We start from the raw sequence: 57,671 nt of genomic DNA, 5'->3' as shown, positions 1-57,671 counted from the left end.
GTTCGGTTTATTCAGAGCGTGCGCAATTTCCCTAACGGGCGAGAAGCACGCTGTCGGTTGCCTCTTTGACGATGCACGCACTGCGCTGCAAGGCCTCGCGCTCGATGGGGCCGAGTTCCGGATAAGCCAGTAACTGCGCACCTCTGCCATTGACCACCATCGGCAGCGACAAACACACCTCCGGTACGCCTTCGACTTCAGCATGCACGACAGCGACCGGCAGAATGAGGTCGGTGTTATGTACGATGGCCTGGCAAATTCGCCCAATCGCACTGGCGACTCCATAGTGGGTGGCGCCCTTGCCTTCCTTGATAAGCGTGGCTGCCTCGTGCACGGAGCGCAGGATCAGATCGCGGCTGGCAGGCCCCAACTCTTTACCGCTCCTGGCCAGGAACATATCGAGGGGCATTCCGGAGACCGTCGCGCCGGACCAGTCGATCAGCGCGGATTCGCCGTGTTCGCCGAGAACGTAGGCGTGAATCGCAGGCGCCACGACGCCCAGCCGCTCGGAGAGCAGCGATCGCAGTCGCCCGGTATCGAGGGAGGTGCCGGTGCTGATAACGCGCTCGCGCGCGCAACGCAGGCGGTCAAAAACGACACTGGTCAACACATCGCAGGGGTTGGTCGCGATTACGTAGATCGCATCTGGGGCCAACGGTGCAGTGCGATCCACAACTTGCGCTGCAATGGCCGCATTGGTTCTGGCCAAGTCCAGACGAGTCTGCCCTTGCTTCAGACCGACACCAGCGGTGATTACGATGATGTCCGCGTCGCGTGCGTTCTCGTAATCACCGGCGTAGAAGCGATTGTGCCCCCAGAATGCTGCTGCGTGGGTGAGGTCCAGCGTCTGCCCTTCGGCCCGTACTCGCGCGACATCGATGATGACGATCTCGGCGCTCGGAATAGCCACGGCCGCAAACAGGGCTGCTGATCCGCCAACCAATCCTGCACCGACGATTACGATCTTGGGTTGCCGCATCGCATGCCTCCCGTCGCGCCAGGAGAGTTGGACACCTGAACCAGGCATCCGCCAGTGGACAGTCAACCTTGAAGTGGCGCGAAACCTACATGAGCCGACAGCCTGACTGCTCGGGTCGGCTCTCAATCGATTTCGTTACACACATCTTTTGCGTCATTATTGAACAGCGCACTCGCCCCCAAGGGTCCAAGGGGGTGTCCTTCAAGGCGAGCGAGCCAAAAAAACGGGAAATTTTCAACAGGCTTTGTTAACGGCTAGCCGCACATGGCGAGTTCCTCATTGGGAACTGGCAAGAAAAGAGTAGCTCAACATCGACTGGGTGCATGCCCGTAAATTTGGGAATAATCGCACGCCAGGGTTTTCCGGGTAATCGTAACGATCACGGTAGGGATGGTGATCAGGCTAGCGTGAGGCCCGATCGGAACAGCCGGGCTTGTATATCGAGCAGTTTTTCCGGGTAGTTGTATGCCATGCGTTCCCTCCAGGATTCTCTGAAAAGCACAGTACCGACCGTACAGCCGGCATGGTACGCAAAAGCCTGACAGATAGCGTTCTCTCAAGGCAGTTGGTGACAGCATCTTCGACTCGCTCGTTGCCGTCAGCCTTGGAACAAGGGAAAGCTGGTCGGGCAGAAAGCCCCGCTCCGAGCCAGAGATATCCGGGCCATCCGAGTCAGCCTCCAGTTCGCGGAGAAAGCAGAAAACTCCGCACCCAGTACAATCTGAAATCACTGAGAAGACCCGAACGGTTCTAACGGCTTGGATGTATCAGGCTCACCTCCGTGGGGAGGACTTCTTGTTTCCGACTCGGTTGCATGGCTCAGACCATCTCACCAGGTAATACGTTCGAATGCGCATGCCGACGCATATGTCGCCAGGCAAAGACATCGAGAATCACGCCGGCACCGCTTAGTGACAGGCCCCGTAATAAATTGGCACGACTTTGCCCCAGCATCTCTACGCCATATAACAACGCCGCACTGGCAACGCCAACCAGCAGAAAACCACTGAAATCGAATGTCCGGAAACTGACGTGATCTTGTTTGGGAATCAAGACCAGCGCGGCAATCAAGGCCAGCACACCCAACGGTAGATTGAGGTAGAAAATCCACGGCCAGGAAGCGTCAGTGACGATAAAGCCACCCTGCTACTCCGACACTTCGTTCACCCCCCCTGACCCTGAGTTGCTTTACGCTCGAAAATCGCCCCCTCGATACCCAGCACTTCTCGATTGTCGGCATAGATGCCCACACCTTTTTCCCAGACCTGCTTGATCGATTGATCCGCGCATCGAATCCGGTAGTTGAGCTCGAACGGCTCCTGCCGGGACAAGGCATATTGCACCTCGCGCCAGACGTAGTCGGCATCCTGTGTCAGGATCAGGCTGCTGTAGGTGAAATCATGGTTGTCCACCAGCCGCTCCGCCGGATAGCCGGTGAGTTGCAGACAACCGGCACTGACGAATTCCATGGTCCAGTCGCGGTTGTTGCGGCCGCGATAAATCAGCCCCGGCATGCTGTCCAGCAGGTTCATGCTACTGCGCTGACTCGCTTGCAAGGCAATCTCCCGCCGCTTGTGCGCGGTAATATCCCCCGCCACCAGATAGAAGCCATTGTTCCCGCGCTTCAGACTGACCTCGAACCAGCGCAATTCCCCCGAAGGGTGGACGAACCGCAGCCGCTGGTTAAAAGACGTTTCGGGGCGCCGTCGCAGTTCATGCAAGGCCTGACGCCATAACGAGCGGTCCTCGTGGTGCACATAGTCGATCAGATGGCGCTCTGCATCCGGCAGGTCCATCAGCTCGACCCAGGCCAGATTGAAGTGGGCGATTTGACCGGTATCCCGTAACTCAAGCAATGCTGCAGGAAAGCGGTCCATCAGGTGCAAAGGCTGTGTCTGCATGAATGCCTCTGGAGGTTCCATCATCTAATGAAGCTCCTCGTGTCTCACCGATGGGCCGTTATGCACCCACGCCGCCAGCTCCAGGCGTGAGTGCAGGTTGAGCTTCTGCAGCAGATTCTTCACGTAGATTTTGACCGTACCATCGCTGATCCCCAGCTCCCGCCCGATCTGTTTATTACTCATGCCGGCAGCGATCAAGGCCAGCGTCTGGCCCTCGCGCTCGGTCAGGTTACTGGTATCGGGCTGATCCGATCCGGGCATCGGCTCGCCTTGGTCGGCGAGCAACGAGACCAGAGTCGAGTCCAGAACAATCGCGCCCTTGTTGCAATTTCGCATGTAGGCGAGCAACGCATCTGGTTCGGTTTCCTTGAGCACATAACCACTGGCACCCAGGCGCAGGGCCGTCAACAGCTCAGCGCGATCCATCGACGCGGTCAGTACCACCACCTGACAGTCGAGACGCAACTGCCGCAGTTCATCGAGTACCTGCAAACCGCTCAAGCCGGGCATGTGCAGGTCCAGCAAGACCTGCTGCGGTGCCAGGCTCACGGCCAGGTTGATGCCTTCGCGGCCACTGGCGGCCTGCCCTACCACTTGGTAGTCGTCACTGGCGCCGAACAGCTGCGCCAGACCTTTGCGAAACAACGGGTGATCATCGATCAGTAATAAGGTCGTGCAGTCCATCGTGACTCCCTTGTGGCAGGTCCAGGTTGGGGGAAAGGCCCAGGTGTACGCGCACTCCGTGGGGACGAATCGCTTCAACAGACAAGCGCGCGCCGATGCTGGCGGCGCGCTCGCGGATAATCGCCAGGCCGAAGTGGTTTTCCTCGCAAGACGCCGGGATCAGGCCGATGCCGTCGTCCTCCACCGAGATAGAGGCATCACCGTCCTGGTTTTGCCGCAACTCGATGCGCACGTGTCGCGCATGAGAATGACGCACTGCATTGGTCAAGGCTTCGCGAATGATCTGCAGGACCTGCAGTTCGGTTTCCGGACTCAAGGCATCGTCGGTCAGGCGATTGTCCAGTTCGAAAACGATGATGCAGCGTCGCGAAAACTCTGCCACGGTATCGGCCAAGGCCTGACGCAATGAGCGCCCGTCCATTGTCAGACGGGCACTTGTGATCAGCTCCCGCACCTGCCGTTGCAGCTGGCTCAAGCCACCGCGCAGCTCCTGTAGCGTAGAGCTCGCCTGCTCTGGCTCATTCATCCGTGACTGTAGAAAACGCGCCTGGAACGACAGGTAGCCCAACTGCTGAGCCACCGAATCGTGCAGCTCACGGGCCAAGGCACCATGCTGCGAAGTGGCCTGTTTGCGCTGTTGCTCACGCTTGTGACGCAGCAAACGCACGGTCACCCCGACCGCCTGCGCCGTCTCCTCCAGCAACCGCTGCCAGCTTGCGTCGACCGGCCTCGGTGTATCGAGTAACAACTGGCCTTGGTTCGGCCCGTCATCCTCGGGCAAGGCACACAGCAGACGATGCACGCCGCGCTGCCGACAAGGCGCGCAGACCTGCGGCACGTCACTCAGGGTTGCGTTGCGCCAAGGGCAGCTCGCTACATCCTGACAGCCATCGATCAGCCCCCGGCGCGCCGGCCCCAGGTCTTCGCCGCCGAGGATCAGATTCAGTCTGCACGTAGGCACCAGTGCTTCGAAACGGTCGAGAAACCTCGGCAAGGCACCGTCAGCGTGCACCTGGCACAAGGGCAAACCCACCAACAGCCTGCGCACACTGCGCATCTGTTCGGGTCGGATACGCCCAAACCAGCGTGCCCACCACTGCGGTCGTGTCTGCACTGTCGATGACTCCCCGTCCCGTTGCTCAACCTTGCGTAAACACGAGCAACTTCCATGCCCCGAAAGTCCCGCAATCGCGGACTACCTCCAAAGAGATAACTCTTTTTCCAGATTGAGAAGATTTTCCTCCTGGGAAATTATCTTCCCCAACAGGAAACAAAAAGCCAGTCCAATACCCACTACTTCGCCCTTCAGATCAGTGCGGATCAGCCAGGAACGCCAGCATGACGGATAGACACAGCGCCGCCCTCGACCGACTTCACAGCCTTCCACGGTATCGCCAGCCGCTGCCGCGCGAAGCCATTACCCGGCACATCGTGGTGACGCAATCGGCAACAGCCTGCGCGCCTTTTGTCGGCGAATTGGAACAACCTCTGGTACTGAACGGTGAGAACGCCGACTTCGCTCGTCGACTGGACAATGTGCTGGCCAACGCCACCGTCGGTAGTCACCTCTACATCATGGGCGACGAGGCCTTTATCTGGCGTATCCACGGGCTGGCGCGCAGCGCCGGGCTGGAGGACGACGAGATCGACATCAGCCGCTCGATCGGCGGCGCACGCCTGGTCTATTGCGTGCACTGCGGGCTGACACAGGCGGCGGGGCCGGAGTCGATCCTGACCTGTATCGGCTGCGAGGTCGGACTGGATGTCCGCGAACACTTTTCCCAACGCCTGGGCGCCTACCTCGGCGTTTGCACCAATCCCGATCAGCCATACGCCGGAACCACGTCATGAGCGCTGTCCTCAAAGTCAGGGTCAGCGCAGCGAAAATGCTCACGCCGGTGGTGCGCGAATTCACCCTGGAGCCGTGCGCCGGTCCCATTCCCGGCTTCTCCCCCGGCAGCCATGTGCAGGTTCACCTGCCGCTGGCCGAAGGCAAAGTGCGCAATGCCTACTCACTGACCGGCGACCCTGCGGACAACCGCCATTACCGCATCGCCGTGCGCCTGCAAGAAGCCTCCCGCGGCGGATCACGTTACCTGCACCAGCGTGTCCAGGTCGGCGACACCCTCGAGATCTCGCCACCGGCCAACCTGTTTGCCCCGCACTTGACCGCCGGCCTGCACATCCTGATCGCCGGCGGTATCGGCATCACGCCCTTCATGGCCTACATTGCGGTCCTGGAGCAACAACAGGCAAACGTCGAACTGCATTACCTGTGTCGCCCAGGCGCAAGCGATGCCTACCTCGATGTGTTGCAACAGCGCCTGGGGTCGCGCCTCCACACCTACGACCGCCGTCCGGACCTGAACAGCATCCTGCGTGACCGGCCTTTGGGCAGCCACGTTTACACCTGCGGCCCACACCCCTTGCTCGATGCTGTCCGGCAACAGGCCAAGGCCCTTGGCTGGCCGAAAAGCCGGGTGCATTGGGAAGCCTTCAACGCTGCGCAACCGGGCCAGCCCTTTGACCTGGAGCTGCAGCGCAGTGGCCGACGCCTCAGGGTCGGTGCCGAGCAAAGCCTGCTCGAAGCCCTGGAGTCCGCCAGCCTGCAAGTGCCCAACCTGTGCCGCGGCGGGGTCTGCGGCCAGTGCATGACCCGCCATGTGAGCGGCGAAATCGAACACCGCGACAGTTTTCTCAGCCCCGCCGAACAGGCCGAGTTCCTCATGCCCTGTGTCTCGCGCGGCTGCGGCCCTTGCGTTTCGCTGGATCTTTAGGAGTAGACCATGACCATTCAATCGAACCCTGTGCTGACCTATCGCGACGACTTCAGCTTTCGCAACAGTCCCGCGGCGATCCGTCGTTTTCCCTTTCCCTTCAACGAAGACAGCTATCTGTATTCGGTGAACATTGAACCGGCCAGCTCCCGCGATCCCGGTTCGATCTATCAGCACCGCTTTGACATCGACGAACACTACCGCTCGGAAATGGCCGAGCGCGCACTGGTCCTGGACCAGGATCCGCGCCGCTATCTGGTGCTGCCGCACATGCAGGTCGCCGCCTGGGATGCCCTGCAGATGCTGATGGAAAATCTTGCCGCCGATTACCCCCAATCGTTTCAGCTGGAGCGCAATGGCGATCACTGGCATTGGCGCAATCAGTTGCTGGAGATCGATCAGCGTTTTGTGTTCGGCGATGCCACGAGCCTGCCGTGCGAGCCGCTGGAGTTCATCGGCCGGCAGGTCCAGGGCGATTTTGCCCTGCTCGATCAGCGCCACGACGACTTGTTCATGGATGCCGGCATCGTCACCAGCCCGGCCGACTGGTCCCTGGCCTTCGACGCCGGCATGAGCTTCAAGCAATGGCACTCGCCGGTGCCCATGGCCCACCAGATGGGGATCTTCGAACGCGCCCTGAAGTACCTGCTCAACCTTCAGGTGGAGCAACCGGTGCGGCGTCTGAACTGGACCCTGACGATCAACCCGCGCCTGGACTCATCGCCCGAGACCTTCCACCAGTGGGGCGCCGACCGCGGCCGCATCACTGCCGACAACGTCGGGCAACAGGTGCACCTGCGGGTCGAACTGCAAGTGATGGTACGCCTGCCCCGCAGCAATGCGGTGATGTTCAGCATCCGCACCTACCTGATCAGCATGGACGAACTGGTCACTCAGCCTGGCTGGGGCTGCCGCCTGCACCGCGTGCTGCGCGACCTGCCCGAGCCGATCGCCGACTACAAGGGCATGACCCGGTACCGCCAGACCCTGGTCGAGTGGCTGAGCCGCTTCGACCCGCAAGCCTGACTTTCCAACTTTCCCACGACAAGGATCTTCACATGACTCACTCATGGCGTATTTCTGCACTCGCCGAGCGCCACCGCGCACTCGGCTCGAACCTGGAAGACTGGAATGGCATGGGCACTGCCTGGACCTATGCCAGCGACCTGGCCGATCACCATCAGGCGATCCGCACCCGCGCCGGACTGATGGACGTTTCCGGGCTGAAAAAAGTCCACTACGTGGGTCCCCATGCCGAAAGCCTTCTGCAATGGGCGACCACCCGCGACATCGCCAAGCTCTACCCAGGCAAGTCGGTGTACGCCTCGATGCTCGACGAGGACGGCAAGTTCGTCGATGACTGCGTCGTCTACCGCACCGGCCCCAACGCCTTCATGGTGGTCCATGGTGCTGGCACTGGCCACGAAATGCTGGTGCGTTCGGCCCAGGGCCGACAAGTGGCGGTGCTGTTCGACGACGACTTGCACAACCTGTCGCTGCAAGGACCACTGGCCGTAGACTTTCTTGCCGAGCATGTGCCCGGAATCCGCCAGCTGCCTTACTTCCATCATCTGCAAACCCGGCTGTTCGACCGCCCGGTGATGATCTCGCGCACCGGCTATACCGGCGAGCGCGGCTACGAGATTTTCTGCAAGGCCGCCGATGCCCCGACGCTATGGGACACGATCCTCGAACAGGGCGCCGGTCTGGGCATCATCCCTTGTGCCTTTACCGCCCTGGACTGGTTGCGGGTAGAAAGCTCGCTGATGTTCTTCCCCTATGACAACTCGCAGATGTACCCCTTTGCCGATCAGAAGGCCGGCGACACCCTCTGGGAAATGGGCCTGGATTTTACCGTCTCGCCGGACAAACGCGACTTCCGCGGCGCCGAGGAGCACTTCCGGCTACGTGGCAAGGAGCGCTTCAAAATCACCGGCGTGTTGCTCGAAGGCGTCCGCGCCGCCGAGGCTGGCGACACGTTGTGGCAGGGCGACAAGCAAGTCGGGGTCATCACCTGCGGCATGTATTCGCGCCTGAGTAAACGCTCCATGGCCATTGCCCGCATCAATGTCGCCTGTTCCGCCCCGGGTCATGCCCTGCAGGTACGTGGCAGCCAGGAAAGCGCCGCCGTGACCCACACCCTGCCCTTCGACGACCCGGAAAAAACCAAACGCACGGCCAAGGGCTGAGCCTCCACCACTTTCATAGGGAGCCCTCGATGGACACCTCCAGCGAACACTACATTCTCAAGATCAACTGCCCGGCAGCGTCCGGCATCGTCGCCGCAATCAGCGCGTGCCTGGCCCGGCAGCAGTGCTACATCAGCGAACTGGCGCAGTTTGACGATGAGTTCACCGGGCAGTTTTTCATGCGCGCGGTGTTCCGTTTCAACACTGGCGTGAGCGGAGATATCGGTGCCCTGCGCGAGGGCCTGGGAGACTTGGCCGGTGGCTTCGACATGCAGTGGCAACTGTTCTGTTCCAGCGAGCCGACCCGGGTACTGCTGATGGTCAGCAAGTTCGACCATTGCCTGACCGACCTGCTGTACCGCCACCGCAAGGGCGAGATGGACATGCACATCACCGCCGTGGTCTCCAACCACCTGGACCTGCGAGCGATGGCTGAACGCGAAGGCATCCGCTTCATCTACCTGCCGGTCACCAAGGACAGCAAGGCCAGCCAGGAAGCCGAGCTGATGCGCATCGTCGAAGACACACGGACCGACCTGGTGGTGCTCGCCCGCTATATGCAGATTCTGTCCGACGGGCTGTGCCAACAGTTGTCGGGGCGCGCCATCAACATCCACCACTCATTCCTGCCCGGTTTCAAGGGCGCCAAACCCTATCACCAGGCGTACGACCGGGGCGTGAAGCTGATCGGCGCCACCGCCCACTACGTCACCAGCGACCTCGACGAGGGGCCGATCATCGAGCAGGAAATCCAGCGAGTCGACCATACGCACCTGCCCGATTCGCTGGTTGCCATCGGCCGCGACACCGAAACCGTCGCCCTTTCCAAAGCCCTGAAATACCACCTGGAACATCGAGTGTTCATCAACCAGGACAAGACAGTGATCTTTCGCTGAGCGCCGCTGCTGTTTTTATCCGATGAATTCATTACGAGGCACGATCATGACCTTACGCGTGGCAATCATCGGCGCCGGCCCTTGCGGCATGGCGCAACTTCGAGCCTTCCAGTCGGCCCGCGACCAAGGCGTCGAAATTCCGGAACTGGTCTGCTTCGAAAAGCAGAGCGATTGGGGCGGCATGTGGAACTACACCTGGCGTACCGGCCTGGACGAAAACGGCGAGCCGGTGCACGGCAGCATGTATCGCTACCTGTGGTCAAACGGACCGAAGGAATGCCTGGAGTTCGCCGACTACACGTTCGAAGAACATTTTGGTCGCCCCATCGGCTCCTATCCACCAAGGGAAGTGCTCTGGGACTACATCAAGGGCCGCGTAGAAAAAGCCGGGGTTCGCCACTACATCCGTTTCAACAATGTGGTGCGCCAGGTCACCTTTGACCAAGAGACTCGCCGTTTCACTGTGGTCGCCCACGACCACGGCAGCGATACCCAGACCTCGGAACAGTTCGATTATGTGATCAACGCCTGCGGGCACTTTTCGACGCCGAAGATGCCGTACTTCCAAGGATTCGAGCAGTTCGGCGGGCGCATCCTGCACGCCCATGATTTCCGCGAGGCGCTGGAGTTCAAGGGCAAGGATCTGTTGATCGTCGGCAGCAGCTATTCCGCCGAAGACATCGGTTCGCAGTGCTACAAGTACGGCGCCCGCAGCATCACCAGCTGCTACCGCACCGCGCCCATGGGCTATGACTGGCCCGCCAACTGGGAAGAAAAACCGCTGTTGCAGCGCCTGGAAAAAAACCGCGCGTACTTTATCGACGGCACCCACAAGCACATCGATGCGGTGATCCTCTGCACCGGCTACAAACATCACTTCCCCTTCCTGCCGGACGAGTTGTGCCTCAAGACCGACAACCGACTATGGCCGATGAACCTGTACAAGGGCATTTTCTGGGAGCCCAACCCGCAACTGATCTACCTCGGCATGCAGGACCAGTGGTACTCGTTCAACATGTTCGACGCCCAGGCCTGGTACGCCCGCGACGTGATCCTGCAACGCATCGCCCTACCCGACCAGGCACAAAGGGCCGCCGATAGTCAGGAATGGCATGCCCGTGAACAGCAGCTTGAAACCAACCAGCAGATGTTCGAATACCAGGGTGCCTATATCCAGCAACTGGTGGACGCCACCGACTACCCGAACTTCGATATTGCTGCAGTCAACGACACCTTCCTGCACTGGAAGCACGACAAGGCCCGCAACATCATGGGTTACCGCGACAAGTCCTACCGATCGCTGATGACCGGCACCCAGTCGCCACCCCACCACACCCCCTGGCTGCATGCCCTTGACGACTCCATGGCGGCGTACCTCGCTGAACCGCCGATGTCCGTCAAGTCGATCGGTTGACCCGGGAGCCCACCATGAACGCACCTCGTGTTTCCCGTCCGCGGGAGCCCGGACTCTTTGCCCGGGCCCCGGCCCTGGAGCGCTATCGGGTGGCCGCCGGCGGCCTGACCCTGGTCGCGCTGCAGCCCGGCGACAGCCTGCAAGTGATCGACCTCGAAGGCCGGCAATCTTGCGAATTGCTGGCCGTGGATATGCTCGGTCGCAGCGCCCTGGCGGCCTGGGCACTGAGCGGTTCGACGGCCTGCGGGTTCATCGGCGCACGACTCGCCGAACCGACCTTGCAGTCGCGCCGCATTGGCCAGGCGCTGATCCGACGCGCGATTGATCCACGACAACTGCCCAGCGCCGCCTCACTCTGGGACGAGGACAGCCCTGCCGACTTCAGCCGCCGCTTCGTCGCCAGCGATGAGCTACTGGTGATCGTCGCGGCACCCGACGGACCGACCGCCGTTGACCGGCAATACCGGCCCAGCGAGCTGCGACTGCTGGTGACTCGGGCCAACCCCTCGCCGCTGCTGCTCCCCGCGTTGCCCGAACCCTTGGGCGAGTTACTCGACGAGTTCACCATCGGCGCCGGCACCGCCCACAGTTACACCGTTGGCAAAGGTCAGTATGTGCAGGTGCTGGATGTCGCCGGTCGCCAGTGCTCGGACTTCGTCGCTCTGGATCGACGGGCACTGGATCGCGGCCTGGACCTGGACCTGGACCAGACCGTGACCCGCACCCTGAACGGCAGCGCCTACCCGGCACCGGGACTGTTCTCAAAGTTTTTCGACCGGCAGATGCAGCCGATGCTGGAGGTGGTGCGCGACACCGTCGGCCGCCACGACTCCTTCGCCCTGGCCTGCGCCACGCGCTACTACGAGAGCCATGGCTACTTCGGGCACGACAACTGCAGCGATAACCTCAGCCGAGTGCTCGCGCCCTATGGAATCAAGCCTCGCAACGGCTGGCCGGCGATCAACTTCTTCTTCAACACCGGGATCGACGCGCACCAGCAGATGACCCTGGATGAACCCTGGTCGCGTCCCGGCGACTACGTGCTGCTGCGGGCCATGACCGACATGGTGTGCGGCAGTACTTCGTGCCCGGATGACATCGACCCGGCCAATGGCTGGAACCCGACCGATATCCATATCCGCGTCTACAGCGAAAAGGAGCGTTTTTCCATCGCCATGAGCACTCGAACCACGGCCGATGCCGACCCGATCCTTACCCGTGAGTCCGCGTTCCACTCACGCACCAGCGCCTTGACCGGCAGCTTCGTCGACTACCGCAACTGGTGGCTGCCGCTGCGCTATGACGGCTATGGCGCGATCGAGGAATACCTCGGTTGCCGCGAGCGAGTGGCGGTGATGGACCTGACTGCCCTGCGCAAATTCGAAATCATCGGCCCCGACGCCGAAGCCTTGTTGCAGTACTGCCTGACCCGCGACGTGCGACGCCTGGCGGTAGGCCAAGTGGTGTACTCGGCGATGTGCCACGAACACGGCGGCATGCTCGACGACGGTACCCTGCTGCGCCTGGGTCCGGACAATTTCCGCTGGATCTGCGGCGAAGACTACGCCGGGGTGTGGCTGCGCGAGCAGGCGCAAAAACTCGGCATGAAGGTCTGGATCAAATCCGCCAGCGAGCAGATCCATAACCTGGCGGTGCAAGGCCCGATGAGCCGCGAGCTGCTCAAACAGATGGTCTGGACCGCGCCCAACCAGCCGAGTCTGGAAACCCTGGGCTGGTTCCGTTTTCTTGTAGGCCGCCTGGACGGTTACGACGGCTGCCCGCTGATGATCTCGCGTACCGGTTACACCGGTGAACTGGGTTACGAAGTGTGGTGCCACCCGGACGATGCCGAGAAGGTTTGGGACCGGATCTGGGCGCTCGGCCAGCCTTTTGGCCTGGTGCCGTTGGGCCTGGAGGCCCTGGACATGCTGCGCATCGAAGCGGGACTGATATTTGCCGGCTACGAGTTCAGCGACCAGACCGATCCGTTCGAGGCCGGCATCGGGTTCTCGGTGCCACTGAAAAGTAAAACCGACGACTTCATCGGTCGCGACGCCCTGTTTCGGCGCAGCGCCCACCCCGCCCACAAGTTGGTGGGCTTGCAACTGGACGGTAACGAAGGTGCTCACCACGGTGACCCGGTATACCGCGGCCGGGCACAGGTCGGGGTTATCACCAGTGCCTGCCGCTCACCGCTGCTGGCCAGCAACATCGCGCTGTGCCGGGTCGACGTGGCCTGCGCCGACGTCGGCACAGCGTTGGAGATCGGCAAAGTCGATGGCCTGCAGAAGCGCATCAGCGCCACGGTCACCGCAGCGATTTTCTACGACCCGGACAAGAGCCGGGTGCGTAGTTGATCAACCTTTTGACTGCCCATACACACCTGTAGGAGCGAGCCAGCTCGCATGAACGTCAACGATAACGCGGGTTGCCTGACTGTCCGCGGTGCCTGGATGTCCATCGCGAGCAGGCTCGCTCCTACAGGGTCCTGCTTTTTTCAGACATGGGAATACCAAAATGGAAGCGACTACGTTCGAGGCCGTACCGCAGGCCGCCAGCTCAGTGGGCAGCCTGCACCGCAAGATCGATTGGCGCGGGGCGTTCTGGGTCGCCAGTGGCGTGCCCGCCCTGGTGCTGTTTTCTATCGGCGCGATTGCCGCAACGGTAGGCAAACCGGCCTGGATCGTCTGGATCGTGTCGATCCTGTTCGGCTTCATCCAGGCCTTCACCTATGCCGAAATCGCCGGGCTGTTCCCACACAAATCCGGTGGCGCCTCGGTCTACGGTGCGGTCGCCTGGGTGCGCTACAGCAAGCTGATCGCACCGGTTTCGGTGTGGTGCAACTGGCTGGCCTGGTCCCCGGTTTTGTCCATTGGCTCAGGGCTGGCGGCCGGTTACATCCTCACCGCGCTGTTTCCCGCCGACGCGCTGATCAACACCTGGCAATTGACTTTGGTCGATCTGGGCTGGATCAAGAGCGGCCTGTCGCTACGGATCAACGCGACATTCGCCATCGGCCTGTTGATCCTGCTGACGGTCTTTGCCGTGCAACATGGTGGCATCCTGCGCTCGGCACGCCTGACCCTGGTGCTCGGTGTGACGTCACTGATTCCATTGCTGCTGGTGGGGGTGGTGCCTTTGTTCACCGGAGATGCGGCCCAGGCCAATTTCCTGCCGTTGTACCCGCTCGCGCATGATGCGGCCGGGCAAGTCATCGACGGGCCATGGGACCTGTCCGGCTGGTCGCTGATGGCCGGCGGGCTGTTCATGGCTGCGTGGTCGACCTACGGTTTCGAAACGGCGGTGTGCTACACCCGGGAATTCAAGGACCCCAAGCGCGACACCTTCAAGGCGATCTTCTATGCCGGCTTGCTGTGCATTCTGGTGTTCACCCTGGTACCCCTGGCGTTTCAAGGCAGTCTCGGTCTTGGTCAGTTAGTCACACCGGCCGTGCTCGATGCCAGCGGTGCAGTCATCACCCCTGCGGTCTACAGCGGTCTGTTAGCGCCAGCGATCTACAGTGGCATGGGCGTTGGCCAGGTCATGGCGGACAGCATCGGCGGCGGCAAGGTGGTCGCCAACATCGTGCTGATCATGCTGGTCCTGGCCACATTGTTGGCGATCATGACTTCCATGTCCGGTTCGTCGCGCACCCTGTATCAGGCATCGGTGGATGGCTGGCTGCCAAAATACCTGGGGCGCACCAATGAACACGGCGCCCCCACTGCGGCAATGTGGACAGATCTGTCATTCAATCTGCTGCTGTTGCTGATGTCCGATTATGTATTCGTGCTCGCAGCGTCCAACGTCAGCTACATCATCTTCAACTTCCTCAACCTCAATGCCGGCTGGATCCATCGTCTGGATCGACCTGACTGGGTGCGCCCGTACAAAGCTCCCACCGTACTGTTGGCAGCCGGTGGCGTGTTGAGTTTCGTCAACCTGGCCTGCATGGGCCTGGGCGCCGATATCTGGGGCGCGGGGACGCTGATGACGGGCCTACTGCTGGCGTTACTGATCCTGCCGGTGTTCTGCTTCCGTCACTACGTACAGGACAAGGGGCGCTTCCCGCAAGCGATGCTCGACGACCTGTACGTTCAAGCCGATGCCGGCCTGAAACGCGCGGGCTGGTTGCCCTATGCCACGCTGATCGCGGGCGTGCTAGTGGTATACGGCTGCCATCAACTGGTAGCCTGAGCGTCCTTGCCCGCAGGTCTGTGATGAGTCATCGGGGTGCAACGGCGCCTCGATGATCGCATCGTCCCCATACAATCAAGACAACGGTGACTCTTTTGATCAGCACCATCCCCGCACTTGCCCGCGATATCGACGGCAAAGCCATCGCCGCCCAGGTTCTCGAGGAGGTTCGAGAAGAGATTCAGGTCCTGGCGCGACAACAGATCTACCCTGCCCTGGCCGTGCTGCTTGTCGGTGAAGACCCGGCCAGCGAGGTTTATGTGCGCAATAAATTGCTGCGGGCCAAGGAGGTCGGCATCCGTTCCCTGGAGTACCGTCTGGCGGCAAACGTAAGCCAGAACGATGTGCTGGAACGGATTGCGCAACTGAATGCCGACGTCACGGTCAACGGCATCCTGGTGCAATTGCCATTACCGGCCCATATCGACGAGGCGGCAGTGATTCATGCCATAGATCCGATCAAGGACGTGGACGGCTTTCATCGGGAAAACGTCGGTGGACTGGTCCAGGGGATTGAGGTCCTGACACCCTGCACCCCCAGCGGCTGCATGCGTCTGCTGCACGAAACCTGCGGTGACCTGAGTGGCTTGCACGCGGTCGTCATCGGCCGTTCGAACATTGTCGGCAAACCGATGGCGACGCTGCTGTTGCAGGCCAACTGCTCGGTCAGCGTGGTGCACTCGCGCAGCGTCGATGCACCGGCGTTGTGCAGGCTGGCGGACATTGTCGTCGCTGCGGTGGGTCGCCCCAATCTGATCGATGCCAGTTGGCTCAAACCCGGGGCGGTGGTGATCGACGTCGGCATCAATCGCATTGCCAGCGAATCGGGCAACCGCCTGGTCGGCGATGTCGATTACGAGAGTGCACGCACCGTGGCCAGCGCGATCACGCCGGTGCCCGGTGGTGTCGGGCCGATGACCATTGCCTATCTGCTGAAGAACACCCTGATCGCCAGCCAGCTACAGCGTGCTGCCCAGACGCGCGAGCAGTCGTTGGTCAGTCACCTGGCGTTGAGCTGAGCCCAACTGTAGGAGCGAGCTTGCTCGCGATGGACTCAATAGCGCCGCGTTTAGCCAGTAAACACGCGTTATCGTTAACGACCATCGCGAGCAAGCTCGCTCCTACAATAATGGGCCTGACAATCAACAGTAACGATCAGTGGTTGTAGGCACGCTCGTTGTGCTCGGCCAGATCCAGGCCCATTTCCTCCACCGATTCATCGGCGCGCAAGCCAACCAGGGCATTCACCACTTTCAAAATGATCCAGCTGATGACGAAGCAGTACACCGTCGTCAGCAGCACCCCCTTGATTTGCGCCAGCACCTGACCGCCCATGGTCACACCTTCGACCAACCCACCCAGGGACGGTACGCAAAAGACGCCGGTCAATACCGCGCCGATCATCCCGCCGATACCGTGCAAACCGAACACATCAAGGCTGTCGTCGTAACCGAAACGCCGTTTGAGCACGGTAACGCTCAAGTAGCAGAACACCCCGCACAGCAAACCGATCGCCAGGGCGCCACCTACACCCACATAGGCACACGCCGGGGTAATGCCCACCAGCCCCGCCAGCGCACCACTGGCCAGACCCAGCGCACTCGGCTTGCCTACCTTGAACCACTCGGTGAACATCCAGCCGAGGATCCCGGCGCAGGCACCCAGTTGGGTGTTAAGCATGACGATACCGGAGGTGCCGCTGAGACCGCCGCCGGAACCGATGTTGAAACCGAACCAGCCAACCCAGAGCATGGCAGCGCCGGCCATGGTCAGGCTCAGGTTGTGGGCCGGCATCGGTGTATTTTCGTAGCCCTTGCGCTTGCCGAGGATCAGGCAGGCGGCGAGCGCAGCGACTCCGGCATTGATGTGCACAGCGGTGCCACCGGCAAAATCGAGCACGCCCCAGTTATGCATCAAGGCACCCGCACCACCCCAGACCATATGCGCCACCGGGGCGTACACCAGGGTGAACCACAGCGCCATGAACAGCAGTGCCGCCGAGAACTTCATGCGTTCGGCAAACGCCCCGGCGATCAGCGCCGGGGTGATGATGGCGAACGTCATCTGGAAGGTCACGAACACCCCTTCCGGGATCTCGCCGACCAGGCTTTCCGGAGTCATTCCGGCGAGAAACGCCCGGCTCAGCCCGCCGACAAAACTGTTGAAGGTCACCTCCCCTTCAACCATACCGGTGGTGTCGACCACCATGCTGTAACCGTAGATCACCCACAAAACGCCCACCAGTCCGGCGATACCGAAGCACTGGGTGAACAGCGACAGCATGTTTTTCGCCCGCACCAGACCGCCATAAAACAACGCGAGGCCCGGCAGACACATGAACAACACCAGCACCGCCGCCGTCACCATCCACGCGGTGCTGCCGGTGTTCAGGGTCGGCGCTTCAGCCGCCTGCGCCAGCGGCACGAACGCGCCGACGACCGACGCGCCAAGTAAGGATTTGCCGAGAAGACGATTGACCATATTCAAAGCTCCTGCAAAAGAATGGAAAGTGTCTGGCAGTGAGCAAAAGTGAACGTACGCGGATCTCTCAGGAGACCTCTTGAACAGGAATGACCTGACACGATTGGTCAGGCCTTCCAAACACCTGTGGCGAGCGAGCTTGCTCGCACTGGGTCGCATCGCGACCCCAAAAAACAGCGAGTGCTGCGCACTCGAGCGGGAGCGAGCTCCCTCGCCACAGAGGGTAAATCGGCCCTCAGTAACCCGAACCCGGAATCCAGCTTGTGCCTGCCAGCGGCACCCGTGCCATGGCGGCCGACTCCACAGTCAAGGCCACCAGGTCTTCAGGATCCAGATTGTGCAGGTGCGACTTGCCGCAAGCCCGCGCCATGGTCTGCGCCTCCAGCACCAGTACACGCAGGTAGTTGGCCAGACGGCGACCACCTTCCACCGGGTCCAGGCGCCTGGACAGTTCCGGGTCCTGGGTGGTGATACCGGCCGGGTCGCGGCCGTTCTGCCAGTCGTCATAGAAACCGGCCGCCGAACCAATCTTGTGCAGTTCTTCATCCAGTCGCGGGTGGTTGTCGCCCAGCGCGATAAGCGCCGCCGTGCCGATCGCCACCGCATCGGCGCCCAACGCCATGGCCTTGGCCACGTCGGCACCGTTGCGAATCCCCCCCGAAACGATCAACTGAACCTTGCGATGCATGCCCATCTCTTGCAAAGCCTGTACCGCTTGCGGGATCGCCGGCAAAATCGGAATGCCCACGTGTTCGATAAACACTTCCTGGGTCGCCGCGGTGCCGCCTTGCATGCCGTCGAGCACAATCACATCGGCCCCGGCCTTCACCGCCAGTTTGACGTCATAGTAAGGCCGGCTCGCGCCGATCTTCACATAGATGGGTTTTTCCCAATCGGTGATTTCGCGGATCTCGGCGATCTTGATCGCCAGGTCATCCGGGCCGGTCCAGTCCGGGTGACGGCAGGCACTGCGCTGGTCGACGCCGATTGGCAAGGTGCGCATGCCGGCCACCCGCTCGGTGACTTTCATGCCGAGCAACATGCCGCCGCCGCCAGGTTTGGCGCCCTGCCCCAGGACGATTTCGATGGCGTCAGCCTTGCGCAGGTCGTCCGGGTTCATGCCGTAACGGGACGGCAGATATTGATAGACCAGATGCTGCGACTGACCGCGCTCCTCCGGGGTCATGCCGCCGTCGCCGGTGGTAGTGCTGGTGCCGGCAATGGTGGCGCCGCGGCCCAGTGCTTCCTTGGCATTGGCCGACAATGCACCGAAACTCATACCGGCGATGGTCACCGGAATCTTCAGGTGGATCGGCTTCTTGGCGAAGCGATTGCCGAGGACTACATCGGTGCCGCACTTCTCCCGATAGCCTTCCAGCGGGTAGCGCGAAACGCTGGCGCCGAGCAGCAGCAAGTCGTCGAAGTGCGGCACTTTACGCTTGGTGCCGCCGCCGCGAATGTCGTAGATGCCCGTCTCGGCAGCACGCTGGATTTCCTGGATGGTCAGGCGGTCGAAGGTCGCGGACTCGCGCAGCACTGGAGTGTTCTTCTCGCTCATATCTGTTCTCCTCGCGTGGATCAGTACGCGGACGCGTTATCGACTTTGAAGTTGTACAGCTGACGGGCCGAGCCGTAGCGCTTGAAGTCAGCCGCCTTGTGCTCGAAACCGGCGCGGTTGAGCAGCAGTTGCAGCTCTTCCAGGTGTTCGGCGCGCATTTCTTTCTCGATGCAATCCGAGCCCAGGGAGGCGACGGTGCCGCGCACATAGATGTGGGTTTCGTACAGCGAATCGCCCAGGGCATCGCCCGCATCGCCGCACACCACAAGGCGTCCGGCCTGGCCCATGAAGCAACTCATGTGGCCGATGCTGCCACCGACCACAATGTCGATGCCCTTCATGGAAATGCCGCATCGGGCACCGGCATCGCCTTCGATCACCAACAATCCGCCATGGGCGGTGGCGCCGGCGGCCTGGGACGCGCTGCCCTTGATCCGCACCATGCCCGACATCATGTTTTCCGCGACGCCGACCCCGGCATTGCCATGCACGGTGATGCACGCTTTCTGGTTCATGCCCGCGCAGTAGTAGCCGGCGTGCCCCTGGATATCGATGGACACGGCCTGGTTCACCCCAACCGCGAGGTTGTGCTTGCCGTTGGAATGGGTCACCACCCACTCGCGGTCTTCTACGTTGTTGACCTGGTCATGCAGCGCTTGATTAAGATCGCGCACGCTGGCAGTGGAAAGATCGATGGTTTTCATGTGTGCGCTCCTTAAGCAGACTCGCGTTCCCAGATGTACAGGGTGGCCGGTGCCGGCTCCCAGATCCTGGCGTGTTCGATACCCGGCAGGCTCGACAGCGCCTGATATTCGGAGGCCATCGCAACGTAATCGTCGGTCTCGGCGAGAATCGCCGGTTTGCAGGCAATCGGGTCACGGATCACCGCAAAGCCATTGCGGGTACCAATGGCGAAAGTGAAGAAGCCGTCCAGGTCCTCCAGCGAATGATCCAGCGCCTCTTTCAGCGAATCGCCTTGTTGCAGGCGCCAGGTCAGGTAGCCGGCGGCCACTTCCGTGTCGTTGTCGGTTTCGAAATGGATGCCTTCGCGCTTGAGTTCCTGACGCAGGCGGAAGTGATTGGATAGCGAACCGTTATGCACCAGGCACAGGTCGGCACCGGTGGAAAACGGGTGGCTGCCTTCCATGGTCACCGCGCTTTCAGTGGCCATGCGGGTGTGGCCGATGATATGGCTGCCCTTCATGCTGGCCAGGCCGAAGCGTTGGGAAATTTCCTGGGGCAAGCCCATGCCCTTGAGGATTTCGATGCTCTGCCCGGCGCTCATGATGCGGATGCTCGGGGCCAGTTCGGCGAGGGCCAGACGGACTGGCGTTTCTGCAGCATGGATCTTCAATACGGCGGCGCTGGCGTTCTGAAACCAGTCCAGCGAACAGCCCAGACGGCCTTCCAGTTCGCCCATCAGGGTTTTCCAGTCGAAGGCTTCGGTTGTCGCCTGCAAGGTCAGTTTGACCCAGCCATCGGCCACTTCATCGCCATAGATGGCGAAACCGGCACTGTCCGGGCCACGATCGGTCATGGCCTGTAGCATCGGTTCGAAGAGCTGACCGAGCCGGGATTCCAGCTGCGGGTTTTTCAGGTAAAGACCTACGATTCCACACATAAAAACAGTCCTCACTACGTTCGGCAGCCACACGTTTCAAGCTGCGAGATGGTTCGTTGGGGCGCGCCGGCTGGCGCCTAGAAAAATTCGGTGTAGCGCTGCACTTCCCAGTCGGAGACATGGCGGCTGTATTCCACCCACTCCATGCGCTTGAGCTTGATGAATTCGCCAACGATCTGCGGGCCCATGACCTCGGCGAACAGCGGGTCGGCTTGCAGCGCATCGCAGGCTTCCTTGAGCGATTGCGGCAGGGTCTTGATGCCGCGCGCGGCAATCTGCTCCAGGCTCAGGCTGTAGAGGTTTTCGTTGCAGACGTGGTCGATTTCCAGCTGGCGGTCGATACCGTCGAGGCCCGCCGCGATGATCGCCGCGCTGACCAGATAGGGATTGCAACCGGCGTCCGGCAGGCGGAACTCCAGGCGGCCATAAGGCACCCGCACCATCGCCGAGCGGTTGTTGGCGCCGAAGGCAATAAAGGCTGGCGCCCAGGTCGCGCCGGACAACGAATTGCCCACCACCAGACGCTTGTAGGAGTTGACCGTCGGTGCGGCGAAGGCGCAGAGCGCCGGGCCATGGGCGAGCAGGCCGGCGGCGAAGTGATAGGCCATTTTCGACAGGCCCATGCCGCTCGGGTCACTGGCATCAAAGAACAGGTTCTTGCTCTCGGCGCTGCTGATCGACAGGTGAAAGTGCATGCCGTTGCCGGCGCGCTTCGGATCAGGCTTGGGCATGAACGAGCAAATCATGCCCAGGTCATTGGCGATCTCGCCGGCGGCCATACGAAAGAACGTGAAACGATCCGCCGAAGTCATGGCGTCGCTGTAGGTGTAGTTGATCTCGAACTGGCCGTTGGCGTCTTCGTGGTCAATTTGATAGACCTCGAAATCCACCGCCTGCAACGCTTCGGTCAGGCGCTCGAGGAACACCCGCGATCGCGACAGGCCCTTGTAGTCGTAGCAAGGCTTGTCCAGGTTGTCGCTGGCGTCGACCAGCTGCAGTTTGCCCTGCTCGTCGCGGCGCATCAGGTTGAATTCGGGTTCCAGGCCGGTGTTGAGCGTCCAACCCTTGTCTTCCAGGCGACGGACCTGCTGCTGGAGCACGTAACGGCTGTCATAAGGATGCGGTTTGCCGTCGACATGACCAATGCACACGATCCGGCCATAACCCGGCTGCCAAGGCACCGGCGTCAGCGTGGACAAATCGCCACGGGCCATGAAGTCCGGACCGTGGGGTTCCATGCCCATGCCACTGATGGCGAACCCGGCAAAACCCGCTCCGTCCTCGGCCACGGCCTTGAGTCCACAGATCGGCACCGATTTGGTCTTGGCCGATCCATGGATATCGACAAACTGCGCAAGCACATACTTGATCCCGTGCTTGTCGATGATGCGCTGGGTTTCTGCTGGCAACATTGCTCGTCACTCCTGGCGAAAAAGGGCAAATCATTGTGGATAGGCCGTCACTTTCTTTTAATATTCCTGAAAAGAAAGTTAGTTTCCCGATAGGAATGCAAGGCCCTTGCCAGAATCGCGAATGAAAAGCTGAAGTACCGTAACCAGCGCTTTTGTGCTGTATATATGGGAATATTCTTTTCCCGGTGGGAATACCGCCCAATGGGCTGGAGAGGAACGCCGAGATTTGCACTTTCTCAGTGCGAAACTAATATTACTGAACAGAAAGTGTGCAGGATCTAAAGACTATGCCGACCGAAACCGCCCCGCGCCTCAAGCTCGAGCAATACCTGGGTTTGCAAATCAAACGCCAGCGCCAGGCGCAGGACCTGAAATTGTCCGATGTGGCGAAAATTGCCGACATCAGCCAAGGCATGTTGAGCAAAATTGAAAACGCCCAGGTCTCCACCAGCCTCGATACCCTGAGCCGCTTGTGCGACGTGCTCGGCCTGCCCTTGTCAAAGTTGTTCAGTGAGTACGATCAGCAAGATGGCAGTGCGCAGCTGGTCAAGGCCGATCAAGGCATGGAAGTGGTTCGCCGCGGAACCGAGAAAGGCCATACCTACCATCTGCTCAATCACACACGCGGGCCGAAGAAGAGTTTCGAGGCCTACATGGTGAGCATGGATGACGCCAGCGAGGAGTTTCCGACGTTCTCGCACCCCGGCACCGAGTTCCTGCACCTGCTCGAAGGCGAGCTGATCTATCGCCATGGCAACCAGCTCTATCGCATGGAAGCCGGTGACAGCCTGACTTTCGAAGGGGAAATCCCCCATGGCCCGGAACAACTGGTGCAAGTACCGATCCGCCTGCTATCGATCATGAATTACGGCAACGACAAAGAATAATCCCCGCCCCGATCCCCGTTCGATTCCAACCCTGAGGCCGATGTGTGTCGGCCTCAGGCGTTTTCCTGCCAGTTAAAAAACTTTCACAAAAATTCTGGACGCGGCGCGGGCATTCCCCTATAAAGCCAACTTCAGGAATATTTTATTCCCCATAAGAAAATACTCTCATGGACGAGATTGCTGTTGTCGATGTTTTTTTCGCTATGCGATGAGCTGCCGCCATCTTCCCGAGGACGTGTCATGCAACACGAAAAAAACCATTTCATCATCAAGATCACCTGTCCCGCCGTGTCCGGCATCGTCGCGGCCGTCACCACTTACCTGGCGGACAACGGTTGCTACATCGGGGAGATGGCGCAATTCGACGACGACTTCAGCGGCCGGTTTTTCATGCGCGCGGTGTTCCGCTTCAACGACGACCAACCGGGCGATATCCAGCTGATCAAGGACGGTTTCAGCGACGTCGCCAAGGCGTTCGACATGAGCTGGGAACTGCACGACACCCGCGAGCCGATGCGTGTGTTGCTGATGGTCAGCAAGTTCGACCACTGCCTGACCGATCTTCTCTACCGCTACCACAAGGGCGAGATGGACATGACCATCACCGCCATCGTCTCCAACCACCTGGACCTGCGGCCCATGGCCGAACGCGAAGGTATCCGCTTCATCTATTTGCCTGTGACGAAAGACACCAAGGCCCGGCAGGAAGCCGAGCTGATGAAGATTGTCGACGAGACCGGCACCGAACTGGTGGTGTTGGCGCGCTACATGCAAATCCTCTCCGATGACCTGTGCAAGCAACTCTCGGGCCGCGCGATCAACATCCATCACTCGTTCCTGCCTGGGTTCAAAGGTGCCAAGCCTTATCATCAGGCCTACCAACGCGGGGTGAAACTGATCGGCGCTACGGCGCACTACGTCACCAGCGACCTCGACGAAGGGCCAATCATTGAACAGGAAGTGCAGCGCGTCGATCACGTCTATCTGCCGGACGATCTGGTCGCCACCGGCCGTGACACCGAAACCGTGGCCCTGTCCAAGGCGGTCAAGTACCACCTGGAACATCGGGTTTTCCTCAATCAGGACAGAACGGTGATCTTTCGATGAACACGCCCCGACTGATTGACGGCAAAGCCGCCGCCGCGCGTGTGTTAATCCAGGTTCGCAAGGACGTGGACGATCTTCGCGAGCAAGACATTCAACCGGCCCTGGCGGTGATTCTGGTGGGCAGCGACCCGGCCAGCCAGGTTTATGTGCGCAACAAGATCCTGCGCGCAGAAGAGGTTGGCATTCGCTCCGTGGAGCATCGACTGCCCAGCGACACCAGCACCGAACAACTGCTGAACCTGATCGCCACGCTGAATGCCGACTCTTCGATCAACGGCATTCTGCTGCAATTGCCGTTGCCGGTTCACATTGACGAATTGCGCGCCCTGGAGGCCATCGCCCCGGCCAAGGACGTCGACGGTTTTCACAGTGAAAACGTCGGTGGCCTCAGTCAGGGCCGCACCGTGCTGGCCCCCTGCACGCCCAGCGGTTGCCTGTACCTGTTGGAACAGACCTGCGGCGATCTGCGCGGTAAACACGCGGTGGTGATCGGCCGCTCGAACATCGTTGGCAAACCCATGGCCGCCCTGCTGCTCAAGGCCGATTGTTCGGTGACCGTACTGCATTCGCGCAGCCCGGATCCGCAGGGCTTGTGCCGTCAGGCCGACATCGTCATCGCCGCCGTAGGGCGACCACGTCTGATCGACGCCAGTTGGCTGAAGCCCGGCGCGGTGGTCATCGATGTCGGCATCAACCGCATCGATGACCAGGGCCGCAGCCGTCTGGTGGGCGACGTCGATTTCGACAGCGCCCTGCCCCACGTCGCGGCGATCACCCCGGTGCCCGGCGGTGTCGGCCCGATGACCATTGCCTTCTTGATGAAAAACACCGTGACCGCAGCCCTTGCGCAACATCAGGCTCGACGCAGCCAATCGGAGGCTCTATGCCGTTCAATCTATTGAAATACGGGCTGAGTTCGGAGTACCCGGTGGACGTCGATCTACCGCCGCCGCGGGAACTCAAGCCGAGCTATGACGTGGTGATCATTGGTGCTGGCGGGCACGGCTTGGCGACGGCCTATTACCTGGCCAAGTACCATGGCATTACCAACATTGCGGTACTGGAGAAGTCCTATCTGGGCGGTGGCAATACTGCGCGCAACACCGCGGTGATCCGCTCCAACTACCTGACCAGCGAAGGCGTGCGTTTTTACGCCGAGTCGGTGCGGATGTTCCAGGGGCTGTCCAATGAATTCGATTTCAACATCATGTACTCCGAGCGTGGCCAGCTGACCCTGGCCCATACCGATGCCACTGTGCGTTCGTTCCGCCAGCGGGCCGAGGTCAACAAGCACTTCGGTGGTCGCAGCGAAATGATCGACCGCCAGCAGATTCGCGAACTGGTGCCCAGCCTCAACCTCGACCCCGGTCACCTGCCGGTGCTTGCCGGGCTTTGGCACATCGACGGTGCCACCGCGCGCCACGACGCCGTCGCCTGGGGCTACGCCAAGCAGGCGGCCAAACGCGGCGTGGAAATTCATCAGCTCACCGAAGTCCAGGACCTGATCATCGAGAACGGTGCGATCACCGCGGTCAAGACCAATCGCGGGACCATCAAGTGCGGCTGCGCCGTGCAGGCAATCGCCGGGCACAGTTCGTTGCTGATGGCCAAAGCCGGAATTCGTTCACCGATCCAGACCTTCCCGCTGCAAGCGATGGTCACCCAACCGTTCAAGCCGTTTCTCGATCCGCTGGTGAGTTCTTCGGCGCTGCATTGCTACGTGCAGCAGACCAGCCGTGGCGAAGTGGTGTTCGGCGGCGGTTCCGATCCGTATCCGCTGTTCAATACTCGCTCCACCCTCGACCTGAAGGAAAGCCTGCTGGCCCACGCCATCGAAATGTTCCCGTTTCTGGCCAACGCCAAACTGATGCGCCAATGGGCCGGGATCACCGACATGACCCCGGACTACAGCCCGATCATGGGCCTGTCGCCGGTGAAAAATTACTACCTCGACGCCGGTTGGGGCACCTGGGGCTTCAAGGCCACGCCGATCTGCGGCAAGACCATGGCCGAGTTGGTGGCCAGCGGCGGCAAGGTGCCGGATCTGATCAAACCTTTCGGCCTCGAACGCTTTTCGACCTTCCAGCAAGTCAACGAAATGGGCGCTACGGCGGCCAGTCACTGACGGAGAGCGGACTATGAAAATCATCAATTGCCCGCTCAACGGGCCGCGCAATATCAGCGAATTCACTTACGGCGGCGAGCTCAAGCCAATGCCCGATCCCGTTCGTTGCAGCGATGCCGAATGGGCAGACTATGTGTTCAACACCGACAACCTCGCCGGGGTGGTGCGCGAATGGTGGATGCATACGCCGTCCAGCTACTGGTTTCTCGCGGAGCGTCACACCGTGAGCGATGAAATTCTTCGCACCTTCGACCCCAAAGAACTCTTCACCGCCCGCGTCGACTTCAGCGCCGCCCAGGAGATCGCAGGATGAACCGCCTACCCGCCCCGATGGGCCTGCTGATCGACCGTGATCAGCCGCTGGATTTCAGTTTCGACGGCGAGCGCTATCAAGGCTTGCAAGGCGACAGCATCGCCAGCGCCCTGTTGGCCAATGGACGCTTCCTGATTTCGCGCTCGTTCAAATACCACCGCCCGCGCGGCCCGCTGACCATGGCCGGACAGGACGCCAACAGCCTGGTGCAACTGCCCCAGGAGCCCAATGTGCTGGCCGATGCTCACGCGCTGTCGGCCGGTTTGCAGGTCACGGCGCAGAACGTCAACGGCTCGCTGGACAACGATCGCGATGCGTACCTGGGCAAGTTCTCCAAGTTCATGCCGGTGGGCTTTTACTACCGCTCCTTCTACAAGCCCAAGGGCATGTGGAAAGTCTGGGAGCCGATCATTCGCAAGAAGGCCGGCCTCGGTGTACTCGACCTGACCTTCCAGCCCGAGTATTACGACAAGGCTTACCTGTTCACCGACGTTGCCGTGATCGGTGCCGGGCCCGCCGGGCTGCATGCGGCGCTGACAGCGGCCAATGCCGGGGCAAAGGTGTTGCTCATAGAACAACAACCGATTCTCGGTGGTTCGTTGACCTATGGCCGTTTCGATATCGAAGGCAAAAGAGCCGAAGCCCTGCGCCGCGAGCTGCTGTCTGCGGTGGAGCAACACGCCAATATCCGGATCCTGACCGAGGCGACCTGCAATGCCTGGTTCACCGACAACTACCTGCCGGTCATCCAGGGCAAGCGCATGTACAAGGTGCGTGCCCGCCAATGCCTGGTGTGCAGCGGCGCTTTCGACCAACCGGTGGTGTTTCGCAACAACGATTTGCCGGGCGTGATGCTGACCAGCGCGGCGCAACGCTTGATGAAGTTGTATGCGGTCAAGCCAGGCAAACGCGCGGTGGTGCTGACGGGTAATGACGACGGTTACCTCGCCGCTTTGGATCTGCACGATCAGGGCGTGGAAGTCGCCGCAGTGGTGGACTTGCGTCACGGTCCTGGCGATGAGTCACTGCTGCAAGCACTGGCTCAGCGCAAGATCCCTTGCCAGCGCAACAGCACCGTGTATGAAGCGCTGCACGAAAAAGGCATGCGTCATATCACCGGCGTCGATGTGCGCAAGATCACCGCCCAGGGTCAGGTCGCAGAAAGCGGACAACGCCTGGATTGCGACTTGCTGTGCATGTCCGCCGGTTACATGCCGGTCTATCAACTGCTCTGCCAGGCAGGCGGCAAACTGGCCTACGACGATCAGCGCGCCGAGTTCACTCTCAGCGGCCTGCCGCTGAACCTCGCGGTGGCCGGTTCGGTCAATGGGCGTCATCGCCTCGACAACGTGATCGCCGATGGCGTGAATGCCGGAGCTGATGCCGCGCTAGCGCTAGGGCTGGCAGTCAGCGCACAACGCGCACCATTGAGCAGCGAGGTTCGGGTCAACTTCAACTGGCCGATCTTCCCCCACCCCAAGGGCAAAGACTTCGTCGATTTCGACGAGGACCTGCAAGTCGCCGACATCGTCAACGCGACACGGATCGGCTATCGCGACGTGCAACTGGTCAAGCGCTACTCCACAGTGGGCATGGGCCCTTCCCAGGGCCGTCACTCAGCGTTGCCGACCGCGCGGCTGGTCGCCTGGGCCACCCAGCGCAATATCAGTGAAACCGGCGTCACCACGGCACGCCCGCCCTTTGTGGCGGAAAAGCTGGCGCATGTTGCCGGCAGGGCTTTCGACCCTTACCGCCAGACACCTATGCACGCCCGGCATGTACAAGCCGGGGCGAAGATGATGCCCGCCGGGATTTGGCAACGGCCGGCCTACTATGGCAATGCCAGGGATCGCGAAGCCTGCATGCAAGCCGAGGCGCTGCACGTACGCAACAAGGTCGGGATCATCGATGTCTCGACCCTAGGCGGTCTCGATGTACGTGGTCCGGACGCCGCCGAATTGCTCAACCGCATGTACACCTTCGCTTTCCTGAAACAGCCGATCGGCCGTTCTCGCTATGCACTCATGACCAACGAGCATGGAGTGGTGATCGATGACGGTGTGTGCGCTCGCTTCGCCGAGAATCTTTTCTACGTCACCGCCACCACCAGCGGCGTCGACCGCATTTATCAGCAAATGCTCAAGTGGAACGCACAATGGCGCCTGGACGTGGACGTCGCCAACGTCACCGCAGCTATCTGCGCAGTCAACGTTGCCGGTCCGGATTCACGCCAGGTGCTGGAGAAAGTTTGCACCGATCTGGATCTGAGCGCCGCAGCGTTCCCTTATCTGGGCGTGCGCCAAGGTACGGTTGCCGGCATCAAGGCCAGGTTATTGCGAGTCGGTTTCGTCGGCGAACTGGGTTATGAAATTCACGTACCCGCTCGTCACGGGCTGAAACTCTGGGACGCGCTGATCGAGGCTGGAAAAGCACACGACATACGTCCCTTCGGCGTCGAAACCCAGCGTCTGCTGCGCCTGGAAAAAGGCCATGTGATCATCAGCCAGGATACCGATGGCATGACCCATCCGGCGGAAATCGACATGGGCTGGGCGGTCAGTCGCAACAAGCCATTCTTCGTCGGCCGGCGCTCGGTGGATATCCTCGAAGCCCAGCCACAAAAACGCAAACTCGTGGGCTTCACGTTGCCCAAGGGCAGCCTGCAACCGCTGGAAGGCCATCTGGTGCTCAATGGCCCGGACATCAGTGGCAGCGTCACCTCCTGCGAATATTCCGCAAGCCTGGGCAAGATCATCGGCCTGGCCTACGCCGGCATCGACCAAAGCTCGCCGGGACAACGAATTCCGATCCGCGTCGAAGGTGGAATCGTGGTCCAGGCCGACGTCGTGCCGTTACCCTTCCTTGATCCTACTAACTCGCGTCAGGAGCTTTGACCCATGACCAGCCTGAGAGAACAACCCGGCACCGGCCATCCTGCCCTGGCCCTCTTGTCCAGTTGCACGCTAACCGATCTCACCGACCTGCCACGGGTGGGTTTTCGCGGTGCACACAGCGCAGAGTATTTGCTGAGCCGCCACTTTTTGCTGCCGGACGCTCCTAACCGCGCAGTCGTACAGAAGGACGGCAGCCAAGTGGCGCGCCTGTCCCAGACCGAGTACCTGTTGCTCGGTAGCCCCCAGGATCAAGGTGAGCGTGTTGCAGACGAAGAGGCCCGTTGGGAGCTGGATCACAAGGCCAATTACCTGCTGCCGCGCCAGGACAGCCATGCCTGGTTTCAACTCAGTGGCGATCATCTCACGGAGGTCATGGCCAAACTCTGTGGTGTGGATTTGAGCCCACAGGTTTTTGGCCCGGGCACAGTCGCGCAAACCTCGGCCGCGCGTATCAACGTAATCGTGATCAATGCCACTACCGCGCAGAAATCGAGCCTGTACATCCTCTGTGATCGGGCATCGAAGGCTTATTTTCATGAGGCTTTGCTGGATGCAATGCAGGAGTTTTCAGGCCGGTCAATGGATGAGACAGCCGTTCTCTGAGTCGGTACTCATGATAGGACGTATAGGCCTATGACGTTCGGCGGCGGACTCAATCGCCGCCGCCCGAGCGGCCGTTTTTTTTGTATCGATCCCCCAATATGAACTCCATCCCGTAAACACACCCAGCCTTTCAGGAATGCCCTCACTTCGCCGTAATCACCGACAACTTGGTAATCCCCGCTCGCTCGATCCAGGCCATCGCCCGGGCCTGACCTTCTCGACTCGCTACACCAAGGCAGATCACGCCAACCCGGCAACGGTGGCGAGTGAAGGTCGAGAATGGGAACGCGATACAGACATCGGTTATACGATTCAAAGCGGCCCGCTGAAAAATAAGCCACGGGAGAATGCAGTCGAGAAAGGTTCGTTCAGGCTGACTCAGGCACGAGTAATCGTTGCGGGCTACCATCATGATCTGTCCGCCCTCGCCCGCCCTCTCAGGCAGCCGTCCCCCGTCCGTTGTTGTTACTCACCTCAAACTGCCCCACCAGTTTTTGCAGTTTGTTGGCATTGAGCCTCACGGTCTCGGCACTGCCTTGCAACACCACCACCGTCTGACGCATTTGCGCGGAAGACTGGTCGACCTGTTTGATCGTCTTGCCGTAATCGAGGCTACGTTTGTTGAGCTGCTGAATGATCGCAAACATACTTTCCACCGCTTGATGCAACTGCACGTTTTCCGAGGAGGCATCTTCGGCCAGGCGCAGGCTGTTATCGACGTCCTTGACGCCCTCCTTCATGAAGCTGACGGCGTTTTGCGTTTCGTTCTGCAAGCCCTCGACCATCTGCCGAATATCATCGGCAGCCCGAGAGGTGCGTGAGGCGAGACTGCGTACCTCATCGGCAACCACCGCAAAACCTCGCCCATGTTCGCCGGCGCGCGCGGCCTCGATGGCGGCATTGAGTGCCAGCAGATTGGTCTGGTTGGTGATGTCACTGATCAGGCCGGTGATGTTGCCGATTTGCGTCATGCGGCTGTCGAGCAACTGCACACTTGAAGAAGAGCGCTCGACCACATCCCGAATCGACTGGGTGCCTGCCTGCACGGCGAGAAACTGCTCGCGGGCACGGGTGACGACTTCGTCCATTGCCTGCTTCATTTGCTCGGCGCTGGCAGAGGCTTGCTGGATCTCGCCCAATTGGTCTTCAACGATAATCATCATGTGATGCACCGCTTCGGCCACCTCAGCCGAAGTGACGCCAGCTTCCTGGCTACACCCCAACATCATCTGGTTGGTGGCGCCGACGGTGCGACTGGCCTTCACCACTTGCCCGACAACCGAGTCCAGATTATCAATGAAGCTGTTGATCCAGCGCCCCATGTCACCGGTCTCATCGTTGGCCATTCGCGTGGTGTCCAGACGCTGACGAAGGTTGCCCTCGCCCTCGGCGATGGTCCTGATCACACCCGTCATCTCGCTCAACCTTGCCGCAAGCCGTTTAGGCCCCAACAGGCTGAACAGCACAGTGGCGCATACCATGCCCAAAACCTCGACAGTATCGATCACCCCCTGTGCCAGGCCGCTGTAATGCTGGACCGTGTAGTTGCAGGCAAAGAGCCCTGTCATGGTTGCAAGATAAGGCTTCATCAAGCCGTAGCTGAGTGAGCGTCGGCGGTAAACTTCCTCCAGATCGGCCTCACACATCATTCCCCAGCGATCCGGTGATCCTGGCAGCTGGAACGTAACCCCCTTGCCGACCACCGGAATGTGCCGATAGTCCGGGTAACCGGGATAAGTCACGAACAGATTGGAGCCCCTGCGGATGGTTTCGCGCACACCTGGGTGCAACTCCTGGGTCGCCGGGTCAGTGAAGCGCAGTTCCAGCTCGGTGTGCCGTTGAATCTGCACGGTCTTGTAGGGCGTATGCACGCCGCTTTTCAGGTTTTCGCCGTGGGTGAACGTACCGTCCTCGAAACGTGAGCGCGACAATGCGGTTCCCGGTGCAATTGTCGGATCAAAACGTGATTGCGCCATGAACAAATAATTGTCGCCCGATTCAGCATAGATGTGCCCGGCCTCGCGTTGGATAAGATCGCCCAACACATCGTTTGGCACACGCCCGCAAAGGCAGCCCAGGGCTTTTCCATCGGCCTTCAAAGGCTGATAGAACATCAACGTGACTTCATCGTGAAAGCGTGAAGTCGATGGACCAATTTGCAAGGTCAATGGATCGCTGTAAGGACCGTGAAGAAACGGCGCCTTCAACCCTTCGGCCAAGGCACGGGTTTTCTCAAGCTGATTTTTACCGCGTCCGCTCCAGGTGGAGGCGATGACGGCGCCGTCGACGCCAATGACAAACAGCTCGGAAAAATCTTCGGCCTGGCTGAGCTTATCCATCAGTGAACGACTGTCGATTTGGGCTAAATCCCGACCGAGATTCTCCGCCAGTTCAGCGAGGTGTTCCCATTGCTCGCGCGTCCAGTTGTGTAGCAACTGCGCACGGGTTTGCGCTATGGCTTCAAAGGTTTGTTCGATCACCGGATAAGCTGACTGATTGAGTCGGCATGACCAACCCATCGCAATTTTTCCAGTTTTGCCGAACCAGGGTAACCAGTGCTTCTCGCTAGAGGATAACTGCATGACCTTACTTGAAAGCGACATTTGCCTCTCCAACCGCGACATTCGGATGGCGAATTGCTAGCAAATACCAAGCCAAGTCGTAAGCAGCCTAACCATTTGCACTGATCGAAGGATATTCTGCAGTCGACAGCATTCTGTTTGCTTTAGCCCGCAAGACCGCATGCTTCAACTCAGTGCGCCAAGCGCCACATGCTCTGAAAAACAGCTGATTTCGGGCTGAATGACAGCTCGCCTGTCAGCGAATGTCGATGTTCCAGGAAACGATGCCCATGAGCATCGTTTGCACACGCAGGATCGATTGCATCCCATCGCCATAGGAAGCTATCCGCCAAAAACGTTCACTCAGCAGCCATTCTGAAGAGATGCTGGCGCTTGATGACATCGAGATCAGTAATTGAAGTCATGCCCCAACTCCTTCTGCATCCACTCCAGAAATCTTCTCACTCGAGGGAAGTGTGAATGCGCTCTCGGGAACACCAGATGATGTGCCGTGATGGGCGCACTCAACTGCGGCGCTATCTCGACCAGTGCTCCACGCGAGAGATAGTCCTGCGCAAGCAACGTGCTTTCCAGGGCAAACCCAAGCCCGTGGCTGGCGGCCTCCAGTGTCATGTAGGAGCGGTCAAAACTTAGCGTGTAAGGCTTTTCAGGGCGCGACAGACCATGTTGGGCAAACAACTGTGGCCACTTAATCAAAGTCGCCTCCGACAGAATCAGATTGCAGTCCAGCAAATCCGCGACAGTCCGGACGGGGCGTTTTTCCAAGAGTCTGGGTGACGCCATGACTGCGATGTTTTCATTACGCAGGGTCCGCACTTCATAGCTGGGCCAGTTGGGCATGCCGTGGCGGATGTCCACATCGATCTTGTCACGACTGAAATGCAGAGATCGCTCACCGTATCCTCGACTGACAACCACCCTCTCCCTTATCAATTCCTCGCTCAATAATAAATTTCGAACGCTACTCAAGGCCTCCGAACCAACAGTGAGCGTGATAGCAATATCCCCGTCATCACCACCACCTTGCCTGTGGAAAGCAGGGCTATCGCGGTCGGGTCGTGCGGGGCCGGGCCGACGCTTATCCGCTACAACCACTGCGCCTGACGCAAATCAATTTTTCCTAAATTGCACGAATGCGCGACTCCAAAGCCAGTCAGTATCCCAAGCGCGTGGGTCACACCGGGTTCAACAACGCCTCACGCAGCAGTCTGGCGGCGGGTGAGTCCGGCACATTTTTGCGCGAAACCAACTCATACGGTTCGCTGCGCGAGGTAATGGGCAGCGGCAGCGTGGTGGTGAAACCGTAGCCGGAGCAGAACTTCGCCACGTCGGTCGAGACCAGCGCGACGAGGGTCGGGTTTTCCTGAAGCAGCGACAAGGTGGCGAACGCTGATGTCGTCTCCAGCAGGTGCACCGGAAAACGCAGGTCGGCCTCATGAAACTCTCGTTCCAGCAGCAAACGCATTGGCATGTTGGCGCGATAGACCACCCAGCGGTAATCCACCAGGTCCTTGAGCGACAACTGCCGGGCATAGGCAAACGGATGCTGGGTGCTGGCGATCACTGCCAGGGTTTCCTCGACGAACGTCGAGCTCTCATACAGATAGGGAGTGGTGCTGATGGTAGTACGACAGATCGCCAGATCCAGGCGCCCCGCGTCAATCTGGCTGAGCAGCGCGGCGCTGGTGTCTTCGACAATCTCGATGGACAGCTTCGGGTGATCGGCAATCACCCGGCTGATCGCCGTAGTCAACAGCGGCACGGCGCCCATGATAGTGCCGACCGACACGCGCCCGCCCTCGCCGCTTTTGATGCCGATGATCTCTTCGCGCAGGTGCGCGAGATCGGTCTGGATCAACCGGGCGTACCGAATGACAGAGCGTCCGGCATCAGTGGGCTCAAGCCCGCGGTTAGTGCGGGTGAATAGCGAAGTGCCGAAGGTGGTTTCAATTTCTTGCAGGGCTTTGCTGGCACCAGGTTGTGTCAGTGCGACCTGTTTGGCCGCGCCCAGCAAGGAGCCGTGCTCATCAAGGGCTATCAGTAAACGCAGCTGCTTGATGTGCAGGCGGGACATGATCGAGTTCAGTGAGGGCGTCATCAGGGTTAACTAAAAGTTATAGAGGTATCGAAAGTTGTCAGTATCGAGGCTCGCCACGACGGACCTATAGTCCACCCCACAACCAGGCAATGCAATGGGTTTGACCAGAGAACGAAAGTCCTCCTGCCGTAGACCGGTTGCAACAATAACAATCCTGTATAACTCGCGGTGAATCATGTCCCTGATCAATTACGTCACCAAGATCCAGTTCGGCTACGACAGCCTGCAGCACCTGGGCGCCGAAGCCGAGCGCGCCGGCATCACCCGGCCGCTGATCGTTACCGACCTCGGCGTGCGCAATGCCGGCATCGTCGACAAAGTCATCAAAGCCCTCGGCGCTGAGCGTGCTCCGACGATTTTCGACGCCACCCCACCGAACCCGAACGAACACGCCGTGCGTGAAGCCGTGGCGCAATACCACCTCGGCGAATGCAACGGCATCATCGCCGTCGGCGGTGGTTCCTCCATCGATCTGGCCAAAGGCGTGGCGGTCTGCGCCACTCACGACGGTCCTTTGCAAAGCTTTGCGGTGATCGAAGGCGGATTGGATCGCATCACCCCGGCCACCGCGCCATTGATCGCGATTCCGACCACCGCCGGCACCGGCAGCGAAGTGGGTCGCGGCGCCATTCTGATCCTTGATGACGGGCGCAAGGTCGGCGTGATCTCGCCGTATGTCGTGCCCCGCGTGGCGATCTGCGATCCGGAATTGACCCTGGGCCTGCCGGCCATGCTTACCGCCGCCACCGGCATGGACGCCATCGCACATTGCATCGAAACCTTCATGGCGCCGGCCTTCAACCCCGCCGCCGACGGCATCGCCCTCGACGGCCTGTGGCGCGCCTGGGAACACATCGAACGCGCAACGGCCGAACCCGGTGATCGTGAAGCGCGGATGAACATGATGAGCGCCTCCATGCAGGGCGCCCTCGCCTTTCAAAAAGGCCTGGGCTGTGTGCACAGCCTGTCCCACGCACTGGGCGGGATCAATCCGAAGCTGCACCACGGCACCTTGAACGCGATCTTCCTGCCTGCGGTCGTGCACTTCAACGCTGATGCCCCGACCGTGCGTGACGAGCGCAAGCTCGAACGATTGCGCCATGCCATGGGCCTTGATGCAGGCGCCAATATCGGCGCGGCCATCGAAGACATGACCCGGCGCCTGGGACTGCCGACCCGGCTGAGCGAGATCGGCGTGGACGAAAGCCTGTTTGCCGGCATCGTCGAAGGCGCGCTGCATGATCACAGCCACAAGACCAACCCCCGCGAAGCGTCCTCTGCGGACTACCTGTCGATGCTCGAACAATCGCTGTAAGAAGCCGCTATCCAACAACAATAAATCAGGAGGCATCCGCATCGTCGGCCCGGCCGACGCCAGCGGAACAATCATGAAACCCACCGTCCTTATCGAACGGCAAGACGCCATTGCCATCGTCACCCTCAGCCACCCGGGGAAAATGAATGCCCTGACCCTGTCCATGTGGCAGGACCTGGGTGACGTCATGACCGAACTGTCCGCCGACCCCAGCGTGCGTTGTGTGGTACTGCGTGGCGCCGGCGAACAGGCCTTTGCCGCCGGCGCCGATGTCGGCGAATTTCCAAGCGTGCGTGCCAACCAGGCACAAGCCCGGGTGTATGCCGAAGTCACCTCGGCGGCGATGCGTGCGGTGGCCGACTGTCCGCACCCGGTGATCGCGATGATCCACGGTGTGTGCGTCGGCGGCGGCCTGGAAATCGCCGCGCTCTGTGACCTGCGTATCTGCGGCACCTCCAGCCGCTTCGGCGCGCCGGTCGGCAAGCTCGGGCTGGTCATGTCCTATGACGAAATGGCCGGCCTGGTGGCGCTGGCCGGACGCTCGACCACCCTGGAAATTCTCCTGGAGGGCCGCATTCTCGACGCCAATGACGCCTACGTGAAAAATCTCGTGACTCGTGTCGTGGCCGACGTCGACGTCGAGTCGGAAACCCTCGCCACAGCTAAGCGCATCGCCAACGGCGCGCCGCTTGTCGCTCGCTGGCACCGCCAGGCTGCACGACAACTGGAAGCCGGCGTCGCACCCACCGACGAGCAGATCGACAGCAGTTACTCCTGCTACGACACCCAGGATTTCCAGATCGGCCTGAACGCTTTCATCGCGAAAGCCAAACCACAATTCGAGGGCAAATAACATGGGACCGCTGACAGGCATGCGCGTTGTAGAACTGGCTCACATCATGTCCGGACCGGTGTGCGGCATGATGCTGGCCGACATGGGCGCGGACGTGGTGAAAGTCGAGAAAGTCCCGGATGGCGATGACTCGCGCCGCTTCTCGCCGATCATGGCCAGCGGTGAATCCGCCTCGTTCATGGTGGTCAACCGCAACAAACGCGGGATCGGCCTTAACCTGAAAACCGACGGCGGCCGAGACGTGTTGCGGCGCTTGCTGATGGACGCCGACGTGGTCACAGAAAACTACCGCGCCGGCACCATGGAAAAATTCGGCCTGGGCTATGAAACCCTGAAAATCCTCAATCCGGGCCTGATCTATTGCGCGATCTCCGGCTACGGTCGCAGCGGACCGTTCGGCGAGAAAGGCGGATTCGACCTGATCGCCCAGGGCATGAGCGGAATGATGAGCATGACCGGTGAAGCCGGACGCGAGCCGGTCAAGGCCGGTTCGCCAGTAGCCGATATCAACTCGGGCATCCTCGCTGCCCTCGGCATCTGCGCCGCCTACGCCGCCAAACAGAAAACCGGCCTTGGGCAGATGGTCGATACCTCGCTGTTCGAAGCCGGCCTGCAACAGATGTACTGGCCGGCAGCGGCGTATTTCGCCGATGGCACCATCCTGCCGAAAATGGGTTCAGCCAACTCCACCAGTGCGCCGTATCAGGTGTTCCGCACTGCCGATGGCTGGATCAATATCGGCGCCGCCAACCAGGCCAACTACGAGCGACTGGTCGAGGCGCTGGCCGTCCCGCAGCTCAAGGCCGATCCGCGTTTTGCCAGTAACGCGTTGCGCATGGAGCACCGTTTGGCTTTGGTGGAAATTCTCAACGAAGTGCTGGTGGCGCGCACCACCGATGAATGGATGGTGTTGTTCGACAGCCTCGGACTGCCTGCCGGACCTGTCCTCGACATCGCCGCCGCCCTGGCCCACCCGCAAACCAAGGCGCGCGGCATGGTCGTCGAGACTGAACACCCTACTGAAGGCCGGGTACGCGGCATGGGCCTGCCGATTCACTTCTCCGACATGGACAACGCCGCACCACCGACCAGCCGCCCTGCGCCACTGCTCGGCGAACACACCCGCGAAGTACTGAAGGAAAGCGGCTTTGCGGATGATGAAATCGACGAGTTGATTAGAAGCAAAGCGGTGGTCGCACTGGCATAACGCAAAAACCTGTGGGAGCGGGCTTGCTCGCGAAGGGGCCGTCAGACTCGATATCTCAGTTGACTGACCCACCGCATTCGCGAGCAAGCCCGCTCCCACAAAGAGCAGCGATCCGCTTTTTTTAGAACAACAACAAAAACAACAAGGTGAACATCATGAGCCGTATCTTGACCGAGTCCGTTAGCCGCCGATCCTTCCTGGTGTCTGCCGGCGTCACCGTGGGTGGTGCTTTCGCCGCCAGCCTGCTGCCTTCCGGCGCCTTCGCCGCGACCAAACCTATTGTGTTGCGCTACACCAGCAGCCTGCCCGACACCCACCCGCTGAATAGGCAGATGAAAGCTGCCTCGCAAGCCATCAAGGTCGAAACCAATGGCGCAGTGGACTTGCAGGTCTACGCCAACGGCGCCATGGGCGGCGACACCGACATGCTGTCCCAGGTGCGCGCCGGGGCGATCGATTTCATTCCGTTGCCCGGCGCGATTCTTTCGACGCTGGTGCCGGCCATGTCGATCGAAAGCATGCCGTTCGCCTTCAAGGACTACGAAAGTGTCTGGGCCGCGCTGGACGGCAAGCTGGGCGAGCACGTACGCGCCAAGACCGAGAAAGTCGGCCTGATCCCGATGGAAAAAGTCTGGAACAACGGCTTCCGCCAGATCACCAGTTCGACGCGGCCGATCAACACCCCGCAAGACCTCGCCGGCTTCAAACTGCGCGTTCTGGTCAGCCCGCTGTGGACGTCGATGTTCAGTGCCCTGGGCGCCTCGCCGACTGGCATCAGCATCAACGAAACCTACTCGGCCTTGCAGACCAAGGTCGTCGATGGCCAGGAAAACCCGCTGGTGGTGGTCGAGTCCGCGCGTTTCTATGAAGTGCAGAAATACTGCTCGATGACCGACCACATCTGGGGCGGTTTCTGGATCGTTGCGTCGGGCAAGACCTTTCCAAAACTGCCTGCCGATGTGCAGGAAATCGTCTCCCGGCAGATCAACGCCGCCGCTCTGGTACAGCGCCAACAGGTAATCGATCTCAACTCCAGCCTGGAGCCATCCCTGACCGCCCACGGCATCACCTTCAATAAAGTCGACCGTGCATTGTTCAGGGCTGACCTGCAATCGAAAGGCTTCTACACCCAGTGGAAGGAAAAGTACGGCCCTGAAGCCTGGAGCTTGCTCGAGCAGTACGCGGGTCAACTGTCCTAAGCCGGAGACACAGTCATGAAAAATCAAATTCCAATGACGGATGTCACAACCGCTGAAGGACTCAGCCCACGCCACGCCACGTTTCGCCTGGGACGCACGCTGGACACCGGCCTGCGGTGGCTGACTGAAGGCAGCGCGGCTCTGCTGGTGGTGATCGAAGTCACGTTGCTGTTCTGCAACGTGTTCTCGCGCTATGTACTCAACCAGCCGATCGTCTGGGGGGATGAACTGGCGTCGCTACTGTTCCTCTGGCTGGCGATGCTCGGTTCGGTGGTGGCGATGCGTCGCGGCGAGCACATGCGCCTGACCTCGTTCATCGGGCGCTTGCCGGTAGAAAAACGCGCATTCGTCGACACCTTGGGCGCAGTCATCGTCATCACGTTCATCGGGCTGCTGTTCACTCCGGCCTGGGAGTACGTCAGCGACGAATGGATCATCACCACCGCGGCCCTGGAAATTCCCAACGCCTTTCGCGTGTCAGCCATTGCGGTTGGCCTGAGCCTGATGCTGATGACCTGTGTCGCGCGGCTGTTGACCAGCGCCCGGCTGATCGATTTCTCGGTGTCAGTGGCGATGCTCACCTCTCTCGCCGCGCTGTTGTGGGTGGCGCAAGGCACGATGCTACAGATGGGTAACTGGAACCTGGTGATCTTCTTCATGATCGGCGTGATGGCGATGATCGTCATCGGCGTGCCGATCATGGTCGCGTTCGGCCTGGCAACGGTGGCGTACCTGTCGACCATGACCAGCACGCCGCTGACCCTGGTGGTCGGTCGGATGGACGAAGGCATGGCGAGCCTGATCCTGTTGGCCATCCCGCTGTTCGTGTTCCTGGGCGCGCTGATCGAAGCCATGGGCATGGCGCGGGCGATGATTCGCTTCCTGTGCTCGTTGATCGGTCACGTGCGCGGCGGTCTGTCGTATGTGCTGATAGGTGCCATCTACCTGATCTCCGGCATTTCCGGGTCCAAGGCTGCCGACATGGCCGCCATCGCCCCGGCGCTGTTTCCGGAAATGAAGAAACGCGGCGAAGACGAAAACGAGCTGGTGGCGATGCTCAACGCCTCCGGGGCGATGTCGGAAACCATCCCGCCAAGCCTGGTGCTGATCACCATCGGTTCGGTAACCGGTGTGTCGATTTCCGCACTGTTCACCGGCGGCTTCATGCCAGCAGTCGTGGGCGCAATTGCCATGGCGGCGGTGGTCTGGTGGAAAAACCGCAAGAAAGACGCTTCCACTGGTAAACGCGCCACGGGCAAGGAAATCGGCCACTCGCTGCTGGTCGCGTTGCCGGCCCTGGCCCTGCCTTTCGTGATCCGCACCGCCGTGGTTGAAGGCGTCGCTACCGCGACCGAAGTCGCCGCCATCGGCGTGGCGTACACCTTTATCGTCGGTCTGCTGTGCTATCGCTGCTTCGATTGGCGCCGCTTGTATCCGATCCTGGTCAGCACCGCGTCGTTGTCCGGCGCGATCCTGATCATCATCGGCAGCGCCACCGCCATGGCATGGGCGCTGACCCAGTCAGGCTTCTCCCACCAACTGGCGCAAGTGATGTCGACTGTGCCAGGCGGCGCGCTGGGCTTTCTGATTATCTCCGCCGTGGCGTTCATCCTGCTAGGCAGCTTTTTGGAAGGCATCCCGGCCATCGTCCTGTTTGGACCGCTGCTATTCCCGATCGCCAAAGCCATGGGCATCAACGACGTGCACTACGCCATGGTCGCGATCTTCGCCATGGGCCTGGGCTTGTTCGCCCCGCCGTTTGGCGTGGGATTCTACGCCGCATGCGCTATCGCCAAGGTCGACCCCAGCGGTGCCATGCGTCGCGTCTGGCCGTACCTCGGCGCGCTGGTGGTGGCACTGGCGGTGCTGATCGCCGTGCCGTGGGTTTCCATCGGTTTCCTGCCTACTGCCTGAATTGCCCTTTGACTTAACCAAGAGGTTTTCCATGAATTTCTCCACAATGCATGCAGGCTCCGCCACCGAACGCCGACTGACCGTCGACAAGGAACGCACCATCTCGTTTCTCGGCGAAGACTTGCGCATCTACGCCACGCCGCGCCTGGTCGATGACATCGAGCAGACCTGCCTTGATTACCTGCTGACCTTCCTCGATGAAGGCGAGAACACTGTGGGGGCCGCGGTCGATATCCGCCACGTCGGCGCCACGCTGCTGGGAATGTCGGTGAACATCGCTGCCACGGTCACGCGCATTGAAGGTCGCAGTGTCACCTTCAACGTCGAAGTGCGCGATGACGTTGAACTGGTGGCTACGGCGGCGCACACCCGCGTAGTGGTGAACGTTGCCAAATTGCGCAGCCGCGTCCAGGCCAAAGCCGAAGCAGAGGCTGCGGGCGACGTCGAAGATGGCGTGCTCAGCCCTTCCCGATTGACTGCGGCGCGCTGAACAAGGGACGACGTCATGATCACGCTGCACGAACGCAACGGTTTGCCGAACCTTGCCGGCGAAGACGCGCTGCCGATTGTCGATGCTCACCATCACTTGTGGGACTTGGGCAACGGTCGTTACCCGTGGCTGCAGGACGACTATCACGAGGACTTCTTTCTTGGCGACTATCACAGCCTGTGCCGTGATTTCCTGCCGGAAACCTTTCTCGCTCTGACCGAAAAGCAACGGTTGGTCGGCACCGTGCATGTCGAAGCCGAGCGCGCACGCGATGAGCAAGTCGCCGAAACCCTCTGGCTGGAACAGGTGAGCGACCGTTATGGCTTCCCGAATGCCATCGTTGCCCACGCCTGGTTCGATCGCGAAGACAGCGCCGAGATTCTCGCCGCCCAGGCTGCGCGGCCACTGGTCAAAGGCATACGTTCGAAACCGCTGACCTCGGTGTCGCCGGACGTGTCGATTACCGGGGCCAAGGGCACCATGCAGGACCCGAAATGGCTGGAAGGATTTGCGCGACTGGCTGATCACGATCTGTCGTGGGACTTGCGCGTGCCGCCGTGGCACTTGGTCGAGGCGGCCGAGGTGGCGGCGATGTTTCCGCAAATCCGCATTGCGCTCAATCACACCGGCTTCGCCTGGGATCGCAGCCCGCAAGGCATGGCACGCTGGCGCAAAGGCCTGGAAGCACTGGCCTTGCAGCCCAACGTGCACATCAAGTTGTCGGAGTTCGGCCTGAAGGATTCGCCCTGGAACTACGCCGACAACCGGGTGGTGGTACTGACCGCACTGGAGATTTTCGGCCCCGAACGCTGCATGTTCGCCAGCAACTTTCCGGTGGCCGGGCTGCGCGCTTCCTACGACACGATTGCCAATGGCGTAGCCGACATGCTCGCACCGATGGGCCGTGCCGTGCAGGAAGCGGTGTTCGCCGGCAACGCTCAACGCTTTTATCGCCTGGAGCAACTGCATGGATGAGGTATCGAGCATCGACTGGCGCGAACGCTTTCTGGCCAGCGGCGACGATGCGGACCTGCCTATCGTCGACGCGCACCAACACTATTTCGACATCGAAGCCCATTACTACCCGTGGCTGAACGATCGCCCGTTGCTACCGTTCCGCTATGGCGATTACTCGTCCATTTGCCGCAACTTTCTGCCGGCCGACTATCGCCGACTGGCCGGCAAGCATCGCGTGGTGCAGACCGTCGTCATTGAAGGTGAATGGGACCCGGCAACACCTGCGGATGAAGTGATGTTTGTCGAATCACTGGCGCAGAGCGAACCCAGCGTGGCGGCGATGGTTGCGCAGGCCTGGCTGGACCGTGAAGACGCTTTCGACCTGTTGCGCCTGTACGCAAATCACCCGTTGGTGCGCGGCATCCGCCACAAACCGACGGTGACCAGCCGCGAGGCCTGGCGTGTAGATTTTGCAGAATCAGGCTCCATGCGTGACCCGCGCTGGCGTGAGGGCTACGCACAACTGGCGAAAAACGGCCTGCACTTTGAGTTGCAGGCGCCCTGGTGGCATCTGCCAGAAGCCGCCGAGCTGGCCCGGGACTTTCCCGACGTGACCATCGTGGTCAATCACACCGCACTGCCGGCGGATCGGTCCGAAGCAGGCTTGGCCGGGTGGCGTACCAACCTTGCGCTGCTGGCACGGGAGCCGAACGTTGCCTTGAAGATTTCCGGCATCTGCATCCCCGGCAAGGCATGGCCAGTCGAAGCGAACCGGATGGTGGTGAACGACGCGATTTCGATTGTCGATGTCAGCCGTTGCGCGTTCGCCAGCAATTACCCGGTCGATGGCGTGGTGAACAGCCTCAGCGAAGTCCTCGACGGGTTCAAAGCCATTGTTCACGACCGCCCCCTCGCTGAGCGGCTGGCCCTGTTTCATGACAACGCCCGACGCATCTACCGGCTCACCTGAACCCCTTTGCACCGCTCACCAGGAGTCCAACATGTTTGAAGTTTCAGGCCACAACTACATCGCCGGCACACGTTCGGCAAACGGTACGACCACCCTGCATAGCCACGACGCCAGCACCGGGGAAACGCTGCCGTACCGCTTTCATCAAGCGACAACGGAAGAAGTGAACGCAGCCGCACAAGCAGCCGCCACGGCTTACCCGACCTTTCGCAACCTTTCTGCCGCACGTCGCGCCGGTTTTCTCGACGCCATTGCCACAGAACTGGAGGCGCTGGATGAACCGTTCATCAGCCTCGTGTGCCGGGAAACCGCCCTGCCCGCCGCGCGCATCCAGGGTGAGCGGGCCCGCACCAGCGGCCAGATGCGCCTGTTCGCCACGATGCTGCGGCGTGGCGACTTCTATGGCGCGCGCATCGACTGTGCGCTGCCGGACCGGCAACCGCTGCCCCGCCCGGACCTGCGCCAGTATCGCACCGGCCTCGGACCGGTTGCGGTGTTCGGTGCCAGCAACTTCCCGCTGGCCTTTTCTACCGCGGGCGGCGATACAGCCTCCGCCCTCGCCGCCGGTTGCCCTGTAGTGTTCAAGGCCCACAGCGGGCATATGGCGACCGCCGATTACGTCGCCGATGCGATCACTCGCGCCGCGGTAAAAACCGGCATGCCTGAAGGTGTCTTCAGCCTGCTTTACGGCAGTGTCGGTGAAGCACTGGTCAAGCACCCGGCAATTCAGGCGGTCGGTTTCACCGGTTCGTTGCGCGGCGGTCGGGCCTTGTGTGACATGGCAGCAGCACGCCCGCAACCGATCCCGGTGTTCGCCGAGATGAGCAGCATCAACCCGGTGTTGCTGTTGCCCGAAGCGTTGAAGGCACGCGGCGACAAAATCGCCACCGAGCTGAGCGCTTCTGTGGTACTGGGTGCGGGTCAGTTCTGCACCAATCCCGGTTTGGTACTGGGCATTCGCTCGCCGGAGTTCACCGCTTTCATTGAGCGTTTTGCCGGATTGATGAACGAACAACCCGCACAAACCATGCTCAACAGCGGCGCCCTGAAAAGCTACTGCCACGGCCTGGACAACCTGCGCGCCCACCCCGGCATAACGCACCTGGCCGGCACCGACCAACAGGGTAATCAGGCACGGCCACAATTGTTCAAGGCCGACGTCAGCCTGTTGATCAACGGTGATGAATTGCTGCAGGAAGAGGTATTCGGCCCGACCACTATCGTCGTCGAAGTCGCCGACCACGCCGAGTTGATGCAGGCCTTGCACGGCCTGCGCGGACAGTTGACCGCCACCCTGATGATTGAAGACACGGAAGTCGGCAGTGTCAGCGACGTGCTGGCCCTGCTGGAACAGAAAGTCGGGCGCGTATTGTTCAACGGTTACCCTACGGGCGTGGAGGTCTGCGACGCGATGGTCCACGGCGGACCGTACCCGGCGACGTCGGATGCGCGCGGCACGTCGGTCGGCACTCTGGCGATCGATCGCTTCCTGCGCCCTGTGTGCTACCAGAACTGCCCCGACAACCTGCTGCCAGACGCCCTGAAAAATGCCAACCCGCTGGGCATCGCCCGCCTGGTTGACGGCGTCAGCCACCGCGAAGCGCTGTAAGTCACCGGCTTCAACTAACGCCCACTGATAGCAACAACTTCCGTGCCTGTGAACAACAGGCACCGGATTCGTTCGTCCCGAAAACCGCTGCACCCACAATAAAAACAGAGGAAGTCTCATGCACGTTCAACGTCACCCGAAACAACGCTTTTGCAGACTGATGCTGGCCGTTACTGCCGCCGTGATGATCAATACCGCAGGCACTCAACTGGCCGTTGCAGACACCACCCCCACCGCGACGACAGCGCCCATGCAATGTGCCACTGAAGCCACACCCCGCTACACCAAGACCCCCACCGGTTACCTCATGGTGTTGCGCACGGGTGACAACGCGTTCAAGGAACTGACCAAACTGGCGATAGCCGAGAAGATCCCCAGTGCCTCGATCAGCGGGATCGGTTTCGGCAACGTGAAGTTCGGTTTCTGGAACAAGGACAAAAAGGACTTCGACGCCAAGACCTTCAGCAACGTCGAGATGGCCAGCATCACCGGCTCGGTGGCGTGGAAGAATGATCAGCCTTCGATCCACATGCACGGTGTCGCCGGCGACGCCACGTTCCAGGCCTATGGCGGCCACATTCTGGATTTCGAAGTCACCACTGGTTCGATGGAGATCACTGTGATCTTGCACCAGCGTCGTCTGGAACGCGGGATTGACCCGTGCATCGGTGCCAACGTACTGGGTATCTGATTCCAACTGCAGGCTCCCGCCGACAGCGCATCTGTGATGGCGGGAGTCACCCTTCTCAATTCCAACTACAAAAACAAGGGGCGCTTCATATGAGCAACAAGAACACGGTCGCAACCCTGGCTCTGGGTGCCATTGCACTCAGCACCCAGGCACAGGCCGACTTCCTGAGTGACAGCAAAGCCACGCTGGGCATGCGCAATTTCTACTTCAACAATGACAACCGCGACGGCTCGGCCGCCCCCTCGAAAACCGAAGAATGGGCACAGGGTTTCATGCTCGACTACAAGTCGGGCTACACCGATGGCGTGGTGGGTTTTGGCATCGATGCGCTGGGTTTGATGGGCGTTACCCTGGACAGCGGCAAAGGACGGCATGTCGGCAGCTCGATGATTCCTTCGGACAGCGACAACAGCGCCGTCGATGAGTGGAGCCGGTTGGGGCTGACCGGCAAAGTCAAGGTCTCGAAATCCGAACTGCGTCTGGGCACGCTGATGCCGAAGCTGCCGATCCTGGTGGCCAACGACGGTCGCCTGCTGCCGCAGACATTCGAGGGCGGGCAAATCACTTCGAGCGAGTTCAAGGATCTGACCCTGACAGGTGGCCGGATTGAACACGCCACAGGGCGGGGTTCAAGCGATCAAACCGGCCTGGCCGCCACGGGCGGTACCCGTGAAAGCAATGCGTTCGACTTCGCTGGCGGCGACTGGAAAATCACCAAGGACCTGACCGTCCAGTATTACTACGCCAACCTGGACGACTATTACACCCAGCAGTTTTTCGGCCTGATCCACACACTGGCGATCTCGGACAATCAATCCCTGAAAACCGACCTGCGTTACTTCAAGACCGACTCGTCCGGTAAAAACAGCTCGGGTACCTCGGGCTACAGAATCAGTGGCTACACCCAAGACAACGATGGCGAGATCGACAACCGGACCTGGAGTGCCGCGCTGATTTACTCCTTGGGTGCCCATGCGATTACGGCGGGTTACCAAAGCGTTTCGAGCGGTAGTAATTTCACTCAGCTCAATCAGGGCAATTTGCCGGACAAAGGCGCCGGTGGGGCCAGTCTTTACCTGTATACCGATCGCCTGATCCAGACCTTCACCCGCGCGGGCGAGCGCACAGCCTTCGGTCAGTATGCATATGACTTCGCAGCCTTGGGGGTACCGGGTTTGAAAGCGTCAGTCATGTACCTCAGCGGGGACAATATCAAGACGACATCCAGTGATAACCAGAAAGAATGGGAGCGGGATATCAGCCTGGACTACGTGCTCCAGTCCGGTGCGCTTAAAGGGGTTGGATTCGGTTGGCGCAATGGCAAGTCGAACAGCGAAGCGTCCCGCAACCAGGATCAAAATCGGTTGATCGTGACTTATAGCATTCCGCTGTTTTAGCCACTGGACATCACGATATCGCTCACTTCGAGGACGCTGGCCTACGGGAGGGGCTAGACTTTTGAGGGCATGCCGCTGGCGTCACTGTCTTGCCCATAGGTCCAGCACGCTGTGAAGATAGATACTCACATGGAACGGCGATATCACTGCGCCTTGGCGCAGCTAGCCTACGGCCATCCCTTAGTCGCTTCCTTTGCCGCAGTCAGATTGCAAGATGATCCGATCTGAAAGGTTCGTTGAACCTGAAAAAACGTCATCCTAATTATCAATTACCTGTTGCAGGTGAATCGCCAACTCCGTTGCAAACCGCCGCTCCGGTGTCTCGACATCAATGCCGAATAGCTCCTGAATCCGCGTGAGGCGATATCTGAGCGTTGTCACATGCACTCCCATCGCATCCGCACAGGCCTGGCTACGGCATCTTTCGCGCAGATACACAGTCAGTGTTTCCAGATAAGGCGTTTGATGCTTGCGATCATGGGCCAACATCGCGCCCACGCTTTCATTGACGAAGGTACGAATATCCTCCCCGCCCACCGCGGCCACAAAGATCGGCATCGGCCCGAAGTCCTTATCGGAAATCGGCCCACGGCGGCCAAACGATCGGGCGATCTCGATCAGCCGCTGGCAGCGCTCCCACGCGGCCGGGTAATCGCTGAGCGCCTTGCAGACGCCACTGGCCAGCAGAATCGGCTCGCTCCCCAAGTAATGCGCCAGGTCATCGACAATCTGCCGCTTGAGCTTGGTCAGCCGCTCGCGGCCTTTCTCGCCTTCGGACGGCACCAGGCACACCAGACCGTTGTCGACGATGATTACCGTCGAGTGAATGCCCGCCCGTTGCAGGATACGGGCGACGTTGTGGTGCAGATTCTTCGCCTCCCGCGCCTTGTCGCCATAATCGACAATGATCATCTGCTGCGCGGTATTGAAGCCGAAACCCAGACGCTGGGCCCGCTGCTGAATGTCATCGGTGTCGCGCCAGCGGCCTTCGAGTACTTCAAGCAGAAGTTCGGTCTGGGTGCGGGTTTCAAAGCGAAAGCGGATAAAGCTGCGCATCATCTGCACGCTCAAGGCGAACTTGGCGCTTTCCAGCATCAGCAGGTCCAGTTCGTTGACCGGCGCAGCCACCGGGAACAGCACCAGCGCTCCCACCAATTCTTGATCGACCATCAACGGCTCGATTTGCGCCCGCAGGGTGAACTGGCGCTCGCCGTCGTCGAGAAACAGGTTGACTGTGCTGCGCAAAGCACTACGCAAGCTTTCATGGGTCGCTTTGGAGATTTGCACCCCCAGCACACCGGCGACCGCCGACTGCCAGGCGGCATCATCGAACAATGCAGTGTCCGGCGAGCGACCGGCGACCACCTGATTGGCGGTAAAGTCCACGGCAATCACCGGGTTGGGCAATTGGTTGCCGACCATCAACGACAATGAGGTCACCGAACCACCACCCAGCACGTGTTCCAATAAGGTGGTGTGCACATGCAACGCCTGTTGCATGCGTTCGGCGGCGCGACGCTCGGCTTCCAGTTGACGCTGGCGCTCTACGGCGATGGCACCCAGGTGGATGATCATGCCGAGGAACACCCGATCTTCCTCCGATACGTCCATGAGCGTGCGGGAAATCACGCTGAGCACCATGGGCCGGCCATCGAAGTCGGTGCAGTTCATCGGCATCACCATCACCGTGCGGTAATCCCGCTCCAGAGATTCGTGGCGATAACCGGGGTACTCGCATACGCGTACGTCACGGATGAACACCGGCTCATTGCGCTGCAAGGCGGTCATTACCGGGCTGGATGACAGCTCCCAGCAATCCACCAGCGGCCGCTGCACCAGGGTCGGGTCATGGCGGGCGATGACGTGGCCAAAACCGGCTTCCATATCGATCGCCATGATCGAGCTCATGGTCCAGTGGGTGTGCCGGCAACTGGCGTAGACCAATTGGTGCAGCATCGATTGCAGATCACCGCCGGAGTTGATCTGACTCGCTACATCACGCAACGACAGTATCTGCATTTCTCGATTCAAGGCGCTCACCTGAACATGGAGGTCAAGGCAGCCAACTTGCCTGCCAGGCCCGCCGGATACTTGCGCCGTTTCAGAGCAATGTCCAACTAATTTTCACTGCTAAACCACGGAAGACGCTCTTTCCCTTTGCTCCTAGCCTAAGGCCACAACCAACAGCCACAAGGGCGACGAGTCATCATGAATCTGGAAAATCTGGGCGTCAGGAAATACTGCACCTTTATCGAAGAAACCTATATCGAAGGCGGCAAGGACGCCGGTAAGCCGATCAGCCTGATCGTGGTGGCCGCCGTGTTGAAGAACCCTTGGGCTGGCCAGGGTTTCGTCGAAAACCTGCGCCCGGAGATCCTGCGCCTGGCCCCGGGCCTGGGCTATGAAATGACCCGCCGCCTGACGGCTCTGATGCCGGGCGACAAGGTCGAAGCCTTTGGCAAGGCCGCCGCCGTCGGGGTCAACGGTGAAATCGAACACGCCTCGGGGCTGATCCACACCCTGCGCTTCGGCAACCTGTTCCGCGACGCCGTACAAGGCACCGCCTACCTGAGTTTCACCAACACCCGCAACGCTCCGGGCGCCCTGCTCTCGTTGCCGATGGTGCACAAAAGCGAAACCGGCAAGCGCTCGCACTTCCTGACCGCCAACTTCCAGATCGCCGATGCACCGGGGCCGGACGAAGTGCTGATCGCCATTGGCGCCTCCGACGGCTCCCGTGCGCACCCAAGGATTGCCGACCGCTATCAAGACATGGCGGAGATGGAAGCGGAACAACTCAAGGACTGATCTTTCCTTCTTAACGCAGCAAAATTTCCACAAAACTTCCTCTTGATCGACGCAAGCCTACGGTTTTGCTTCCCCGTAGGCTTCTTCCAAACAACAAGAAACAGGAGTACTCCGATGCCAAGCACCGTGATCAATGCCAACGCCGCCGTCGATCCCGGCGCCTTGCGCCAGGCCTTCGGCACCTTCGTGACCGGCGTCACCGTCATCACCACCCATGACGCCGAAGGCAATCCACGGGGCATGACGGCCAACTCATTCACCTCGGTTTCCCTGGACCCGCCGCTGCTGCTGGTGTGCGTCGGCAAATCGGCGGCCAGCTACACCGCATTCGCCGCCAGCGAACAGTTTGCCGTGAACCTGCTGCATGAAGGGCAAGTGGACGTCTCGGGCACCTTTGCCTCCAAATCGCCAGACAAGTTCCAGACCGTCAATCACGACACGGTCCACACCGGGGCGCCGATCCTCACTGACAGCCTGACCTGGTTCGATTGCACCGTGCACCAGCGCATTGAAGCCGGCGACCATCTGGTATTGATCGGCCAGGTTCGCGCCTTCGGCACCAGCCCCAAGTTGCCGCTGTGTTTTTGCCGGGGCCGCTACGGGAATATCCAGGACCCGCTACCGGCCAGTTGGCTGGACTCGCACAAGATGATCATTGGCTACCTGATCGAAGCCGGCGACGCGATCCTGTTTCGCGCCGATGGCCAAGGCGGCTGGACGCTGCCCGTAGCCGGCAAGCGCAAAGGCTTCATTGATGCCGGCCAAAGCTCGCTGCCGGTCGAACTGGAGTCGACCTTTCTCTATTCGGCGTTCGATGTCGACGACACCGACCCGGGTTACCTGATCTACCGCGCCCAACTCGACAGCCTTGATGTCGAGTTACCCGACACCTTGCGCTTCTTTCCCCTCGACGATTTGCCCATCGAATTGATGCCGGTCAACGAACTGCGCTCAGTGGTGCGCCGCTATGCCCGCGAGCGCCAGAACCAGCAGTTCGGCATCTACACCGGCTCCGCCGCCAGCGGACGGGTGGCGATGATCGAAAACAGCGCACTGACTGCCGAACCCCTTTGACACGCACCCACAGGACTCTTCCATGAAAACCACGGTCAGCGCCCTTGCGGGCAACCGCCTCAACCTGTTTATCGATGGCCGGTTCGTCGCGCCTGCCAGCGAAACCTGGGTCGACAGTTTCGACCCCACCACCGGCCAGGCCTGGTACCAATTCGCCCAGGCCGATGCCAGCGATGTGGCTCGCGCAGTCGCGTCGGCGCACAAGACTTTCCACGACCCGCAGTGGCGCAATATGACGCCCACCGCACGGGGCAAGTTGTTGTATCGCCTTGCGCAACTGGTCGCCGAAAACGCTGAAGAACTGGCCCTGCTGGAAACTCGCGACAACGGCAAGCTGCTTCGGGAAATGCGTGCCCAGATGAGCGCCCTGCCCGACGCCTACATCTACTTCGCCGGCATGGCCGACAAGCTGCAAGGTGAAACCATCCCGGTCAACAAGCTCAACCAGCTCAATTACAGCACCCGCGAACCGCTGGGGGTCGTCGGCATGATCACCCCCTGGAACTCACCGCTGATGCTGCTCACCGGCACCCTGGCGCCGTGCCTGGCGATTGGTAACACCGTGGTGATCAAGCCGTCGGAACATGCCAGCGCCTCTACCCTGGCCCTGGCCGAATTGGTGATCGAAGCGGGCTTCCCGGCTGGCGTGGTCAACGTCGTCACCGGTAATGGTGCCGTCACTGGTGATGCTCTGACTCGCCACCCGGACATCGCTAAATACGTGTTCACCGGCAGCACCGACACCGGCCGACGCATCGCCGGCAATGCGGCCGACAACCTGGTGCCGTGCCAGATGGAACTGGGCGGCAAGTCCCCCCATGTGGTGTTTGCCGACGTCGACATCGACAAGGCGGTGAACGGCGTGGTCTCTGGCATCTTCGCCGCGGCCGGGCAAAGTTGCGTCGCCGGCTCGCGCTGCTTCGTCGAAGCGCCGATCTACGACAAATTCGTTGAAGCCCTGGTGGCCCGCACCCAGCGCATCAAGGTTGGCCATCCCATGGAAGAACACACCGATATCGGCCCGCTGGCACTGCAAGCCCAATTGCAAAAAATCGAAGGCTACATCGCCAGCGGCGCAAAACAGGGCGCGCAAGTGGCCATCGGCGGCAAACGTCCCAATGCCTCGAACCTGTCCGAAGGCTGGTACTTCGAGCCAACGGTGATGGCCAACGCCACCAACGACATGCCGTTCATGCGCGACGAACTGTTCGGCCCGGTGGTCGGCGTGATGCCGTTCACCTCGGAAGAACAAATGATCGGCCTGGCCAACGACACCCACTACGGCCTGGCCTCGGGGATCTGGACCCAGAACATCGACCGCGCCATGCGTTTCGCCAACCGGATCGACGCCGGCACGGTGTGGATCAACACCTACCGCAGTTCAGCCTACATGTCCGCCAATGGCGGCTTCAAGCAGAGCGGTTACGGCCGTCGTGGCGGCTTCGACGTGATGCGCGAGTTTTCCCGGGCCAAAAACGTGGTCATCGACTACTCCGGCGAAATGCAAGACCCCTTCGTCATTCGCCTGCGCTGATTATTCAAGGAGCACCTTATGAAATTTGCCGTATCCCTGAGCATGGAACGCTTTTCGCCCGACATGCCAATGCAGACCGTCATGGCCAACCTGCTGGAACTGGCGCAGATCGCGGATGAGGGCGGTTTTGAGACCCTGTGGACCTCGGAGCACCACACCCTCGAATGCACCATCGCCCCCAACCCGTTCCAGACGCTGGTGTGGCTGGCCCAGCACACCCAGCGCATTCGCCTGGGCACCGCGACGCTGGCCGCCGCGTACTGGCATCCGATCCGCCTGGCCGGTGAAGCTGCGCTGTGCGATCACCTGACCAAGGGCCGCCTGGAGTTCGGTATCGCCCGCGGCTCCTATCAATACGAGTTCGACCGCATGACCCCCGGCCTGCAACAGCAGGAAGGCGTGGGCTATATGAAGGAGCTGGTGCCGGCGGTGCAAAAACTCTGGGCCGGGGATTACGCCCATGACGGTCATTACTGGAAATTCCCGCTGACGGCCGCCGTGCCCAAGCCCTTGCAAAAGGATCACCCGCGTATCTGGGTGGCCGCGCGGGATCCGGGCACCTTCGATTGGGCCGTGAGCATCGGTGCCAACATTCTCTCCACCCCGCTCTCAGCCCCGGCGGCAGAAATCGCCGTGCTGGGCGAGAAATTCAACAAAGCCGTGGCTGACAACCCCCATGTACCGCGTCCGCGGTTCATGATGCAGCGCCGCACCTGCGTCTACGCCAAGCCGCAGGACTGGGAACTGCCGGTCAAGCACAGCATGGACTTTGGCCGCGCCTTCGAAAACCTCATGCAGAACGTCGGCACCGTGCACAACGGCTTCCCGGAGCCTGTGCCCTTTGAAGCCGTGCGGGGCAAGGAGAACTACAACCCGGAAAACATTCGGCGCAACCTGATGTTCGGCACCCCGGAGGAAATCATCGAAAAGCTGCTTGACTACGAAGCCGCTGGCGTCGATCAGTATTGCCTGGGGCTCACCTTCAACCTGCCATTCGAATTGCAGAAGCAGACCCTGCGCCTGTTCATCGATGAAGTGATGCCGGTTTTCGCCGAACGCGAACGCGCCAAACGCCACGACAAGGTCACGGGGTAAGCGCCATGAGCCAGGCACAACAATTCAGTGTGGCCAACGTCACGCTCAACTATCGCCTCGATGGCCATGGGCCGCGACCCCTGGTGTGCATTCATGGCGTTGGCTCAAGCCTTGAAGCATGGAGTGATGTGGTGAACGGATTGAAAGATCAGTTCACCCTCCTGACCTTCGACCTGCGCGGCCACGGCCAGTCGTCCCGCACCCCGGGACGCTATGAGATCGATCACCTGGTGGGTGAAACGCTGGCCCTGGCCGATCACATTGGCTTCAAGCACTTCGACCTGGCGGGCTTCTCGCTGGGTGGTTTGATCGCCCAGTGCCTGGCGCTGACTCATCCGGCGCGGGTTCAGCGTCTGGTGTTGTTGTCGACGGTCGCCGGGCGTACTGCGCAGGAACGCGAACGGGTCCAGACACGTCTGGCGGCCTTGCAAGCCGGCGAACCGGTGGCGCATTACGAAGCGTCGCTGTCACGCTGGCTGACCGAGGATTTTCAGACGCATCACCCTGAGGCCGTCAGCCGTCTGCGGCAGCTGAACGCCAACAATGATCCCGGTTGTTATGCGGCGGCGTATCGGGTGTTGGCGGAGTCGGATTTCGGCGACCAACTCCAGCGGATTCGCTGCCCGACGCTGATTGCCACCGGTGCCGACGATGCGGGTTCCAACCCGAGAATGGCGGCCTTCATGCACGAGCGCATCCACGGTTCGCAACTGAAAATCCTGCCGGGGTTACGCCACTGCATTCTCATCGAAGCGCCGCAACTGGTGGCGAATCTGATGCGTGACTTTCTGATTGATGATCCGGAGGTACAACATGGATAAGTCATTGCAAGCCCAGGGTGAAACGATTCGCCGTCAAGTCCTGGGGAATGCTTACGTCGACCAGGCGCTGGGCAAGGCCGATGATTTCTCTCGGCCGTTCCAGGACGTGCTCAACGAATACTGCTGGGGCATGGTCTGGACCGATGAAGGCCTGGACCTCAAGCAACGCAGCCTGCTGAACCTCGGCATGCTCGCGGCTCTGGGCCGCATGGACGAGTTTGCCACGCACTTCTGCGGCGCCATCCGCAATGGCCTTACGGACGAGGAACTGCGCTGCGCCCTGATACAGGTCGCGGTGTACTGCGGGGTGCCGGCGGGTGTCGAAGCCTTCCGCGTCGCCCGTCAAGCGCGGGAAAGCATGGAGCCGGCAGATTCTGCTACCGGCTGACGTCTCAACCTTGCACTCGCCACACCGCTCATGCTGTAAGTGCCCCGCACAACAACAAAAATTTTCAGATTGCACCCTTGCGCCCGTAGCAGCTGAAAGACCATTAACTGCCAGAAGCCCAAAAAATTTCTATTGATGAAATTTTCCACAGATTGAAAAACAACAATTGGAGGCAATTGGTGAGCGAACGACTGAAGATTGAGAACCTCTACAAGGTCTTCTCCTCAACCCCGGACAGAGCCATGCAGCTCTTGACCGCCGGCGCCAGCAAAGACCGGATCCTGGCCGAGACCGCGACAGTGGTCGGCCTCAACAACGTGTCGCTGTCTATTCCCAGCGGTGCGATCTACATGATCATGGGTCTCTCCGGCTCAGGGAAATCCACCCTGGCCCGCTGCATCAACCGCTTGAACGAACCCACGGCCGGCAAGATCCTGCTCGACGGCAAAGACCTGGTGGCCCTGAACGAAAGCGAGTTGCGAGAGGTGCGACGAACGCGCATCTCCATGGTGTTCCAGCACTTCGCCCTGCTGCCGAACAAGACCGTAATCGAAAACACCGAGTTCGGACTCAAGCTTCGCGGCGTTCCTGCCGCCCAGCGGCGCAAACGCGCCGAGGAAGTGCTGGCCATCGTCGGCCTGGCCAAGTGGGCCGATCATCACCCCCATGAACTGTCCGGCGGCATGCGCCAGCGGGTTGGCCTGGCCCGCGCCCTGACCACCGACGCCGATGTGTTGATCATGGACGAAGCCTTCAGCGCCCTCGACCCGTTGATCCGCACTGAAATGCAGGACGAACTGCTGCGCCTGCAACGCACCCTGAAAAAAACCATTCTGTTCATCACCCACGACTTCCAGGAAGCACTGAAGCTCGGCACGCGCATTGCGATCATGGCGGACGGCCAAGTGGTGCGCGAAGGCACGCCCCAGGAAATCGTCGCCAACCCCGGCAGCGACTACGTGGCCGGATTTACCCGCGAGGTGGATCGCTCGCGGCTTTTCGATGCGCGCTCGATCATGGAGCAAGCCGGCACCCTGCTGGTCCAGGACGACGTCCGCATCGTCGGCAATGAAAGCGCCAGCGCGTTTGTGCTGAATGCCGCCGGCGAGGCAATTGGCGTGCTGGACTCCCGTGCGCTGCTGGCGGTGGGCGGTGGTGCCGATGCTCAGCAACGCCTGTCGCTGCAGTTTGTCAGCGTGCCGGCCAGCGCCAAGTTGGTGGAAGTGGCACGGCTGCTCAAACCCGGCCTGCCGGTCGCGGTGGTCGAGGCTGACGGTGTGTTTGTTGGCACTCTGAACAGCGCCCACATCCTGGATTGCATCGCCGGCCTCCCTTCCAGCCCCCCGGCCACTCGCCCTTTCGTCTCGGAGGTTGCACACCATGCTTAGTTCAGAAGACCTCGCTGTTTTCCCCGTGGACCAATGGATCAGCCAATGCGTCGAGTGGCTGGGCATTCATTTTCGCCCGATGTTCCAGGCCATTCGCTGGCCGGTGGAGCACCTGCTGGCGTTCAGTGACACGGTGATCCACGCCATTCCGTTCCCGGTGATGGTGCTGCTGATGTTCCTGATCGCTTACCGCGCCGCCAGCCTGGGGGTAGCGCTATTCAGTGCCATTGCCCTGGTGATCATCGCCACGCTGGGGGTGTGGGACGAGGCGATGACCACCCTGTCGCTGATCACCACGGCGATTGTCATCTGCATGGTCATCGGCATTCCCGTGGGAGTTTGGTGCGCCCGCAGTGAACGGGTCTGGGCCGTGATGCGACCGATCCTCGACATCATGCAGACCACGCCGACCTTCGTGTACCTGGTGCCGGTGGTGATGCTGTTTGGCGTCGGCACCGTGTCGGGCGAAGTGGCGGTGGTGATTTCTGCCTGCCCGCCGCTGATCCGCTTTACCTACCTGGGCATTCGCATGGTCGAAACCGAACTGGTCGAAGCAGGCCAGGCCTTTGGTGCCGACCGTCGCCAATTGCTCTGGGAAATCCAGTTGCCCCTGGCGATCCCGACCATTCTCGGCGGGCTGAACCAGACGGTGCTCACCGCCATGGTGATGTCCGTGGTGGTGGCGATGATCGGTGCCGAAGGTCTGGGCCTGGTGGTGTTGCAAGGACTGGGACGGATGGACGTGGGCCGTGCGGCGGTGGGCGGGATCGCCATTGTGTTGCTGGCGATGATGCTCGACCGGATCACACAGAACCTGGCACAACCGACACCGCACAAGCGCAAGTCGCTGTTCAAACGGCTGCTCAATTCGCGCAAGGTCAACGCATAAGAGAAAGAAGTCATGAATGCCAGTTATTGACTGCCGCACCTTAACCATAACGAGAAAAACAAAGAGGAAAATCATGATGCGTCCATTCAACGCCTTGCTTGGATTTGCAGCAACATTGTCCGTGGTGGGCCTGGCTTGCACTGCGGTGCAGGCCGAGGACCTGCCGGGCAACGGCAAGACCATCCGCTTCGTGCAGTCGGAAAGCACCGGCGGTAACTACGTCATCACCAAAATCGCCATCGAAGCCAGCAAGCGCCTCGGTTACGCCACCAAGTTGAGCACCGTCAATACCACGCTGTTTTTCCCGGCAGCGGCCCAGGGCGACCTGGACCTCTCGATGGACGTAACCCTGCC

At 60.6% G+C, this 57,671-nt stretch carries 50 protein-coding genes and 3 pseudogenes (1 of these 53 only partly in view); 38 read left to right on the top strand and 15 right to left on the bottom strand.

Annotated elements, in window-relative coordinates; genetic code table 11:
- Nucleotides 1-31 precede the first annotated feature (31 nt).
- Nucleotides 32-979 carry a lactate/malate family dehydrogenase gene (locus ACEN8Z_RS16625; protein WP_495594917.1) on the bottom strand — a complete coding sequence of 316 codons (948 nt, stop codon included), beginning with the start codon at nucleotides 977-979 and terminating at the stop codon, nucleotides 32-34.
- Between the two features lie 620 nt (nucleotides 980-1,599).
- On the opposite strand from ACEN8Z_RS16625, the pseudogene ACEN8Z_RS16620 reads away from it, so the two are divergent.
- Nucleotides 1,600-1,813: pseudogene (locus ACEN8Z_RS16620) on the top strand (integrase); the annotation flags it as partial.
- Here the strand turns inward: ACEN8Z_RS16620 and ACEN8Z_RS16615 are convergent.
- From ACEN8Z_RS16615 to ACEN8Z_RS16600, 4 genes are all read right to left on the bottom strand, one after another.
- Nucleotides 1,799-2,050 carry a hypothetical protein gene (locus ACEN8Z_RS16615; RefSeq protein ID WP_495594916.1) on the bottom strand — a complete coding sequence of 84 codons (252 nt, stop codon included), beginning with the start codon at nucleotides 2,048-2,050 and terminating at the stop codon, nucleotides 1,799-1,801. The pseudogene ACEN8Z_RS16620 and the gene ACEN8Z_RS16615 overlap by 15 nt on opposite strands.
- Before the next feature lie 92 nt (nucleotides 2,051-2,142).
- Nucleotides 2,143-2,904, bottom strand: coding sequence for a PAS domain-containing protein (locus ACEN8Z_RS16610; RefSeq protein ID WP_116263704.1), 762 nt, complete (start codon nucleotides 2,902-2,904; stop codon nucleotides 2,143-2,145).
- Nucleotides 2,905-3,564: a response regulator gene (locus ACEN8Z_RS16605; protein WP_116263705.1), complete on the bottom strand. Its 660-nt coding sequence runs from the start codon at nucleotides 3,562-3,564 to the stop codon at nucleotides 2,905-2,907.
- A complete protein-coding gene (locus ACEN8Z_RS16600; RefSeq protein WP_495594915.1) occupies nucleotides 3,533-4,678 on the bottom strand; it encodes a sensor histidine kinase in 1,146 nt (381 codons plus the stop codon). The genes ACEN8Z_RS16605 and ACEN8Z_RS16600 overlap by 32 nt, the downstream gene beginning before the upstream one ends.
- Nucleotides 4,679-4,902: 224 nt before the next feature.
- Here ACEN8Z_RS16600 and ACEN8Z_RS16595 point away from each other — a divergent pair, with 224 nt between their 5' ends.
- From ACEN8Z_RS16595 to folD (ACEN8Z_RS16555), 9 genes are all read left to right on the top strand, one after another.
- Nucleotides 4,903-5,415 carry a dimethylamine monooxygenase subunit DmmA family protein gene (locus tag ACEN8Z_RS16595; protein ID WP_495594914.1) on the top strand — a complete coding sequence of 171 codons (513 nt, stop codon included), beginning with the start codon at nucleotides 4,903-4,905 and terminating at the stop codon, nucleotides 5,413-5,415.
- The gene (locus tag ACEN8Z_RS16590) at nucleotides 5,412-6,341 is read left to right on the top strand and encodes a PDR/VanB family oxidoreductase (RefSeq protein WP_495594913.1); all 930 of its coding nucleotides are present in this window, start codon (nucleotides 5,412-5,414) and stop codon (nucleotides 6,339-6,341) included. The genes ACEN8Z_RS16595 and ACEN8Z_RS16590 overlap by 4 nt, the downstream gene beginning before the upstream one ends.
- Nucleotides 6,342-6,350: 9 nt before the next feature.
- A complete protein-coding gene (locus ACEN8Z_RS16585) occupies nucleotides 6,351-7,367 on the top strand; it encodes a heme-dependent oxidative N-demethylase family protein (protein ID WP_495594912.1) in 1,017 nt (338 codons plus the stop codon).
- Between the two features lie 32 nt (nucleotides 7,368-7,399).
- A complete protein-coding gene (locus ACEN8Z_RS16580; protein WP_495594911.1) occupies nucleotides 7,400-8,530 on the top strand; it encodes an aminomethyl transferase family protein in 1,131 nt (376 codons plus the stop codon).
- 29 nt (nucleotides 8,531-8,559) lie between these two features.
- Entirely contained in the window at nucleotides 8,560-9,426 is an 867-nt protein-coding gene (gene purU / locus ACEN8Z_RS16575) for a formyltetrahydrofolate deformylase (protein ID WP_495594910.1), read from the top strand.
- A gap of 46 nt (nucleotides 9,427-9,472) precedes the next feature.
- Nucleotides 9,473-10,840, top strand: a complete 1,368-nt coding sequence (locus ACEN8Z_RS16570; protein WP_495594909.1) for a trimethylamine monooxygenase — start codon at nucleotides 9,473-9,475, stop codon at nucleotides 10,838-10,840.
- 14 nt (nucleotides 10,841-10,854) lie between these two features.
- On the top strand, nucleotides 10,855-13,197 hold the full coding sequence (locus ACEN8Z_RS16565) for a trimethylamine N-oxide demethylase (RefSeq protein WP_495594908.1): 2,343 nt from the start codon (nucleotides 10,855-10,857) through the stop codon (nucleotides 13,195-13,197).
- Nucleotides 13,198-13,357: 160 nt separating this feature from the next.
- Nucleotides 13,358-15,037, top strand: coding sequence for an APC family permease (locus ACEN8Z_RS16560; protein ID WP_495594907.1), 1,680 nt, complete (start codon nucleotides 13,358-13,360; stop codon nucleotides 15,035-15,037).
- 95 nt (nucleotides 15,038-15,132) lie between these two features.
- Nucleotides 15,133-16,056 (top strand): bifunctional methylenetetrahydrofolate dehydrogenase/methenyltetrahydrofolate cyclohydrolase FolD, encoded by a 924-nt coding sequence (gene folD / locus ACEN8Z_RS16555; RefSeq protein WP_495594906.1) that lies wholly within the window; start codon nucleotides 15,133-15,135, stop codon nucleotides 16,054-16,056.
- Nucleotides 16,057-16,192: 136 nt separating this feature from the next.
- On the opposite strand, the gene ACEN8Z_RS16550 is transcribed toward folD (ACEN8Z_RS16555), so the two are convergent.
- The 5 genes from ACEN8Z_RS16550 to glnT form a co-directional block, all read right to left on the bottom strand.
- Nucleotides 16,193-17,518, bottom strand: a complete 1,326-nt coding sequence (locus ACEN8Z_RS16550; protein WP_116263715.1) for an ammonium transporter — start codon at nucleotides 17,516-17,518, stop codon at nucleotides 16,193-16,195.
- Between the two features lie 235 nt (nucleotides 17,519-17,753).
- Nucleotides 17,754-19,076, bottom strand: a complete 1,323-nt coding sequence (locus ACEN8Z_RS16545) for an FMN-binding glutamate synthase family protein (RefSeq protein WP_495594905.1) — start codon at nucleotides 19,074-19,076, stop codon at nucleotides 17,754-17,756.
- 20 nt (nucleotides 19,077-19,096) lie between these two features.
- On the bottom strand, nucleotides 19,097-19,780 hold the full coding sequence (locus ACEN8Z_RS16540; protein ID WP_495594904.1) for a protein glxC: 684 nt from the start codon (nucleotides 19,778-19,780) through the stop codon (nucleotides 19,097-19,099).
- A gap of 11 nt (nucleotides 19,781-19,791) precedes the next feature.
- The gene (locus ACEN8Z_RS16535) at nucleotides 19,792-20,697 is read right to left on the bottom strand and encodes a class II glutamine amidotransferase (RefSeq protein WP_495594903.1); all 906 of its coding nucleotides are present in this window, start codon (nucleotides 20,695-20,697) and stop codon (nucleotides 19,792-19,794) included.
- 77 nt (nucleotides 20,698-20,774) lie between these two features.
- Nucleotides 20,775-22,109, bottom strand: coding sequence for a type III glutamate--ammonia ligase (gene glnT, locus ACEN8Z_RS16530; protein ID WP_495594902.1), 1,335 nt, complete (start codon nucleotides 22,107-22,109; stop codon nucleotides 20,775-20,777).
- Nucleotides 22,110-22,396: 287 nt separating this feature from the next.
- On the opposite strand from glnT, the gene ACEN8Z_RS16525 reads away from it, so the two are divergent.
- The 7 genes from ACEN8Z_RS16525 (at nucleotide 22,397) to ACEN8Z_RS16495 (ending at nucleotide 30,038) form a co-directional block, all read left to right on the top strand.
- Nucleotides 22,397-22,996: a helix-turn-helix domain-containing protein gene (locus tag ACEN8Z_RS16525; protein WP_008003699.1), complete on the top strand. Its 600-nt coding sequence runs from the start codon at nucleotides 22,397-22,399 to the stop codon at nucleotides 22,994-22,996.
- A gap of 240 nt (nucleotides 22,997-23,236) precedes the next feature.
- Nucleotides 23,237-24,103: a formyltetrahydrofolate deformylase gene (gene purU / locus ACEN8Z_RS16520; protein WP_495594901.1), complete on the top strand. Its 867-nt coding sequence runs from the start codon at nucleotides 23,237-23,239 to the stop codon at nucleotides 24,101-24,103.
- The gene (gene folD, locus ACEN8Z_RS16515; protein WP_495594900.1) at nucleotides 24,100-25,005 is read left to right on the top strand and encodes a bifunctional methylenetetrahydrofolate dehydrogenase/methenyltetrahydrofolate cyclohydrolase FolD; all 906 of its coding nucleotides are present in this window, start codon (nucleotides 24,100-24,102) and stop codon (nucleotides 25,003-25,005) included. The genes purU (ACEN8Z_RS16520) and folD (ACEN8Z_RS16515) overlap by 4 nt, the downstream gene beginning before the upstream one ends.
- Entirely contained in the window at nucleotides 24,987-26,228 is a 1,242-nt protein-coding gene (locus tag ACEN8Z_RS16510; protein WP_495594899.1) for an FAD-dependent oxidoreductase, read from the top strand. The genes folD (ACEN8Z_RS16515) and ACEN8Z_RS16510 overlap by 19 nt, the downstream gene beginning before the upstream one ends.
- A gap of 13 nt (nucleotides 26,229-26,241) precedes the next feature.
- Complete coding sequence (locus ACEN8Z_RS16505; protein WP_495594898.1) at nucleotides 26,242-26,541, top strand: sarcosine oxidase subunit delta; 300 nt, start codon at nucleotides 26,242-26,244, stop codon at nucleotides 26,539-26,541.
- On the top strand, nucleotides 26,538-29,435 hold the full coding sequence (locus tag ACEN8Z_RS16500; RefSeq protein WP_495594897.1) for a 2Fe-2S iron-sulfur cluster-binding protein: 2,898 nt from the start codon (nucleotides 26,538-26,540) through the stop codon (nucleotides 29,433-29,435). The genes ACEN8Z_RS16505 and ACEN8Z_RS16500 overlap by 4 nt, the downstream gene beginning before the upstream one ends.
- A gap of 3 nt (nucleotides 29,436-29,438) precedes the next feature.
- Nucleotides 29,439-30,038, top strand: a complete 600-nt coding sequence (locus tag ACEN8Z_RS16495) for a sarcosine oxidase subunit gamma (protein WP_495594896.1) — start codon at nucleotides 29,439-29,441, stop codon at nucleotides 30,036-30,038.
- Between the two features lie 142 nt (nucleotides 30,039-30,180).
- Here the strand turns inward: ACEN8Z_RS16495 and ACEN8Z_RS16490 are convergent.
- Nucleotides 30,181-30,246, bottom strand: a pseudogene (locus ACEN8Z_RS16490) (ExbD/TolR family protein); the annotation flags it as partial.
- A gap of 51 nt (nucleotides 30,247-30,297) precedes the next feature.
- On the opposite strand from ACEN8Z_RS16490, the gene ACEN8Z_RS16485 reads away from it, so the two are divergent.
- Nucleotides 30,298-30,552: a hypothetical protein gene (locus tag ACEN8Z_RS16485; protein WP_495594895.1), complete on the top strand. Its 255-nt coding sequence runs from the start codon at nucleotides 30,298-30,300 to the stop codon at nucleotides 30,550-30,552.
- Here ACEN8Z_RS16485 and ACEN8Z_RS16480 read toward each other — a convergent pair.
- From ACEN8Z_RS16480 to ACEN8Z_RS16470, 3 genes and pseudogenes are all read right to left on the bottom strand, one after another.
- On the bottom strand, nucleotides 30,476-31,126 hold the full coding sequence (locus ACEN8Z_RS16480) for a methyl-accepting chemotaxis protein (RefSeq protein WP_495598141.1): 651 nt from the start codon (nucleotides 31,124-31,126) through the stop codon (nucleotides 30,476-30,478). The two genes, ACEN8Z_RS16485 and ACEN8Z_RS16480, sit on opposite strands and share 77 nt — an antisense overlap.
- A gap of 1,881 nt (nucleotides 31,127-33,007) precedes the next feature.
- Nucleotides 33,008-33,508 (bottom strand): annotated as a pseudogene (locus ACEN8Z_RS16475) (LysR substrate-binding domain-containing protein); the annotation flags it as partial.
- 286 nt (nucleotides 33,509-33,794) lie between these two features.
- Complete coding sequence (locus ACEN8Z_RS16470) at nucleotides 33,795-34,718, bottom strand: LysR family transcriptional regulator (RefSeq protein ID WP_116263723.1); 924 nt, start codon at nucleotides 34,716-34,718, stop codon at nucleotides 33,795-33,797.
- Between the two features lie 175 nt (nucleotides 34,719-34,893).
- Between ACEN8Z_RS16470 and gbd the strand changes: the two genes are divergently transcribed.
- The 11 genes from gbd (at nucleotide 34,894) to ACEN8Z_RS16415 (ending at nucleotide 47,320) form a co-directional block, all read left to right on the top strand.
- A complete protein-coding gene (gbd, locus tag ACEN8Z_RS16465) occupies nucleotides 34,894-36,033 on the top strand; it encodes a 4-hydroxybutyrate dehydrogenase (RefSeq protein WP_495594894.1) in 1,140 nt (379 codons plus the stop codon).
- 73 nt (nucleotides 36,034-36,106) lie between these two features.
- On the top strand, nucleotides 36,107-36,886 hold the full coding sequence (locus ACEN8Z_RS16460; protein ID WP_495594893.1) for an enoyl-CoA hydratase-related protein: 780 nt from the start codon (nucleotides 36,107-36,109) through the stop codon (nucleotides 36,884-36,886).
- A gap of 1 nt (nucleotide 36,887) precedes the next feature.
- Complete coding sequence (locus ACEN8Z_RS16455) at nucleotides 36,888-38,093, top strand: CaiB/BaiF CoA transferase family protein (protein ID WP_442099374.1); 1,206 nt, start codon at nucleotides 36,888-36,890, stop codon at nucleotides 38,091-38,093.
- A gap of 155 nt (nucleotides 38,094-38,248) precedes the next feature.
- Nucleotides 38,249-39,292: a TRAP transporter substrate-binding protein gene (locus ACEN8Z_RS16450; RefSeq protein WP_495594892.1), complete on the top strand. Its 1,044-nt coding sequence runs from the start codon at nucleotides 38,249-38,251 to the stop codon at nucleotides 39,290-39,292.
- 15 nt (nucleotides 39,293-39,307) lie between these two features.
- A complete protein-coding gene (locus ACEN8Z_RS16445) occupies nucleotides 39,308-41,206 on the top strand; it encodes a TRAP transporter large permease (protein ID WP_495594891.1) in 1,899 nt (632 codons plus the stop codon).
- A 31-nt stretch (nucleotides 41,207-41,237) separates the two neighbouring features.
- Nucleotides 41,238-41,696 carry a thioesterase family protein gene (locus tag ACEN8Z_RS16440; protein WP_495594890.1) on the top strand — a complete coding sequence of 153 codons (459 nt, stop codon included), beginning with the start codon at nucleotides 41,238-41,240 and terminating at the stop codon, nucleotides 41,694-41,696.
- A gap of 15 nt (nucleotides 41,697-41,711) precedes the next feature.
- Entirely contained in the window at nucleotides 41,712-42,671 is a 960-nt protein-coding gene (locus tag ACEN8Z_RS16435) for an amidohydrolase family protein (RefSeq protein ID WP_495594889.1), read from the top strand.
- Complete coding sequence (locus ACEN8Z_RS16430; RefSeq protein ID WP_495594888.1) at nucleotides 42,664-43,623, top strand: amidohydrolase family protein; 960 nt, start codon at nucleotides 42,664-42,666, stop codon at nucleotides 43,621-43,623. The genes ACEN8Z_RS16435 and ACEN8Z_RS16430 overlap by 8 nt, the downstream gene beginning before the upstream one ends.
- Nucleotides 43,624-43,654: 31 nt before the next feature.
- Nucleotides 43,655-45,232: an aldehyde dehydrogenase (NADP(+)) gene (locus ACEN8Z_RS16425; RefSeq protein WP_495594887.1), complete on the top strand. Its 1,578-nt coding sequence runs from the start codon at nucleotides 43,655-43,657 to the stop codon at nucleotides 45,230-45,232.
- Nucleotides 45,233-45,350: 118 nt separating this feature from the next.
- Nucleotides 45,351-45,923 (top strand): PPC domain-containing DNA-binding protein, encoded by a 573-nt coding sequence (locus ACEN8Z_RS16420; RefSeq protein ID WP_008001651.1) that lies wholly within the window; start codon nucleotides 45,351-45,353, stop codon nucleotides 45,921-45,923.
- A gap of 89 nt (nucleotides 45,924-46,012) precedes the next feature.
- Nucleotides 46,013-47,320, top strand: coding sequence for an OprD family porin (locus ACEN8Z_RS16415; protein ID WP_495594886.1), 1,308 nt, complete (start codon nucleotides 46,013-46,015; stop codon nucleotides 47,318-47,320).
- A gap of 258 nt (nucleotides 47,321-47,578) precedes the next feature.
- Here the strand turns inward: ACEN8Z_RS16415 and ACEN8Z_RS16410 are convergent, their stop codons facing one another.
- Nucleotides 47,579-49,360, bottom strand: coding sequence for a helix-turn-helix domain-containing protein (locus ACEN8Z_RS16410; RefSeq protein WP_495594885.1), 1,782 nt, complete (start codon nucleotides 49,358-49,360; stop codon nucleotides 47,579-47,581).
- A gap of 168 nt (nucleotides 49,361-49,528) precedes the next feature.
- Between ACEN8Z_RS16410 and ACEN8Z_RS16405 the strand changes: the two genes are divergently transcribed.
- From ACEN8Z_RS16405 to proX, 9 genes are all read left to right on the top strand, one after another.
- On the top strand, nucleotides 49,529-50,128 hold the full coding sequence (locus ACEN8Z_RS16405) for an amino acid synthesis family protein (RefSeq protein WP_495594884.1): 600 nt from the start codon (nucleotides 49,529-49,531) through the stop codon (nucleotides 50,126-50,128).
- A gap of 114 nt (nucleotides 50,129-50,242) precedes the next feature.
- On the top strand, nucleotides 50,243-51,202 hold the full coding sequence (locus ACEN8Z_RS16400; RefSeq protein ID WP_495594883.1) for a flavin reductase: 960 nt from the start codon (nucleotides 50,243-50,245) through the stop codon (nucleotides 51,200-51,202).
- Between the two features lie 22 nt (nucleotides 51,203-51,224).
- Nucleotides 51,225-52,736, top strand: a complete 1,512-nt coding sequence (locus ACEN8Z_RS16395) for an aldehyde dehydrogenase (protein WP_495594882.1) — start codon at nucleotides 51,225-51,227, stop codon at nucleotides 52,734-52,736.
- Between the two features lie 18 nt (nucleotides 52,737-52,754).
- Nucleotides 52,755-53,831, top strand: a complete 1,077-nt coding sequence (locus ACEN8Z_RS16390; protein ID WP_495594881.1) for an LLM class flavin-dependent oxidoreductase — start codon at nucleotides 52,755-52,757, stop codon at nucleotides 53,829-53,831.
- Between the two features lie 5 nt (nucleotides 53,832-53,836).
- Nucleotides 53,837-54,652, top strand: a complete 816-nt coding sequence (locus ACEN8Z_RS16385; protein WP_495594880.1) for an alpha/beta fold hydrolase — start codon at nucleotides 53,837-53,839, stop codon at nucleotides 54,650-54,652.
- Complete coding sequence (locus ACEN8Z_RS16380; RefSeq protein ID WP_495594879.1) at nucleotides 54,645-55,040, top strand: carboxymuconolactone decarboxylase family protein; 396 nt, start codon at nucleotides 54,645-54,647, stop codon at nucleotides 55,038-55,040. Before ACEN8Z_RS16385 ends, ACEN8Z_RS16380 begins: the two co-directional genes overlap by 8 nt.
- A 242-nt stretch (nucleotides 55,041-55,282) precedes the next feature.
- On the top strand, nucleotides 55,283-56,428 hold the full coding sequence (locus ACEN8Z_RS16375; RefSeq protein ID WP_495594878.1) for a quaternary amine ABC transporter ATP-binding protein: 1,146 nt from the start codon (nucleotides 55,283-55,285) through the stop codon (nucleotides 56,426-56,428).
- A complete protein-coding gene (locus ACEN8Z_RS16370; RefSeq protein WP_495594877.1) occupies nucleotides 56,421-57,317 on the top strand; it encodes an ABC transporter permease in 897 nt (298 codons plus the stop codon). Before ACEN8Z_RS16375 ends, ACEN8Z_RS16370 begins: the two co-directional genes overlap by 8 nt.
- 73 nt (nucleotides 57,318-57,390) lie before the next feature.
- Nucleotides 57,391-57,671, top strand: the 5' portion of a protein-coding gene (gene proX / locus ACEN8Z_RS16365) for a glycine betaine/L-proline ABC transporter substrate-binding protein ProX (protein WP_495594876.1). Its footprint extends 754 nt past the window's final position; only the first 281 of its 1,035 coding nucleotides appear in the window; it begins with the start codon at nucleotides 57,391-57,393; its stop codon lies beyond the right edge, outside the window.

The sequence above is a fragment of the Pseudomonas sp. Pseusp10 genome (genome assembly GCF_059492225.1).
This window is presented reverse-complemented; position numbering and strand designations above follow the sequence as displayed.

Bases quoted from the DNA above. Each gene is read 5' to 3' on its own strand.
- purU (WP_495594910.1), top strand. From the start codon at position 8,560: ATGGACACCTCCAGCGAACACTACATTCTCAAGATCAACTGCCCGGCA.
- ACEN8Z_RS16535 (WP_495594903.1), bottom strand. From the start codon at position 20,697: ATGTGTGGAATCGTAGGTCTTTACCTGAAAAACCCGCAGCTGGAATCC.
- ACEN8Z_RS16420 (WP_008001651.1), top strand. From the start codon at position 45,351: ATGCACGTTCAACGTCACCCGAAACAACGCTTTTGCAGACTGATGCTG.
- ACEN8Z_RS16585 (WP_495594912.1), top strand. From the start codon at position 6,351: ATGACCATTCAATCGAACCCTGTGCTGACCTATCGCGACGACTTCAGC.
- ACEN8Z_RS16550 (WP_116263715.1), bottom strand. From the start codon at position 17,518: ATGGTCAATCGTCTTCTCGGCAAATCCTTACTTGGCGCGTCGGTCGTC.
- ACEN8Z_RS16370 (WP_495594877.1), top strand. From the start codon at position 56,421: ATGCTTAGTTCAGAAGACCTCGCTGTTTTCCCCGTGGACCAATGGATC.
- purU (WP_495594901.1), top strand. From the start codon at position 23,237: ATGCAACACGAAAAAAACCATTTCATCATCAAGATCACCTGTCCCGCC.
- ACEN8Z_RS16500 (WP_495594897.1), top strand. From the start codon at position 26,538: ATGAACCGCCTACCCGCCCCGATGGGCCTGCTGATCGACCGTGATCAG.
- folD (WP_495594900.1), top strand. From the start codon at position 24,100: ATGAACACGCCCCGACTGATTGACGGCAAAGCCGCCGCCGCGCGTGTG.
- ACEN8Z_RS16435 (WP_495594889.1), top strand. From the start codon at position 41,712: ATGATCACGCTGCACGAACGCAACGGTTTGCCGAACCTTGCCGGCGAA.
- ACEN8Z_RS16425 (WP_495594887.1), top strand. From the start codon at position 43,655: ATGTTTGAAGTTTCAGGCCACAACTACATCGCCGGCACACGTTCGGCA.
- ACEN8Z_RS16440 (WP_495594890.1), top strand. From the start codon at position 41,238: ATGAATTTCTCCACAATGCATGCAGGCTCCGCCACCGAACGCCGACTG.
- ACEN8Z_RS16415 (WP_495594886.1), top strand. From the start codon at position 46,013: ATGAGCAACAAGAACACGGTCGCAACCCTGGCTCTGGGTGCCATTGCA.
- ACEN8Z_RS16380 (WP_495594879.1), top strand. From the start codon at position 54,645: ATGGATAAGTCATTGCAAGCCCAGGGTGAAACGATTCGCCGTCAAGTC.
- ACEN8Z_RS16540 (WP_495594904.1), bottom strand. From the start codon at position 19,780: ATGAAAACCATCGATCTTTCCACTGCCAGCGTGCGCGATCTTAATCAA.
- ACEN8Z_RS16565 (WP_495594908.1), top strand. From the start codon at position 10,855: ATGAACGCACCTCGTGTTTCCCGTCCGCGGGAGCCCGGACTCTTTGCC.
- ACEN8Z_RS16400 (WP_495594883.1), top strand. From the start codon at position 50,243: ATGCCAAGCACCGTGATCAATGCCAACGCCGCCGTCGATCCCGGCGCC.
- ACEN8Z_RS16625 (WP_495594917.1), bottom strand. From the start codon at position 979: ATGCGGCAACCCAAGATCGTAATCGTCGGTGCAGGATTGGTTGGCGGA.
- ACEN8Z_RS16570 (WP_495594909.1), top strand. From the start codon at position 9,473: ATGACCTTACGCGTGGCAATCATCGGCGCCGGCCCTTGCGGCATGGCG.
- ACEN8Z_RS16430 (WP_495594888.1), top strand. From the start codon at position 42,664: ATGGATGAGGTATCGAGCATCGACTGGCGCGAACGCTTTCTGGCCAGC.
- ACEN8Z_RS16610 (WP_116263704.1), bottom strand. From the start codon at position 2,904: ATGATGGAACCTCCAGAGGCATTCATGCAGACACAGCCTTTGCACCTG.
- ACEN8Z_RS16480 (WP_495598141.1), bottom strand. From the start codon at position 31,126: ATGGACGAAGTCGTCACCCGTGCCCGCGAGCAGTTTCTCGCCGTGCAG.
- ACEN8Z_RS16405 (WP_495594884.1), top strand. From the start codon at position 49,529: ATGAATCTGGAAAATCTGGGCGTCAGGAAATACTGCACCTTTATCGAA.
- ACEN8Z_RS16525 (WP_008003699.1), top strand. From the start codon at position 22,397: ATGCCGACCGAAACCGCCCCGCGCCTCAAGCTCGAGCAATACCTGGGT.
- ACEN8Z_RS16505 (WP_495594898.1), top strand. From the start codon at position 26,242: ATGAAAATCATCAATTGCCCGCTCAACGGGCCGCGCAATATCAGCGAA.
- ACEN8Z_RS16460 (WP_495594893.1), top strand. From the start codon at position 36,107: ATGAAACCCACCGTCCTTATCGAACGGCAAGACGCCATTGCCATCGTC.
- ACEN8Z_RS16385 (WP_495594880.1), top strand. From the start codon at position 53,837: ATGAGCCAGGCACAACAATTCAGTGTGGCCAACGTCACGCTCAACTAT.
- ACEN8Z_RS16445 (WP_495594891.1), top strand. From the start codon at position 39,308: ATGAAAAATCAAATTCCAATGACGGATGTCACAACCGCTGAAGGACTC.
- ACEN8Z_RS16450 (WP_495594892.1), top strand. From the start codon at position 38,249: ATGAGCCGTATCTTGACCGAGTCCGTTAGCCGCCGATCCTTCCTGGTG.
- ACEN8Z_RS16395 (WP_495594882.1), top strand. From the start codon at position 51,225: ATGAAAACCACGGTCAGCGCCCTTGCGGGCAACCGCCTCAACCTGTTT.
- ACEN8Z_RS16390 (WP_495594881.1), top strand. From the start codon at position 52,755: ATGAAATTTGCCGTATCCCTGAGCATGGAACGCTTTTCGCCCGACATG.
- ACEN8Z_RS16470 (WP_116263723.1), bottom strand. From the start codon at position 34,718: ATGACGCCCTCACTGAACTCGATCATGTCCCGCCTGCACATCAAGCAG.
- ACEN8Z_RS16375 (WP_495594878.1), top strand. From the start codon at position 55,283: ATGCAGCTCTTGACCGCCGGCGCCAGCAAAGACCGGATCCTGGCCGAG.
- ACEN8Z_RS16510 (WP_495594899.1), top strand. From the start codon at position 24,987: ATGCCGTTCAATCTATTGAAATACGGGCTGAGTTCGGAGTACCCGGTG.
- ACEN8Z_RS16605 (WP_116263705.1), bottom strand. From the start codon at position 3,564: ATGGACTGCACGACCTTATTACTGATCGATGATCACCCGTTGTTTCGC.
- ACEN8Z_RS16545 (WP_495594905.1), bottom strand. From the start codon at position 19,076: ATGAGCGAGAAGAACACTCCAGTGCTGCGCGAGTCCGCGACCTTCGAC.
- gbd (WP_495594894.1), top strand. From the start codon at position 34,894: ATGTCCCTGATCAATTACGTCACCAAGATCCAGTTCGGCTACGACAGC.
- ACEN8Z_RS16560 (WP_495594907.1), top strand. From the start codon at position 13,358: ATGGAAGCGACTACGTTCGAGGCCGTACCGCAGGCCGCCAGCTCAGTG.
- ACEN8Z_RS16595 (WP_495594914.1), top strand. From the start codon at position 4,903: ATGACGGATAGACACAGCGCCGCCCTCGACCGACTTCACAGCCTTCCA.
- ACEN8Z_RS16455 (WP_442099374.1), top strand. From the start codon at position 36,888: ATGGGACCGCTGACAGGCATGCGCGTTGTAGAACTGGCTCACATCATG.
- ACEN8Z_RS16580 (WP_495594911.1), top strand. From the start codon at position 7,400: ATGACTCACTCATGGCGTATTTCTGCACTCGCCGAGCGCCACCGCGCA.
- glnT (WP_495594902.1), bottom strand. From the start codon at position 22,109: ATGTTGCCAGCAGAAACCCAGCGCATCATCGACAAGCACGGGATCAAG.
- ACEN8Z_RS16590 (WP_495594913.1), top strand. From the start codon at position 5,412: ATGAGCGCTGTCCTCAAAGTCAGGGTCAGCGCAGCGAAAATGCTCACG.
- ACEN8Z_RS16495 (WP_495594896.1), top strand. From the start codon at position 29,439: ATGACCAGCCTGAGAGAACAACCCGGCACCGGCCATCCTGCCCTGGCC.